The organism is Enterobacter sp. ECC-249, assembly GCF_043965265.1.
In the GTDB taxonomy this organism is placed as follows: Bacteria; Pseudomonadota; Gammaproteobacteria; order Enterobacterales; family Enterobacteriaceae; genus Enterobacter; species Enterobacter quasiroggenkampii.
Genome location: NZ_CP143660.1, coordinates 3,676,986 through 3,734,656, shown reverse-complemented (window position 1 = coordinate 3,734,656; position 57,671 = coordinate 3,676,986). Strand labels below are relative to the sequence as shown.

The 57,671-nt window shown below is 55.7% G+C and carries 45 protein-coding genes and 1 tRNA gene (1 of these 46 only partly in view); 23 read left to right on the top strand and 23 right to left on the bottom strand.

What is annotated here, in order from left to right; genetic code table 11:
- Window positions 1-336: 336 nt before the first annotated feature.
- The gene (gene ubiG / locus V1587_RS17765; RefSeq protein ID WP_045908709.1) at window positions 337-1,065 is read right to left on the bottom strand and encodes a bifunctional 2-polyprenyl-6-hydroxyphenol methylase/3-demethylubiquinol 3-O-methyltransferase UbiG; all 729 of its coding nucleotides are present in this window, start codon (window positions 1,063-1,065) and stop codon (window positions 337-339) included.
- A 146-nt stretch (window positions 1,066-1,211) separates the two neighbouring features.
- On the opposite strand from ubiG, the gene gyrA reads away from it, so the two are divergent.
- Window positions 1,212-3,848: a DNA topoisomerase (ATP-hydrolyzing) subunit A gene (gyrA, locus tag V1587_RS17760; protein ID WP_371897320.1), complete on the top strand. Its 2,637-nt coding sequence runs from the start codon at window positions 1,212-1,214 to the stop codon at window positions 3,846-3,848.
- Between the two features lie 135 nt (window positions 3,849-3,983).
- A complete protein-coding gene (gene rcsC / locus V1587_RS17755; protein ID WP_371897319.1) occupies window positions 3,984-6,830 on the top strand; it encodes a two-component system sensor histidine kinase RcsC in 2,847 nt (948 codons plus the stop codon).
- Window positions 6,831-6,919: 89 nt separating this feature from the next.
- Here the strand turns inward: rcsC and rcsB are convergent, their stop codons facing one another.
- Together rcsB and rcsD are read right to left on the bottom strand one after the other, a co-directional pair.
- A complete protein-coding gene (gene rcsB / locus V1587_RS17750) occupies window positions 6,920-7,570 on the bottom strand; it encodes a response regulator transcription factor RcsB (protein ID WP_003859405.1) in 651 nt (216 codons plus the stop codon).
- Between the two features lie 16 nt (window positions 7,571-7,586).
- Window positions 7,587-10,259, bottom strand: a complete 2,673-nt coding sequence (rcsD, locus tag V1587_RS17745) for a phosphotransferase RcsD (RefSeq protein WP_371897318.1) — start codon at window positions 10,257-10,259, stop codon at window positions 7,587-7,589.
- Between the two features lie 743 nt (window positions 10,260-11,002).
- Between rcsD and V1587_RS17740 the strand changes: the two genes are divergently transcribed.
- The 6 genes from V1587_RS17740 (at window position 11,003) to mgtE (ending at window position 18,373) form a co-directional block, all read left to right on the top strand.
- Window positions 11,003-12,118, top strand: a complete 1,116-nt coding sequence (locus V1587_RS17740; RefSeq protein ID WP_371897317.1) for a porin OmpC — start codon at window positions 11,003-11,005, stop codon at window positions 12,116-12,118.
- 114 nt (window positions 12,119-12,232) lie between these two features.
- Window positions 12,233-13,288, top strand: a complete 1,056-nt coding sequence (gene apbE, locus V1587_RS17735) for an FAD:protein FMN transferase ApbE (protein ID WP_371897316.1) — start codon at window positions 12,233-12,235, stop codon at window positions 13,286-13,288.
- Window positions 13,289-13,360: 72 nt separating this feature from the next.
- Window positions 13,361-14,419, top strand: a complete 1,059-nt coding sequence (gene ada, locus V1587_RS17730; protein WP_371897315.1) for a bifunctional DNA-binding transcriptional regulator/O6-methylguanine-DNA methyltransferase Ada — start codon at window positions 13,361-13,363, stop codon at window positions 14,417-14,419.
- A complete protein-coding gene (alkB, locus tag V1587_RS17725) occupies window positions 14,419-15,075 on the top strand; it encodes a DNA oxidative demethylase AlkB (protein WP_371897314.1) in 657 nt (218 codons plus the stop codon). Before ada ends, alkB begins: the two co-directional genes overlap by 1 nt.
- A 69-nt stretch (window positions 15,076-15,144) precedes the next feature.
- Window positions 15,145-16,788 (top strand): multidrug ABC transporter permease/ATP-binding protein, encoded by a 1,644-nt coding sequence (locus V1587_RS17720; RefSeq protein WP_371897313.1) that lies wholly within the window; start codon window positions 15,145-15,147, stop codon window positions 16,786-16,788.
- A gap of 148 nt (window positions 16,789-16,936) precedes the next feature.
- A complete protein-coding gene (gene mgtE / locus V1587_RS17715) occupies window positions 16,937-18,373 on the top strand; it encodes a magnesium transporter (RefSeq protein WP_371897312.1) in 1,437 nt (478 codons plus the stop codon).
- On the opposite strand, the gene V1587_RS17710 is transcribed toward mgtE, so the two are convergent.
- Window positions 18,336-19,625, bottom strand: coding sequence for a SulP family inorganic anion transporter (locus V1587_RS17710; protein WP_371897311.1), 1,290 nt, complete (start codon window positions 19,623-19,625; stop codon window positions 18,336-18,338). The two genes, mgtE and V1587_RS17710, sit on opposite strands and share 38 nt — an antisense overlap.
- A 187-nt stretch (window positions 19,626-19,812) precedes the next feature.
- Between V1587_RS17710 and mqo the strand changes: the two genes are divergently transcribed.
- Entirely contained in the window at window positions 19,813-21,462 is a 1,650-nt protein-coding gene (gene mqo / locus V1587_RS17705) for a malate dehydrogenase (quinone) (protein ID WP_047652540.1), read from the top strand.
- A 103-nt stretch (window positions 21,463-21,565) separates the two neighbouring features.
- On the opposite strand, the gene eco is transcribed toward mqo, so the two are convergent.
- On the bottom strand, window positions 21,566-22,069 hold the full coding sequence (eco, locus tag V1587_RS17700) for a serine protease inhibitor ecotin (RefSeq protein ID WP_371897310.1): 504 nt from the start codon (window positions 22,067-22,069) through the stop codon (window positions 21,566-21,568).
- A 209-nt stretch (window positions 22,070-22,278) separates the two neighbouring features.
- On the opposite strand from eco, the gene V1587_RS17695 reads away from it, so the two are divergent.
- The gene (locus V1587_RS17695; RefSeq protein WP_008500962.1) at window positions 22,279-22,539 is read left to right on the top strand and encodes a DUF2534 family protein; all 261 of its coding nucleotides are present in this window, start codon (window positions 22,279-22,281) and stop codon (window positions 22,537-22,539) included.
- Window positions 22,540-22,664: 125 nt separating this feature from the next.
- A complete protein-coding gene (locus V1587_RS17690) occupies window positions 22,665-23,852 on the top strand; it encodes an MFS transporter (protein ID WP_371897309.1) in 1,188 nt (395 codons plus the stop codon).
- Window positions 23,853-23,890: 38 nt separating this feature from the next.
- Here the strand turns inward: V1587_RS17690 and V1587_RS17685 are convergent.
- From V1587_RS17685 to V1587_RS17675, 3 genes are all read right to left on the bottom strand, one after another.
- Window positions 23,891-23,967, bottom strand: a tRNA-Pro gene (locus V1587_RS17685).
- Window positions 23,968-24,039: 72 nt separating this feature from the next.
- A complete protein-coding gene (gene yejM, locus V1587_RS17680) occupies window positions 24,040-25,800 on the bottom strand; it encodes an LPS biosynthesis-modulating metalloenzyme YejM (protein WP_371897308.1) in 1,761 nt (586 codons plus the stop codon).
- Window positions 25,801-25,819: 19 nt separating this feature from the next.
- Complete coding sequence (locus V1587_RS17675) at window positions 25,820-26,047, bottom strand: YejL family protein (RefSeq protein ID WP_008500958.1); 228 nt, start codon at window positions 26,045-26,047, stop codon at window positions 25,820-25,822.
- Between the two features lie 134 nt (window positions 26,048-26,181).
- Between V1587_RS17675 and yejK the strand changes: the two genes are divergently transcribed.
- Window positions 26,182-27,189, top strand: coding sequence for a nucleoid-associated protein YejK (gene yejK / locus V1587_RS17670; protein WP_008500957.1), 1,008 nt, complete (start codon window positions 26,182-26,184; stop codon window positions 27,187-27,189).
- Window positions 27,190-27,239: 50 nt separating this feature from the next.
- On the opposite strand, the gene rplY is transcribed toward yejK, so the two are convergent.
- Window positions 27,240-27,524 carry a 50S ribosomal protein L25 gene (gene rplY, locus V1587_RS17665; protein ID WP_008500956.1) on the bottom strand — a complete coding sequence of 95 codons (285 nt, stop codon included), beginning with the start codon at window positions 27,522-27,524 and terminating at the stop codon, window positions 27,240-27,242.
- 125 nt (window positions 27,525-27,649) lie between these two features.
- Window positions 27,650-29,410 (bottom strand): DEAD/DEAH box helicase, encoded by a 1,761-nt coding sequence (locus V1587_RS17660; RefSeq protein ID WP_371897307.1) that lies wholly within the window; start codon window positions 29,408-29,410, stop codon window positions 27,650-27,652.
- Window positions 29,411-29,759: 349 nt separating this feature from the next.
- Between V1587_RS17660 and rsuA the strand changes: the two genes are divergently transcribed.
- From rsuA to V1587_RS17645, 3 genes are all read left to right on the top strand, one after another.
- A complete protein-coding gene (gene rsuA, locus V1587_RS17655; RefSeq protein ID WP_371897306.1) occupies window positions 29,760-30,467 on the top strand; it encodes a 16S rRNA pseudouridine(516) synthase RsuA in 708 nt (235 codons plus the stop codon).
- Window positions 30,468-30,482: 15 nt separating this feature from the next.
- The gene (locus V1587_RS17650) at window positions 30,483-31,679 is read left to right on the top strand and encodes a Bcr/CflA family multidrug efflux MFS transporter (protein ID WP_045402783.1); all 1,197 of its coding nucleotides are present in this window, start codon (window positions 30,483-30,485) and stop codon (window positions 31,677-31,679) included.
- 279 nt (window positions 31,680-31,958) lie between these two features.
- On the top strand, window positions 31,959-32,303 hold the full coding sequence (locus tag V1587_RS17645) for a YejG family protein (protein ID WP_008500952.1): 345 nt from the start codon (window positions 31,959-31,961) through the stop codon (window positions 32,301-32,303).
- A 3-nt stretch (window positions 32,304-32,306) separates the two neighbouring features.
- Here V1587_RS17645 and yejF read toward each other — a convergent pair whose 3' ends face one another.
- The 9 genes from yejF to V1587_RS17600 form a co-directional block, all read right to left on the bottom strand.
- A complete protein-coding gene (yejF, locus tag V1587_RS17640) occupies window positions 32,307-33,896 on the bottom strand; it encodes a microcin C ABC transporter ATP-binding protein YejF (RefSeq protein WP_371897305.1) in 1,590 nt (529 codons plus the stop codon).
- Between the two features lies 1 nt (window position 33,897).
- Window positions 33,898-34,923 carry an ABC transporter permease gene (locus V1587_RS17635; RefSeq protein ID WP_371897304.1) on the bottom strand — a complete coding sequence of 342 codons (1,026 nt, stop codon included), beginning with the start codon at window positions 34,921-34,923 and terminating at the stop codon, window positions 33,898-33,900.
- Entirely contained in the window at window positions 34,923-36,017 is a 1,095-nt protein-coding gene (locus V1587_RS17630; RefSeq protein WP_371897303.1) for a microcin C ABC transporter permease YejB, read from the bottom strand. The genes V1587_RS17635 and V1587_RS17630 overlap by 1 nt, the downstream gene beginning before the upstream one ends.
- A gap of 9 nt (window positions 36,018-36,026) precedes the next feature.
- Window positions 36,027-37,832, bottom strand: coding sequence for an extracellular solute-binding protein (locus tag V1587_RS17625; protein ID WP_371897302.1), 1,806 nt, complete (start codon window positions 37,830-37,832; stop codon window positions 36,027-36,029).
- A gap of 74 nt (window positions 37,833-37,906) precedes the next feature.
- Window positions 37,907-39,463, bottom strand: coding sequence for a cyclic di-GMP phosphodiesterase (locus tag V1587_RS17620; RefSeq protein WP_371897301.1), 1,557 nt, complete (start codon window positions 39,461-39,463; stop codon window positions 37,907-37,909).
- A gap of 127 nt (window positions 39,464-39,590) precedes the next feature.
- On the bottom strand, window positions 39,591-40,160 hold the full coding sequence (gene mepS / locus V1587_RS17615) for a bifunctional murein DD-endopeptidase/murein LD-carboxypeptidase (RefSeq protein ID WP_008500946.1): 570 nt from the start codon (window positions 40,158-40,160) through the stop codon (window positions 39,591-39,593).
- Between the two features lie 415 nt (window positions 40,161-40,575).
- Window positions 40,576-41,289, bottom strand: a complete 714-nt coding sequence (locus V1587_RS17610) for a phosphatase PAP2 family protein (protein WP_219321814.1) — start codon at window positions 41,287-41,289, stop codon at window positions 40,576-40,578.
- A 33-nt stretch (window positions 41,290-41,322) separates the two neighbouring features.
- Window positions 41,323-42,309, bottom strand: coding sequence for a GTP-binding protein (locus V1587_RS17605; protein WP_371897300.1), 987 nt, complete (start codon window positions 42,307-42,309; stop codon window positions 41,323-41,325).
- 122 nt (window positions 42,310-42,431) lie between these two features.
- A complete protein-coding gene (locus V1587_RS17600; RefSeq protein WP_371897299.1) occupies window positions 42,432-43,898 on the bottom strand; it encodes a mannitol dehydrogenase family protein in 1,467 nt (488 codons plus the stop codon).
- Between the two features lie 205 nt (window positions 43,899-44,103).
- On the opposite strand from V1587_RS17600, the gene uxuA reads away from it, so the two are divergent.
- The gene (uxuA, locus tag V1587_RS17595) at window positions 44,104-45,294 is read left to right on the top strand and encodes a mannonate dehydratase (RefSeq protein WP_371897298.1); all 1,191 of its coding nucleotides are present in this window, start codon (window positions 44,104-44,106) and stop codon (window positions 45,292-45,294) included.
- A gap of 117 nt (window positions 45,295-45,411) precedes the next feature.
- Here the strand turns inward: uxuA and yeiP are convergent, their stop codons facing one another.
- Window positions 45,412-45,984, bottom strand: a complete 573-nt coding sequence (gene yeiP / locus V1587_RS17590) for an elongation factor P-like protein YeiP (RefSeq protein WP_008500940.1) — start codon at window positions 45,982-45,984, stop codon at window positions 45,412-45,414.
- 164 nt (window positions 45,985-46,148) lie between these two features.
- On the opposite strand from yeiP, the gene V1587_RS17585 reads away from it, so the two are divergent.
- A complete protein-coding gene (locus V1587_RS17585; RefSeq protein ID WP_371897473.1) occupies window positions 46,149-46,403 on the top strand; it encodes a YkgJ family cysteine cluster protein in 255 nt (84 codons plus the stop codon).
- Here V1587_RS17585 and setB read toward each other — a convergent pair.
- Window positions 46,400-47,581 (bottom strand): sugar efflux transporter SetB, encoded by a 1,182-nt coding sequence (gene setB, locus V1587_RS17580; protein WP_371897296.1) that lies wholly within the window; start codon window positions 47,579-47,581, stop codon window positions 46,400-46,402. The two genes, V1587_RS17585 and setB, sit on opposite strands and share 4 nt — an antisense overlap.
- A gap of 361 nt (window positions 47,582-47,942) precedes the next feature.
- Here setB and fruB point away from each other — a divergent pair, with 361 nt between their 5' ends.
- Genes fruB through fruA form a run of 3 tightly spaced genes read left to right on the top strand, consistent with a single transcriptional unit; the run spans window position 47,943 to window position 51,713 of the window.
- The gene (gene fruB / locus V1587_RS17575; protein WP_096150815.1) at window positions 47,943-49,073 is read left to right on the top strand and encodes a fused PTS fructose transporter subunit IIA/HPr protein; all 1,131 of its coding nucleotides are present in this window, start codon (window positions 47,943-47,945) and stop codon (window positions 49,071-49,073) included.
- The gene (fruK, locus tag V1587_RS17570; protein ID WP_008500936.1) at window positions 49,073-50,011 is read left to right on the top strand and encodes a 1-phosphofructokinase; all 939 of its coding nucleotides are present in this window, start codon (window positions 49,073-49,075) and stop codon (window positions 50,009-50,011) included. Before fruB ends, fruK begins: the two co-directional genes overlap by 1 nt.
- Before the next feature lie 16 nt (window positions 50,012-50,027).
- The gene (fruA, locus tag V1587_RS17565; protein ID WP_371897295.1) at window positions 50,028-51,713 is read left to right on the top strand and encodes a PTS fructose transporter subunit IIBC; all 1,686 of its coding nucleotides are present in this window, start codon (window positions 50,028-50,030) and stop codon (window positions 51,711-51,713) included.
- Between the two features lie 76 nt (window positions 51,714-51,789).
- Here fruA and nfo read toward each other — a convergent pair whose 3' ends face one another.
- Both nfo and V1587_RS17555 read right to left on the bottom strand, forming a co-directional pair.
- Window positions 51,790-52,647, bottom strand: coding sequence for a deoxyribonuclease IV (gene nfo / locus V1587_RS17560; RefSeq protein ID WP_023294038.1), 858 nt, complete (start codon window positions 52,645-52,647; stop codon window positions 51,790-51,792).
- A gap of 64 nt (window positions 52,648-52,711) precedes the next feature.
- On the bottom strand, window positions 52,712-53,758 hold the full coding sequence (locus tag V1587_RS17555) for a YeiH family protein (protein ID WP_371897294.1): 1,047 nt from the start codon (window positions 53,756-53,758) through the stop codon (window positions 52,712-52,714).
- Window positions 53,759-53,855: 97 nt separating this feature from the next.
- On the opposite strand from V1587_RS17555, the gene yieE reads away from it, so the two are divergent.
- From yieE to cirA, 3 genes are all read left to right on the top strand, one after another.
- The gene (yieE, locus tag V1587_RS17550) at window positions 53,856-54,722 is read left to right on the top strand and encodes a DNA-binding transcriptional regulator YeiE (RefSeq protein WP_024908171.1); all 867 of its coding nucleotides are present in this window, start codon (window positions 53,856-53,858) and stop codon (window positions 54,720-54,722) included.
- 169 nt (window positions 54,723-54,891) lie between these two features.
- Complete coding sequence (locus V1587_RS17545) at window positions 54,892-56,361, top strand: amino acid permease (RefSeq protein ID WP_024908170.1); 1,470 nt, start codon at window positions 54,892-54,894, stop codon at window positions 56,359-56,361.
- Window positions 56,362-56,585: 224 nt separating this feature from the next.
- Window positions 56,586-57,671 carry the 5' portion of a catecholate siderophore receptor CirA gene (gene cirA, locus V1587_RS17540; RefSeq protein WP_371897293.1) on the top strand. The gene runs 885 nt beyond the window's last position, so 1,086 of the gene's 1,971 nt are visible here — the first part of the coding sequence; it begins with the start codon at window positions 56,586-56,588; the stop codon falls past the right edge of the window.

The following is a 57,671-nucleotide window of genomic DNA, read 5'->3' as shown; positions in this document are numbered from 1 at the left end:
CTGTCCGTGAAATAAAAAATATCCCCCGCTTATCCACAGATCCGTCTTGTGACTAACTCTGTGGATAAATACTACATATAGGGGGTTTGCGATAAGAAAAACGCTATATGGTGAGTATTCTAGTATCGAATCTTTTCAGCACAAGGGTTGATTTTGACGTTAAATTGAGGTTGTGAAAGGGTAAAAAAGGCTAAGTCCTCGTACCGTAAGGCCTGGAAGACATGTCAATAATTAAGAAAAAAAATTCAAAATTTGATCGAGTGCTGATTTCTTCAACGAGAGGTCAGAATTGCGCAACATGGTGTCGCGCAATCTTTATAAGAATAACGAATGACGTTAGTCGTTTTTGGCGGTTGTGTGCAACATATAGTTAACATCAACGCCCGGTGCGAGTTTGAATTTATTGGTCAGCGGATTGTAGTGCAGGCCGGTGATGTGCTGCTCTTTGAGCCATGTCTGGTCAACCCAGCTTAACAGCTCCGCAGGCTTGATGAATTTCTTCACGTCGTGCGTGCCTTTCGGCACCATGCGCAGCACATACTCCGCGCCGACGACGGCCATCAGCCAGGCTTTAGCGTTGCGGTTGAGGGTTGAAAAGAAGACCTGGCCGCCCGGTTTCACCAGTTTTGCACAGGCGTGTACGACGGACTGCGGATCGGGAACGTGTTCCAGCATCTCCATACAGGTCACCACATCGTACTGATGGGCATGTTTTGCCGCGTGTTCTTCCACGGTTTCCTGCACGTAGTCTACCTGTATGCCGGACTCCAGCGCGTGAAGACGGGCAACCTGCAGCGGTTCAAAGCCCATATCCAGGCCCGTGACGTTCGCCCCTTCGCGCGCCATGCTTTCCGCCAGGATACCGCCGCCGCAGCCCACATCGAGCACTTTTTTACCGAACAGACCGCCGGAACGCTCCGCGATATAGCCCAGACGCAGCGGGTTAATACGGTGCAGCGGTTTGAACTCACCTTCGAGATCCCACCAGCGGGACGCCACCGCTTCAAATTTGGCAATCTCTTCGTGGTCAACGTTGTGAGCCACCGGGGATTTTTCGGCATTCATGGGCGCTTTTACTCCTTATTTAGCAAGACGAATGAGTATATCAGGCAATCCCCGTGAATAAAGCGTATAGGTTTACCTCAATCACCTCGGCTGTGTTATAATTTGCGACCTTTGAATCCGGGATACAGTAGAGGGATAGCGGTTAGATGAGCGACCTTGCGAGAGAAATTACACCGGTTAACATCGAGGAAGAGCTGAAGAGCTCCTATCTGGACTATGCGATGTCGGTCATTGTTGGCCGTGCGCTGCCGGACGTCCGCGATGGCCTTAAGCCGGTACACCGTCGCGTACTATACGCCATGAACGTATTGGGCAATGACTGGAATAAAGCCTATAAAAAATCTGCCCGCGTCGTCGGTGACGTCATCGGTAAATATCACCCGCATGGTGATACCGCCGTTTATGACACCATCGTTCGTATGGCGCAGCCATTCTCCTTGCGTTACATGCTGGTAGATGGTCAGGGTAACTTTGGTTCAGTCGACGGCGACTCCGCTGCGGCGATGCGTTATACGGAAATCCGTATGTCGAAAATCGCTCATGAGCTGATGGCCGACCTGGAAAAAGAGACCGTTGATTTCGTCGATAACTACGACGGCACCGAGCGCATCCCAGATGTGATGCCAACCAAGATCCCGAACCTGCTGGTTAACGGTTCGTCCGGTATCGCGGTCGGTATGGCAACCAACATTCCGCCGCACAATATCACCGAGGTGATCAACGGCTGCCTGGCCTATATCGACGATGAAGACATCAGCATTGAAGGGCTGATGGAACACATCCCGGGCCCGGACTTCCCGACGGCGGCGATCATCAACGGTCGTCGCGGTATTGAAGAAGCGTACCGCACCGGCCGCGGCAAGATTTACATCCGTGCCCGCGCCGAAGTGGAAGCGGACGCTAAAACCGGCCGTGAGACCATCATTGTTCACGAGATCCCGTATCAGGTGAACAAAGCGCGTCTGATTGAAAAAATCGCCGAGCTGGTAAAAGAAAAACGTGTTGAAGGCATCAGCGCGCTGCGTGACGAGTCTGACAAAGACGGTATGCGCATCGTGATTGAGATCAAACGCGACGCGGTAGGTGAGGTTGTGCTGAACAACCTGTACTCCCAGACTCAGCTTCAGGTCTCCTTCGGTATCAACATGGTTGCGCTGCACCATGGTCAGCCGAAGATCATGAACCTGAAAGAGATCCTGAGCGCGTTCGTTCGTCACCGCCGTGAAGTGGTGACCCGTCGTACCATCTTCGAACTGCGCAAAGCGCGCGACCGTGCGCACATCCTTGAAGCGCTGGCGGTTGCGCTGGCCAACATCGACCCGATCATCGAACTGATCCGTCGTGCGCCAACCCCGGCAGAAGCGAAAGCTGCCCTGATTTCTCGTCCGTGGGATCTGGGTAACGTTGCCGCGATGCTGGAGCGTGCGGGCGATGACGCAGCGCGTCCTGAGTGGCTGGAACCTGAATTCGGCGTGCGTGACGGTCAGTACTACCTGACTGAACAGCAGGCCCAGGCGATTTTGGATCTGCGCCTGCAGAAACTGACCGGCCTTGAGCATGAAAAACTGCTCGACGAATACAAAGAGCTGCTGGAACAGATTGCTGAGCTGCTGCACATTCTGGGCAGCGCAGAGCGTCTGATGGAAGTGATTCGCGAAGAGCTGGAGCTGGTCCGCGATCAGTTCGGCGACGAGCGCCGCACCGAAATCACCGCCAACAGCGCGGACATCAACATCGAAGACCTGATCAACCAGGAAGACGTTGTTGTGACCCTGTCTCACCAGGGCTACGTGAAGTATCAGCCGTTAACCGACTACGAAGCACAGCGTCGTGGTGGTAAAGGCAAGTCTGCGGCACGTATTAAAGAAGAAGACTTCATTGACCGCCTGCTGGTGGCGAACACCCATGACACGATCCTCTGCTTCTCCAGCCGCGGTCGTCTGTACTGGATGAAAGTCTATCAGCTGCCGGAAGCAAGCCGTGGTGCGCGTGGTCGTCCAATCGTTAACCTGCTGCCGCTGGAAGCGAACGAACGTATCACCGCTATCCTGCCGGTACGCGAGTACGAAGAGGGCGTGAACGTCTTTATGGCGACCGCCAGCGGTACCGTGAAGAAAACCGCCCTGACCGAGTTCAGCCGTCCGCGTTCCGCCGGTATCATCGCGGTGAACCTGAACGAAGGCGACGAGCTGATCGGTGTGGATCTGACCTCCGGTTCTGATGAAGTGATGCTCTTCTCTGCCGCCGGTAAAGTGGTGCGCTTTAAAGAGAACGCCGTCCGTGCGATGGGTCGTACCGCTACGGGCGTTCGTGGTATCAAACTGGCTGGCGAAGACAGCGTTGTTTCTCTGATCATTCCGCGCGGTGAAGGGGCTATCCTGACCGTGACGCAGAATGGTTACGGTAAACGTACGGCGGAAGGGGAATACCCAACCAAGTCTCGCGGCACGCAGGGCGTTATCTCTATCAAAGTGACCGAGCGCAACGGTTCCGTTGTCGGCGCGGTGCAGGTGGACGATGCGGACCAGATCATGATGATCACCGATGCCGGTACGCTGGTGCGTACCCGCGTGTCTGAGATCAGCGTGGTGGGTCGTAACACCCAGGGCGTTATCCTCATCCGTACAGCGGAAGATGAAAACGTGGTGGGTCTGCAGCGCGTTGCCGAGCCGGTGGATGATGAAGAGCTCGACTCCATCGACGGTAGCGTTGCGGAAGGCGATGATGATATCGCACCGGAAGCCGATACCGACGATGACGCAGCGGATGACGCTGACGAGTAATGTCTTCTGATGCAAAAAAGGGCCGGATTCCGGCCCTTTTCTTTTGCACAAGCAGATAAGTCAACGTTGCGACCTGGCGCGTTTACCGCTACCTTAACCACATTCTTTTGACCCCGACGGCGGAGCCTCGCCCCCTTGAAATACCTCGTCTCCTTTCGTACTACGCTGAAAGTCTCTCGCTATCTGTTTCGGGCGCTGGCGCTCTTGCTTTGGCTGCTGGTGGCCTTGTTCTCGGTGTTTTACATCGTTAACGCTCTGCACCAGAAAGAAGCGGAGATCCGCCAGGAGTTTAATTTAAGCTCCGACCAGGCTCAGCGTTACATTCAGCGAACGTCTGACGTAATGAAGGAGCTGAAGTATATTGCCGAAAATCGTCTGACGGCGGAAAACGGCATCCTTGCGCTTCGCGGACGTGATGACAAAACCGAAGTCCCGGATTTCCAGCCGCTGTTCCCGGACTCCGATTGCTCCACCATGAGCAATTCCTGGCGCGGATCGCTGGAATCCCTTGCCTGGTTTATGCGCTACTGGCGCGACAATTTCTCCGCCGCCTATGACCTGAACCGCGTTTTCCTGATTGGCAGCGAGAATCTCTGCATGGCTGATTTTGGTCTGCGCGACGTGCCCGTTGAGCGTGACGATGCGCTGAAAAGCCTGCATGAACGTATTGTCAAATACCGCAATGCACCGCAGGACGAGCGCGGGAATAACATCTTCTGGGTGAGCCAGGGCCCGCGCCCGGGCGTGGGCTATTTCTACGCCCTGACGCCGGTGTATCTCGGCAATCGCCTGCAGGCGCTGCTGGGGATTGAGCAGACCATTCGCATGGAAAACTTCTTCACCCCGGGCAGCCTGCCCATGGGCGTGACCATTCTGGATGAAAACGGCCATCAGCTGATCTCGCTTGCCGGGCCCGATAACCGTCTAAACGTCGAACCGCACTGGATGCAGGAGCGGTCGTGGTTTGGCTATACCTCAGGTTTCCGCGAGCTGGTGCTGAAGAAGAGCCTGCCGCCTTCGTCGCTCAGTATCGTCTATTCGCTGCCGGTGGATATGGTGCTTGAGCGGATACGCATTCTCATCATGAATGCCATTCTGCTGAACCTGATCGCGGGTGGGGCGCTGTTCACCCTGGCGCGCATGTATGAGCGGAAAATCTTTATTCCCGCCGAAAGCGACGCCCAGCGGCTGGAGGAACACGAGCAGTTTAACCGGAAGATTGTCGCTTCGGCGCCGGTGGGGATCTGTATTCTGCGTACCCAGGACGGGACCAATATCCTGAGTAACGAACTGGCGCATAACTACCTGAACATGCTGACGCACGAAGACCGGCAGAGGCTGACGCAAATTATCTGCGGTCAGCAGGTTAACTTTGTCGACGTGCTCACCAGCACGCACACTAACCTGCAGATTAGCTTTGTCCATTCCCGCTATCGCAATGAAAACGTGGCGATTTGCGTGCTGGTGGATGTCTCCGCACGCGTGAAAATGGAAGAGTCGTTGCAGGAGATGGCGCAGGCGGCAGAGCAGGCCAGCCAGTCGAAGTCCATGTTCCTTGCGACCGTCAGCCACGAGCTGCGTACGCCGCTGTACGGGATCATCGGTAACCTCGATCTGCTGCAGACGAAGGAATTGCCGAAGGGCGTCGACCGGCTGGTGACGGCGATGAACAACTCCTCCAGCCTGCTGCTGAAAATCATCAGCGATATTCTCGACTTTTCTAAAATCGAGTCCGAACAGCTGAAAATCGAGCCGCGCGAGTTTTCGCCGCGCGAGGTGATGAACCATATCAGCGCCAACTATCTCCCGCTGGTGGTGCGTAAACAGCTGGGGCTCTACTGCTTTATCGAACCGGACGTGCCGCTGACGCTGCACGGCGATCCGATGCGCCTGCAGCAGGTCATCTCTAACCTGCTCAGCAACGCCATTAAATTCACCGATGTTGGCTGTATCGTGTTACACGTCTGCAGGGCGGGGGATTACCTGAGCATTCGCGTGCGCGACACGGGCGTCGGCATCCCGGCGAAGGAAGTGGTTCGCCTGTTCGACCCGTTCTTCCAGGTCGGGACCGGCGTGCAGCGTAACTTCCAGGGTACCGGACTGGGGCTGGCGATTTGTGAGAAGCTCGTCAGCATGATGGACGGTGATATCTCCGTGGATACCGAGCCCGGCATGGGCAGCCAGTTCACCATCCGCATTCCGCTCTATTCGGCACAGTATCCGGCAAAAGCGACGGTAGATGGGCTGAGCGACAAGCGCTGCTGGCTGGCGGTGCATAACGCCTCGCTGAATGACTACCTGACGGCGCTGCTTGCCCACAGCGGCGTGAGGGTGTGTCGCTATGAAGGTCAAACACCGGATGTGGACGATGTGCTGATCGCCGACGAGATGCCGGAGCAGCCGTGGCAGGGGAGAGGGTCGGTGCTCTTCTGTCGTCGCCACATCGGCATTCCTGTCGAGCGTTCGCCTGGAGAATGGGTACACAGTGTCGCAACGCCGCACGAACTGCTGAGCCTGCTGGCGCGCATCTACAAAGTGGAACTGGAAGAGCGCGACGGTACGGGCGGATTGCCGTCACCGGAGTCTCTGGCCTCGGTGAATGACGATATGATGATTCTGGTGGTGGATGACCATCCGATTAACCGCCGCCTGCTGGCTGACCAGCTTGGATCGCTGGGCTACCAGTGCAAAACCGCCAACGACGGCGTGGATGCGCTGAATGTGCTGAGTAAAAATCATATTGATATCGTGCTTAGCGACGTCAACATGCCAAACATGGACGGCTACCGTCTGACGCAGCGCATCCGACAGCTGGGTCTGACGCTGCCGGTAGTGGGCGTAACGGCGAACGCGCTGGCGGAAGAGAAGCAGCGCTGTCTGGAGTCAGGCATGGACAGCTGTCTGTCGAAACCGGTGACGCTGGACGTGCTGAAACAGACATTGTCGATTTACGCGGATCGCGTGAGAAAAACGCGGATATAAAAAAGGCCCGCAAGGGCCTTTTACGTTTTTCACCCTCTCCCGGTGGGAGAGGGACGGGGTGAGGGCATCAGGCCGCACACCCGTTGAGATCAATCCTTGTCCGTTGCGCTCAGCGTGACGGAGGAGAGATAGTTCAGCAGTGCAATATCGTTGTCCACGCCCAGCTTCATCATCGCTGATTTCTTCTGGCTGCTGATGGTTTTAATGCTGCGGTTCAGTTTCTTGGCAATTTCGGTCACCAGGAAACCTTCTGCGAACAGGCGCAGAACTTCACTCTCTTTCGGGGACAGGCGTTTGTCTCCGTAGCCACCCGCGCTGATTTTTTCCAGCAGACGAGAGACGCTCTCAGGCGTGAACTTCTTGCCTTTCTGCAGCGCAGCGAGCGCTTTTGGCAGATCGGTCGGTGCGCCCTGTTTCAGCACAATCCCTTCGATGTCCAGATCCAACACCGCGCTCAGGATCGCCGGGTTATTGTTCATGGTCAGAACAATGATCGAGATATCAGGGAAGTGACGTTTAATGTATTTGATGAGCGTGATCCCATCACCATATTTGTCCCCAGGCATGGAGAGATCGGTAATGAGCACGTGTGCATCAAGCTTTGGGAGGTTATTGATCAGTGCTGTAGAGTCTTCAAATTCACCGACTACATTCACCCACTCGATCTGTTCAAGTGATTTGCGAATACCGAACAGTACAATCGGATGGTCATCGGCAATAATTACGTTCATATTGTTCATGTATAAGGCTACCTTGCTACAGCAAGCTTTTGACGTAGGCGTCAATGTCGCTGATGTATTTTTCAATGCCAGAGGCATCTTTCTCACGAATTAGATGTTCCAGCGTTTCACATAACTGCTTGCCGGGAACCAGATTAAGCATGGCAAACACCCCTTTAAGCCGGTGTGCTGTCTGTGCCAGCGCTGCAAAATCATTCGCAGCGGACTCAGTATACAACCGCTTAACATCATCTGGTACTGTATCAACAAAGAGTGAATAGTATCCGCTGGCGTGAAGCTCGGCATTTTCATTGCCGCCTAACGGTGATTCCGTTATCTCTTCCTGCGCCAGCTGCTCTTCTATTAGTTGTAGTACAGCTTCCTGCATCGCATTGCTTATATTAAAGTTGACGCGCAGCTGGCCAGGGCCAATTTTCCGCACGCCAGACTCATCATCGCTTAAAAGCAAGCCGGAGGCAGTAAGATTAGACGGATTATCAGTTAAAAACAGATCAAATTCTTGACTTGCAAGTCTTTCATCCGGCGTGATGCAGGCCGCACCCCAGTTTTCTAACTGACGAACGACGATATTGCGGATCTCGTTTGAGGTCACATCGACCATCACCACGACATCATCCAGCAGACGTTCTTCATCTTCTTCCTGCGGATTGGCCGCCATTTTCACGTGCAGAGAGTAGCGTGTGCCGAGGGATTCACGGGCTTTGATATTCAGATGACCGCCGAGCTTACGCGCCAGCTGATCGCACAGCCAGAAGGTCAGGGCATTGGCCTTGCCGTAGCGATCGCTTTGCGTGTCATTCAGGAACGGGAAGTGCAGATTATCAATTTCACTCGTTGTGACGCCTTCCCCGGTGTCCAGGATGCGGAACGTCAGACGGTCTTCTGCCGACTCCTCGGTGCTGACTTCAAGGGTGATCCTGCCGATCTGCGTGGTGGTCACGGCGTACTGAATAATCATCAGCAGAATGCGGCGCAGCGCTTCGCGATCGCCGTGGCGTTCGTCATTCGCAGGAAGATTGTTATTGATCAGCAGCTGCAGCCCCTTGCGCTTAATGACGGGCAGCACTTCCGGCACTACTTCATCGATCAGATCCTGAATAGAGAAGAGGGCTGGCGTTCCCTTCCAGAAATCATTCTCCAGCATGTTCGCCAGCTGAATCTCATCAACCATTCTGACCAGCGAATCGGCCTGGCAGGCAAGCTGGTGGCTTTCGGATGTGTTCAACGCCGCTGCCTGGGTCGCCAGCGTTCTTAACGGCTGCTTGAAGGCATCGCCAATGTTCTGCATAAATGCGGCGCGCCCCTGCTGGTTTTTCTCATACAGTCTTTGCGCCTGCTTGAGCTTTTTATTGACCAGTACTTCACGATCCTGGTCGCGGATAATGAAGATTTGCGTGCGGGGAGCCACCTGGCTGCGGAACTGGCGGATCTCGTACAGTTCATTGTTTATGGTGGCCTGAATCACCCCCTGGTGCTGATCCGCCATGGTGGTGATGTTCTGCAGGTTAAGATGCGGCAGCAGATGGTCGGCAATTTTGTTGCTCATCACCGTCCGATTCGCCTCCTGGTCATGAACTAAGACCCCAAGCGGCAGCACGGAAACAATCTCTTCATTCAGCGCGCGTAATACGCGCAGCTCATTGCTGGTGCCGGCCGGGACCGCAGAGGCGTCGCTCTGACGCCCCGACTGGAAACGGAAAGTGCTGTAGCCAAACAGAGCCAGCGCCAGCAGACCGATATTCAGCAGCAGGGGCAGCAGGATATTTTGCAGGGTATCCAGCAACAGCGTACCAAACGGCACCTGCCACACCAGACGCATACCGGTCGAATTCAGCGATGAGGCAATTTCGATTTTCGAGCCGTTAAAGGAGATCGATACGCTTTCTGCGGCCTCTTTGTCAGACGCCGCACGCAGGTTCTGGGTGCTGCTGTCTGGCTCCAGACGGAAGCTATCGAGCGGCATATCCGGCGGGATTAAATCATTAATTGGTAAATCGAAGGCTACCACCGTCGCCAGATGCCCTGGCTGATTGAACGTGGTGCGCAGGGTAAAATAATGACCGTTTTGCCACGCCAGACGGCGCAGGGAAGAGAAACTCTCACGCTCATCAAGAGCGTTCGCCTGCTGCAGCATTTCTGCCCGGCGGGAATCGACGATGCTGCCCACGGTTGTCTCTTTAAACCCGGACGAGAGATCTTTTAAGGGCAGCGTTGAGATCAGGATCATGCTGTTGTCCTGACCGTTCAGATAGTACATCGACCACGGTACCGTTTCGGCACCCCAGAGGGTATCCAGATAGGTCGAAATACGCTGCGTCATCTCAAGCGTCGCGCTGTCGTGAGAGCCAAAGATAAGTGCCTCGGTCTTACGCTGCGGTTTTTCGAGATAATAGACATCCTGCTTGAGCCGCGTCTCCTGAAGTCCATCCCCGGACGAGGAGGTAGGGGCAGCTGCGATATTGTCGTAAATCTGCCAGGTGGCGTAGCGCCAGGTATCGATGCGCTTGTGCACGGCGTGGGTGATATCAACGACCTGATAGCTCTTATCCTTCAGCCAGGCGTTAACCGCGCTTTGTACCATCACCCCCATGGTGACTAACAGCACAACGATCAAAAGAAGAAAGAAACGGGTGATGCTCCCGGGAAGGAGGGAGAATTTGCTCGGGGCGGTAGTTTCAGTCTGACTCATTGATATCTTTAACCCGTTATGGTCGTGCTCTGTGGCGATAGGGCAGTATAAAGGGTAATAACTGAATTTCCAGCGCGACTATCCGGGAAAAGGCGACTTTTTCTCCGGTCAATATCGGCGGCGAGGCGTGGAGAAAACATGTACAAACTTGCCATGCGCGTACAAATAATCAGCACATGCAGTCAATAAATAGCACGAATTAACAAGAAATTAAGTTTTCCATCAATTGCGGGCTTTCAAAAGATACCAGGATGCAATTTAGTTAATAGTCGTTACAATTACGGTGCGGTAGCACAAAAAAAGAGAAGTTACGTAAAGAAAGGTAAAAAAAAACCGAATGCGAAGCATCCGGTTGAATTAGGGATAAACAGACATTCAAAACTGAATGACGGTAATAAATAAAGTTAATGATGATAGCGAGAGATATTTTAGAGATTAGGTGCGATCTTGTTTTGTCATTCAGTGCTGTAACGAATTTTATTGTAAGTCATTGATATATCTGCGGTGAATTTTTGGTTTGATTATAAGTGCTAATTTTCTAAGCTATTTGTGCTTTGTAAAAGTTCCTTTATATTTACATTTTGAAACATGTTGATGGGTAAATGAAACATCTTCAAAGTTTTCGTATCATATTCGCGTTGGATTATTCTGTAATTTTGAGGAGAATGAAATTGCCGACTGGTTAATGAGGGTTAACCAGTAAGCAGTGGCAATTATAAGGCATATAACAGAGGGTTAATAAAATGAAAGTTAAAGTACTGTCCCTCCTGGTACCAGCACTCCTGGTGGCAGGCGCAGCAAATGCGGCCGAAATTTATAACAAAGATGGCAACAAATTAGATCTGTACGGCAAAGTAGATGGTCTGCACTATTTTTCTGACGACAAGAGTGCCGACGGTGACCAGACCTATATGCGTCTTGGCTTCAAAGGCGAAACTCAGGTTAACGATCAGCTGACCGGTTACGGCCAGTGGGAATACCAGATCCAGGGCAACACCTCTGAAAGCGACAACCAGGCCTGGACGCGTGTGGCGTTCGCGGGTCTGAAATTCGCTGACGCGGGTTCTTTCGATTACGGTCGTAACTACGGTGTGATCTACGACGTAACCTCCTGGACCGACGTTCTGCCAGAATTTGGTGGCGATACCTACGGCGCTGATAACTTCCTGCAGTCCCGTGCTAACGGCGTGGCGACCTACCGTAACCAGGACTTCTTTGGCCTGGTCGATGGTCTGAACTTTGCTCTGCAGTATCAGGGTAAAAACGGTAGCGTAAGCGGTGAAAACGAGACCGGTCGTAGCACCCTGAAACAGAACGGCGACGGCTACGGTGCGTCCCTGACCTACAATCTGGGCGAAGGGTTCAGCATCGGTGGTGCAATGTCTTCTTCTAAGCGCACTGCTGACCAGAACAACACGGCTAACCTGGCGCTGAAAGGTGAAGGCGACCACGCTGAAGTGTATACCGGTGGCCTGAAATATGACGCCAACAACATCTACCTGGCGGCACAGTACTCTCAGACCTACAACGCAACGCGTTTCGGCAACTCTCAGAGCAGCAGCCAGATTTACGGCTTCGCTAACAAAGCGCAGAACTTCGAAGTGGTTGCTCAGTACCAGTTCGACTTCGGCCTGCGTCCATCCGTGGCTTACCTGCAGTCTAAAGGCAAAGACATCGAAGGTTACGGCGATCAGGATCTGCTGAAATATGTTGATGTGGGTGCGACTTACTACTTCAACAAAAACATGTCCACCTACGTGGATTACAAAATCAACCTGGTTGATGAAAACGAATTCACCCGTCAGGCGGGTATCGGTACTGACGATATCGTCGCGCTGGGCCTGGTTTACCAGTTCTAATCGCGCCATCGTGTGACGTAAGGGGCCAGATGGCCCCTTTTTTGTGCCTCTCTGATTCTCACAACTCACCCGTTTTGGTGTACTCTTGCCGCCCTGGCATGAGGATAATAATGAATGGACATGACTTTTTTACGCGCCAGCTTTCTGGCTATGCTTTTTTTCCTGACCGCGTGTAACGATCCCACTCCCGTGGCGAAAACCGACGCACCCGCCGCGACGGTGCTCGAAGGCAAAACGATGGGAACCTTCTGGCGCGTCAGCGTGATGAACCTCGATAAAACACGTGCAGATGAGCTTCGCGGCAAAATCCAGTCGCAGCTGGACGCCGACGATCAGCTGCTGTCGACCTATAAAAATGACTCGGCGCTGATGCGCTTTAATCTCTCCACCAGCACCTCCCTGTGGCCGGTGAGCGAGGCGATGGCCGATATCGTGACCGAGGCAATGCGCGTGGGTTACAAAACCAACGGGGCGATGGATGTGACCGTCGGACCCCTGGTAAACCTTTGGGGATTTGGCCCTGACAAGCAGCCGGTAACCACGCCTGAACAGGCGGCCATTGATGACGCCCGCGCCCGGACGGGGCTACAGCATCTGACGGTGATCAATCAGTACGGGCAGCAGTATCTGCAAAAAGATATCCCCGATCTGTTTGTCGATCTGTCGACGGTTGGGGAAGGCTATGCGGCGGATCATCTTGCTGCGCTGATGGCCCAGGAAGGAATTTCCCGTTATCTGGTCTCCGTGGGCGGCGCGTTGGTCAGCAGGGGCATGAACGCCAGCGATAAGCCGTGGCGCGTAGCGATTCAAAAACCGACCGATCGGCAAAATGCCGTGCAGGCGATAGTGGATATCAACGGACATGGCATCAGTACCTCCGGAAGTTATCGCAACTATTACGAGCTTGACGGGAAACGTATTTCGCACGTGATTGATCCGCAGACCGGACGCCCCATCACGCATAACCTGGTCTCGGTGACGGTCATTGCCCCCACCGCGCTGGAAGCGGATGCATGGGATACCGGATTAATGGTTCTCGGTCCCGAAAAAGCCAAAGAGGTGGTCCGTCAGGAAGGGCTGGCGGTTTATATGATCACCAAAGAGGGCGACGGGTTCAAAACCTGGAGCTCGCCGCAGTTCAACAGTTTCCTGGTCAGCGACAAAAATTAAAAAGCAAGGTTGCGGGTTTTTTATCACTGGCGCTCAGGCACGCTCTATGTATGCTTGTAAGAGGAGCCGATAATGAGAAACTCAACCTTTATTACCGATGAGGATCGCTGGCAGGCCGTGCTGGCCCGCGATCCGCTCGCTGACGATCAGTTTGTCTTCGCCGTGCAGACGACGGGTATTTTCTGCCGTCCGTCATGCCGCGCCCGCCACGCGCTGCGTAAAAATGTCTGTTTTTATCCTGATGCCCACCATGCCGCGCAGGCAGGCTTTCGTCCGTGCAAGCGCTGCATGCCGGACAAACGCGATCCGCAGGCGCAGAAGCTGGCAAAAGTGGAACATGCCTGCCGGCTTCTGGAGCAGGATCCTGCGTTAACCCTGGAGAGGCTGGCGGAGCAGGTCGCCATGAGTCCTTTCCATTTCCATCGTCTGTTTAAGTCCGTGACCGGCATGACGCCAAAAGGCTGGCAGCAGGCGGCGCGGGGTCAGCGTCTGCGCACCGCGCTTGCGCAGGGAGACAAAATTACCGACGCCGTGCTGGCGGCGGGATTTCCCGACAGCAGCAGCTATTATCGCAAAGCCAACGATGCGCTGGGCATGACGGCGAAGCAGTACCGTAAAGGAGAGGTGGCCGTGCGGTATGCCATCCATGACTGTTCGTTAGGACGCTGTCTGGTCGCCGAAAGCGAGCGGGGGATCTGCGCGATTCTGCTGGGTGACACCGATGCTGAATTAACCGCAGAGCTTGCCACGCAATTTCCAAAAGCAACGCACGCGCCGCTGGACGAACCCTTTGTGCAGCGGATCCACCAGGTGATTGCCAGTATTGATAACCGCGACGCACCGCTTGCGCTGCCGCTGGATATTCGCGGTACCGCGTTCCAGCAGCGCGTCTGGCAGGCTCTTCGCAACATTCCCTGCGGCGAAACGGCAAGCTACCAGCAGGTGGCGCAGGCGATTGGTCAACCCAGTGCGGTACGCGCCGTTGCCGGAGCCTGTGCGGCAAACACGCTGGCGATTGTGATCCCCTGTCATCGCGTGGTTCGTCACGACGGCGCGCTGTCGGGGTACCGTTGGGGGACGGCGCGAAAAGCGCTATTACTGAAACGTGAGGCGAAACGCCAGGAGGGATAATGCTCGATCTTTTTGCGGATGCTGAACCCTGGCAGGAGGCGCTTGCGCCGGGGGCGGTGATCCTCCGCCGCTTTGCACTTTCCCGTGCGGCGGCGCTGCTTGCCGGTATCGACGAGGTGACGGCGGTTTCGCCGTTTCGCCATATGGTGACGCCGGGCGGCTACACCATGTCGGTGGCCATGGCCAACTGCGGCGAACTGGGCTGGGCGACGAACGAGCGTGGATATGTGTATGCTCCAAACGATCCCACGACCGGCCAGCCGTGGCCTCCCATGCCTGCGGTTTTTCAGGCGCTTTGTCACGAGGCCGCCGTGGCGGCAGATTATCCTGACTTTCGGCCGGATGCCTGCCTGATCAACCGCTACGCCGTCGGTGCGAAGCTCTCGCTGCACCAGGACAAGGATGAACCCGATCTGCGCGCGCCTATCGTCTCGGTATCGTTAGGTCTGCCCGCCGTCTTTCAGTTTGGAGGATTACGCCGCAACGATCCGCTCAAACGCATCATGCTGGAACATGGTGATGTGGTGGTGTGGGGCAGGGAATCGCGGCTTTATTATCACGGCATTCAGCCGCTGAAACCCGGCGTCCACCCCCTCACGGGTGAGTACCGCTTTAATCTGACCTTCCGTCAGGCGGGTATGAGTAAACTAAAATAAGAATTATTCTTGATGTCAGCGCAGGGCAGTTTACACTGCTGGCTGATTTTTATTGTCCGGATTGCCTGCATGCAACTACTTCTCCTTGTCTGGCGTCAGTATCGCTGGCCCTTTATTGCCGTAATGGCGTTAAGCCTTGCCAGCGCCGCGCTGGGTATTGGCCTGATCGCGTTTATTAACGTGCGCTTGATTGAAATGGTCGATACCTCGCTCTCCGTATTGCCGGAGTTTCTCGGCCTGCTGCTCCTGTTGATGGCGGTTACGCTCGGCTCCCAGCTTGCGCTGACCGCGCTCGGGCACCATTTCGTTTTCCGTTTACGCAGTGAGTTTATCAAGCGGATTCTGGACACACAGATAGAGCGCGTTGAGCAACTCGGCAGCGCGTCCCTGCTGGCGGGGCTGACCAGCGACGTACGCGCCATTACCATCGCGTTCGTTCGTTTGCCGGAGCTGGTGCAGGGGATCATCCTGACCTTTGGATCGGCCGCTTATCTCGCCTGGCTCTCCAGCAAAATGCTGGCGGTGACCGCGCTGTGGATTGCCATTACCATCTGGGGCGGTTTTGTGCTGGTGTCACGCGTCTATAAACACATGGCGGTGCTGCGCGAAACCGAAGATAAGCTCTATAACGATTACCAGACGGTACTGGAAGGGCGCAAAGAGCTCACCCTGAACCGCGAGCGCGCCGAGCACATCTTTAATCATCTCTATATCCCGGACGCGCGCGAATACCGTCATCATATTATTCGCGCCGATACCTTCCACCTGAGCGCGGTGAACTGGTCAAACATTATGATGCTGGGCGCCATTGGCCTGGTATTCTGGATGGCGAACAGCCTGGGCTGGGCGGACACCAACGTCGCGGCAACCTACTCGCTGACGCTGCTGTTTTTGCGCACGCCGCTGCTCTCGGCGGTCGGCGCGTTGCCCACTTTGCTGAGTGCGCAGGTTGCCTTTAATAAGCTCAAAAAATTCGATCTCGCGCCGTTTAAAGCCGAATTCCCGCGCCCGCAGGCCTTCCCTGACTGGCAGACGCTGGAGCTGCGTAACGTCACGTTCCGCTACCAGGACAGTGCCTTCTCCGTGGGGCCGGTCAACCTGACGATCCGCCGCGGGGAACTGCTGTTCCTGATTGGCGGCAACGGCAGCGGTAAATCTACACTGGCGATGCTGCTGACCGGACTCTATCAGCCGCAGTCGGGCGAGATTTTACTGGATGGCAGAGCGCTGAGCGCGGAGAAGCCCGAGGATTACCGCAAGCTTTTCTCGGCGGTGTTCACCGACGTCTGGCTGTTCGATCGGCTGCTGGGGCCGGATGGGCAACAGGCGAATCCTGCGCTGGTGGAAAAATGGCTGGCGCAGCTGCAGATGTCGCACAAGCTGGAGCTACAGGACGGGAAGATCCTCAACCTGAAGCTTTCCAAAGGGCAGAAAAAGCGCGTGGCGCTGCTTCTGGCTCTGGCGGAAGAGCGTGACATCATTCTGCTGGATGAGTGGGCAGCGGATCAGGACCCGCATTTCCGCCGCGAGTTTTATCAGGTGCTGCTGCCGCTGATGCAGGAGATGGGCAAAACCATTTTTGCCATCAGCCACGACGATCACTACTTCATTCATGCCGACCGCCTGCTGGAGATGCGCGACGGCAGGCTGAGCGAGCTGACCGGTGAAGAGCGTGATGAAGCCTCGCGTGACGCGGTGGCGCGAACTGCCTGATGCCCTCACCCTAACCCTCTCCCACAGGGAGAGGGGATAGATCGTAGCCGTAATGCCGATTTTTTCTCCATCCCGCCCCGTTGTTTATTCTTATTTACATATCCTCGCGCTATGCTTAATACCAACTTATTTCATGGATTTATGATTGATGTCGGTATTAAAGAAAAACAGCGCCAGACAGCGTGACCAGGAACGTGCGCGACTCATCTGGCTTCTCACGACCGATAAAGCGGTCACCTCTACGCTATTAGGCAAACTCACCCTGGCTGAGCAATATGATGTCGGCACTTTAGCCGACGATATTGCTGAGGTAGGTGCGCTGGTTGCTCACTTACCCCCGCCGGATCTGGCGGATACCCTGGAAGCGCTTCCCTCGGAAGAACGCCACGCCCTGTGGCGGCTGGTGCAGGATCACGAGCGCGGGCAGGTGCTGCTTGAGGCCTCTGAAAACGTCTGGGATGATCTGATCGACGAGATGAGCGACCGGGATATTCTCGACGCTCTGCAAACCCTGGATATCGACGAACAGATTTACCTGGTTCAGCACCTGCCGCGCAACCTGACCGGTCGCCTGCTGGCGTCACTGCCTGCCGATGAACGCGCGCGCGTGCGTCAGGTGATGCACTACGAGAAAAACAGCGTCGGCGCGATCATGGAGTTCGGCGTTATCACGGTGCGCCCGGATGTGACGCTCGGCACCGTGCAGCGCTATCTGCGTCGCCTGGGCAAAATGCCGGACAACACCGATAAGCTGTTTGTCACCTCCCGGGATAAAACCCTGCTCGGCGAGCTGGAGCTGAAAACCATCCTGCTCAACAGCACCCAGCGGAAGGTGAGCGAGGTGATGGAAAACGAGCCGATGGTCTTCTCCCCGGAAGACGATGCGGAGAAAGCGGCGCGTACCTTCGAACGTGACGACCTGGTGAGTGCCGCCGTCGTGGATTCCGTCGGCAAACTGATGGGGCGTCTGACCATCGATGAGATCGTTGATGTGGTCTACGAAGAAACCGACAACGATCTGCGCGCGCTCGGGGGGATCAGCGCCGAAGATGATGTCCATGCCTCCGTCGGCAAGGCGGTGAAAACGCGCTGGGCGTGGCTGGCGATTAACCTGTGTACCGCGTTTATCGCCTCCCGCGTGATTGACGGTTTTGAACACACCATTTCGCAGCTGGTGGCGCTGGCCTCGCTGATGCCGATTGTGGCCGGGATTGGCGGCAATACCGGAAACCAGACCATCACGATGATCGTTCGCGCGCTGGCGCTGGAAAATATTCAGCCCGGAAACTTCGCCTTTCTGATCTTCAGAGAGATGGGCGTGGCGCTGATCAACGGCCTGGTGTGGGGCGGCATTATGGGCGGCATCACCTGGTGGCTGTATGACGATCTGGCGCTGGGTGGAGTGATGATGCTGGCGATGGTGCTGAATCTGCTGGTGGCATCGATGATGGGCGTTATTATCCCGCTGACGATGACCAAACTGGGGCGCGACCCCGCGGTGGGGTCGAGCGTGATGATCACCGCCATCACCGATACCGGCGGTTTCTTTATTTTTCTTGGGCTGGCGACGATTTTTCTGCTTTAAGCCGACGCTTAATGCGGGCGGGTAAGAGTGCCATGACGATAATCCCGCCCAGCACGCCAATCGCCAGATTGCCGGTTGATACCGTGGCGGCAACGGTCACCAGCATGACGACCGTTTCTGCAATCGGGGCAGCTTTCAGCGTGGCTGGCTGAAGGCTATGCCAGCTGAAGGTTTTAACGGCGACGATCGCCATAATGCCCGCCAGCACCGCCATCGGGATGTTGGCCATCACGTCGCTGAGCGCCGTCACCAGGATCAGCAGCACAATACCTGCCGCAAAGGTTGAAATGCGGCTTCGGCCTTTCCCCATCTCCACGTTAACGATGGTTTGTCCGATCATCGCGCAGCCCGCAATCCCACCGTAAAATCCGGCCAGAATATTGCCGACGCCTAATCCAATGCTTTCGCGGCGTTTACCTGACGGCGTCGCGGTCAGCTCATCCACCAGCTTTGCCGTGAGGAGGGATTCCAGCAGGCCGACAAACGCGATGCTCAACGCGCACGGCCAGATAATGCTCAGCGTCTGTAGATTGAGGGGGACCAGAAGTTCGGTAAGACCCGGCAAGCCGCCGCTCATGGAGCCTTCATCGCCCACGGTCGGCAGGATTTGACCGGTTGAAACGGTGAATATGGTAAGCACAACAATCGCAATCAGCGGGGAAGGGATGCTTTTGATATAGCGCGGCACCCACAGCACGATGAGTACCGTCAGCACGAACAGGCCCACAATCAGCGGGCTTCGGCTCCAGAAATGCGGCACCTGAGCGAAGAAGATCAAAATACCCAGGGCGTTAACAAACCCGGTCATGACCGACTGGGGAATAAAGCGCATCAGTCTTGCCATGCCCAGCACGCCAAACAGAATCTGAATCACGCCAGCCATCAGCACGGCGGGAAGAATGTACTGTACGCCGTGCTGATGCACCATCGGGCCAATGACCAGCGCCACGGAGCCGGCCGCTGCCGTGACCATCGCCGGGCGACCACCCAGTACAGACAGGGCGAGACACAGCACCACGGAAGCGATCAGGCTGACCTTCGGGTCAACGCCCGCCACCACGGAAAATGAGATGACCTCGGGTATCAGCGCCAGGGCGGTTATCACGCCCGCCAGCGTTTCACGCGTCAGCTGCTTAGGGGAACGCAGCACGTTGGCTACGCGGTCTTCGGGGGATACAGCAGAATGGGGTAGAGACATAACGTTTCGCTGGTTAGGGCAGGCTTCCGTGCGCGCGATCACAAAACGCAACATACTAGCCAGTAAAACCGCCCTTTACCAGACGCATCGATAATTCCTCACAAACAATCCATCATTAAATTTCACAATTACAATAATTTCGTAACCTTTAAACAATATTTAAAAGTTGTTACCGTGCCCCCGCAGCTTTTTTCACCTGCAATTTCCACGCATCAAGCACTTTTACACTAAGGCATAAATTATGAAAAAAATGACTGCCATGCTCTTTTCTCTGGCCGTGGGGCTTAACACCGTCTCCATGGCGGCGAAAGCTGACGCACCAAAAGAGCAGGAAACGGACGTCCTTTTAATCGGTGGCGGTATCATGAGCGCCACGCTGGGAACCTATCTGCAAGAACTGCAGCCGGACTGGTCAATGACTATGGTCGAGCGCCTTGATGGCGTGGCGCAGGAGAGTTCGAACGGCTGGAATAACGCCGGTACCGGCCATTCGGCACTCATGGAACTGAACTATACGCCGCAGAAAAAGGACGGTTCCATTAGTATCGAGAAAGCGGTAGAGATCAACGAGGCGTTCCAGGTTTCTCGCCAGTTCTGGTCTCACCAGGTCAACAGCGGCGTGCTGCACGACCCGCACTCCTTCATCAACACCGTGCCGCACATGAGCTTTGTGTGGGGTGAGCAGAACGTTAACTTCCTGCGCGCGCGCTACGCCGCTCTGCAGCAGAGCACGCTGTTCCGCGGGATGAAATACTCTGAAGACCACGCGCAGATTAAAGAGTGGGCTCCGCTGGTCATGGAAGGTCGTGATCCGAATCAGAAAGTAGCTGCGACCCGTACCGAAATTGGTACCGACGTCAACTACGGTGAAATTACCCGTCAGCTGGTGACGTCTCTGAAGAAAAAAGAGAACTTTAACCTGCAGCTCAGCACCGAAGTGCGCGGTTTCAAGCGCAACGCGGATAACAGCTGGAGCGTGACCGTTGCCGATCTGAAAAATAACGAAGCCGAGCACGTCATCAAGGCGAAGTTTGTCTTTATCGGTGCGGGCGGCGCGGCGCTGAAGCTGCTGCAGGAGTCCGGTATTCCGGAAGCTGACGACTACGCGGGCTTCCCGGTCGGCGGTCAGTTCCTGGTATCCGATAACCCGGAAGTGGTGAATCGTCATCTGGCAAAAGTGTACGGTCAGGCTTCAGTTGGCGCACCGCCGATGTCTGTACCGCACATCGATACCCGTATGCTTGACGGCAAACGCGTGGTGCTGTTTGGGCCGTTCGCGACCTTCTCCACCAAGTTCCTGAAAAATGGCTCCCTGTGGGATCTGCTCAGCGCAACCACTACCTCTAACGTCAAGCCGATGATGGACGTGGGGCTGGATAACTTCGATCTTGTGAAATACCTGATTAGCCAGGTAATGCTCTCTGACGACGACCGTTTCGAGGCGCTGAAAGAGTACTATCCGCAGGCGAAGAAAGAAGACTGGCGTCTGTGGCAGGCGGGTCAGCGCGTGCAGATCATCAAGCGCGATCCGAAAGAGGGCGGCGTGCTGCGTCTGGGTACCGAAGTGGTAAGCGATAAGGATGGCACCATCGCCGCGCTGCTGGGGGCGTCACCGGGCGCGTCTACCGCTGCGCCAATCATGCTGCACCTGATGGAAAAAGTGTTTAAAGATAAAGTCGCCAGTCCGGAATGGCAGGCGAAGCTGAAAACCATCATTCCATCCTACGGCACGAAGCTGAACGGTAACGTGGACGCGACGGAGCAGGAGCTGGAATACACCAGCCGCGTACTGCAGCTGCAGTACATCAAACCGCAGGCTGCGGATGCTGCGCCAAAAGCTGAGCTGAAGCCTCAGCCGGAAAACAAACCGGTTGCGGATATCGCGCTGTAAGGTAAAAGCAAAACGGCAACATACGTTGCCGTTTTTGGTATTTTCCCCCTCTCCCGGTGGGAGAGGGTTGGGGTGAGGGCACCAGAGCGCACCCGACCTGGTTTTAACGTACTACCGCTTGTCCGATAGTCTCTTCAGCCTTCCACACGCGATACTTCACTTCCACGTTTTCAGGCGTATAGACCACGATCGGCAGCTTGCTGTTGTAGCGCAGCAGGCTATTGTCGCCCAGATACGCCGTCACAAATTTCTTCTCTTTCTTGCCGTCCGGGCAGGCCATCATGGTGGAGACCGGCGAGGTCACTTTATCAAAGACGTAGTAGTCGTAACCCCAGCCTTCCAGCGTTTTGCTTTCCAGCTGACCACCCAGGCGATGCTGGTTGCAATCCACTTCCAGCGTCTTGCCAATTAACAGCTCTACTTTGAAATTCGCTTCATCCTGCTGTGCCGGCAGCTGGATCACCTGACGCTTCATTCCTTTATCCGCTTTCGGATACGGGGCGACTTTTTCCAGCGGCTGCTCTTTAGGTGTTTCGCTGGCGAAAGCGCTGGTGCTGACACACGCGGCGGCGATGAGGGCGATGGCAAATTTAGGTGCGTTTTTCATTGTCATTCCTTTATGTCAAAACGATCTCGTGCAGGTTAACATATCAACTAACAATGATTGGTGTTATTTACTTACATTTTCAATATGGATAGCGTAATAAACCACGTATTTACCATATTGGTAGAGATTTGTACTGGCGTGGAGTCCGGCAGGCGTTTGTGTTATTTTAGACCCTCTATAATGTTATTCATCTGTAAAAGGAAAGAGAGATGGTTCGTGCAAAACTGAAAACGCCTGAAGGCCGCAAATTTCTCCTGGCGCTGCTGGTTGTGTTTATGATTGCTGCCGCGTGCGTGGGGCGTGCCACCATTGTTGGCGTCATCGAACAGTACAACATTCCACTCTCTGCCTGGACAACCAGCATGTATGTCCTGCAATCGGCGATGATCTTTGTCTACAGCCTGGTGTTCACCGTTCTGCTGGCCATCCCGCTGGGCATTTTCTTCCTGGGTGGACGTGAGAAGCACTAAGCCTTCACCTCAGATAATGAAGCCAGCCTGCGGGCTGGCTTTTTTTATGTCAGATGATTTTTATTCGCATTTCCAGGATATTCTGTTTCGAACAAGGTTGTTCGGCATAAAGCAGGAGATGCGCAATGTTATCCCGGTTTGCAACGCTCAGCCGGATCCCGAAAGGCGTCTGGGTTGTGGGTGGCGTCAGTATGTTAATGGATATCTCCTCGGAGATTATTCACAGCCTGCTGCCGTTGTTTATGGTCACGACGCTGGGCGCCAGCGTAATTTTCATTGGTTTGATTGAAGGCCTGGCTGAGGCCACGGCGCTGTTTATCAAGGTGTTTTCCGGCGCCATCAGTGACTATCTGGGCAAGCGTAAAGGACTGGCGGTTCTGGGCTACGGTCTTGGCGCGTTGAGTAAACCGCTGTTCGCTATTGCCTCTTCTTCTGGCATGATCCTTGGGGCACGCTTAATCGACCGCGTCGGGAAGGGGATCCGGGGAGCGCCGCGCGATGCGCTGGTTGCTGACGTTACGCCGCCGGAACTTCGCGGCGCGGCCTTTGGGCTGCGTCAGTCGATGGACACCGTTGGCGCATTTCTCGGGCCGCTGCTGGCGGTGGGATTAATGCTGCTGTGGAACGATGATTTCCGCACGATTTTCTGGATCGCGGTGATCCCCGCCGTGCTCGCCGTGGCGCTGCTTTTCTTCGGCCTGCATGAGCCGAAAACGCCCGTCGAACATAAACGCACAAATCCCATCAAAAAAGAAAACCTAAAGCGTCTCGGGAAAGGCTGCTGGTGGGTCATTGGCCTTGGGGCCATCTTTACGCTCGCACGCTTCAGTGAAGCATTTCTTGTGCTTCGCGCTCAGCAGTCGGGTGTGCCGCTGGCGCTGATCCCGCTGGTGATGGTTGCCATGAATATGCTCTATTTCCTCTCTGCCTATCCGTTTGGCAAGCTATCGGACGGTATGAGCCACACCCGGCTATTGCAGTGGGGTCTGGTGATGCTGATTGGGGCAGATATTGTGCTGGCGCTGAGCACCCACTGGGCTGGAATGCTTCTGGGCGTTGCGCTTTGGGGAGTGCATATGGGAATGACGCAGGGGCTGCTGGCGGCAATGATTGCGAAAACTGCGCCTGCGGATCTGCGCGGTACCGCCTACGGCATTTTTAGTCTGGTCAGCGGCGTGGGGTTATTAGTCGCCAGCCTGGGCGCCGGGGTCATCTGGGAAACGTTTGGCGCAGAATATACGTTTTACGCCGGAGCAGTGATTTGTCTGTTTACGCTGGTGTACCTGCGCAAAACCCCGGACGAGATGAAATAAAAAAACCAGCCATAAGAGGCTGGTTTTCAATGTGTTTTTGGTCGGCACGAGAGGATTTGAACCTCCGACCCCCGACACCCCATGACGGTGCGCTACCAGGCTGCGCTACGTGCCGACGCATAGAAAGAATACTACTCGATTCCGTTTTGAATGCAAGGGAATCCGTCGCTAACTGGTTTATTATTAATCAGTTAGCGATGAAGCGCTTCTCATCCGTCAGGACCTGCAGCAGCAGGCTTAGCTGCGGTTTCTGGTCTTTCAGCCGTTCACCCTGCAGGTTATACGTCTGATAATTCCCGTTGTTGTTCAGCACCAGCGTCAGCTTCGGCGTGGTCACCACCAGCGTATTACTCCCCGCTGCCGTGACCCAGTTATGGCGGCGCGCGGCGCTGAAGAGATCCTGCCCCTGCGAATACTCGTTGGCTGGCGTGCTAACGTGCAGCAGGCGTTGCATCAGGGTGGTCATCACATCTTTATGCTCGGTAAGCATATTGATGCGCTGCGCCGGGGTGCCCGGCCAGTGGATGACCAGCGGAACCTGCAGATTCGGGCGTGACCAGCTCATACTTTTCGTCTCGTCACCTAACGGGATGCCATGGCCGGCGGTCACGATCACCACGGTATTGTCCAGCTTGCCTGACTCGCGAAGCGCATTAAGCACGCGGCCTATCTGCGCATCAACATCGCCAGCCGCGCGACTGTAGCGGCGCGCAAAGTCATTCTTATTGCTGTTAGCAAGCGTTGTGCCGTTAAAGGCAACCCATGAGAACCAGCGGTTATCTTCCTGAGCGTAGCGCTGAAGCCAGTTTATCCATTGGCCGGCGGTCTGCGCATCGGATTGATTTTGTGCCGTCGGCAGTGAGAAATCCGACAGCAGCGCCTGACGGTAGAGCGGACTGTTAAAGCCATCGGAGGAGAACAACCCTAACTGATAGCCTTGCTGATTCAGCCCGGTGATCAGCGCCGCAGGTGTGCGTGAAGATAATACGCCGTCCATGTAGCCAGCTGAAATGCCATAGAACAGGCCAAAGATACCCGCGTCGGTTGTGTTACCGGAGCTCATATGCTGAGTAAACGAGACGTTTTGACTCGCGAAATCGGCCAGCACAGGCATCTGCTTCTCGTAACGGGAATAGTTCAGGCCATCAACGGTAATCAGCAGGACGTTTTGCCCGCGCCCCATATCACGATAGCGCAGATCGCTCAGAGGATACTGCACGCTGACGGCTTCCGGGTTACCCTGCTCGATAAGACGGCGCTGGTACTCCTGCGCGTCAAGCAGGCCGTGTTTCTCGAGGAAACGACGGGCCGTCATAGGGTACGAGAGCGGCAGGTTCGCGCGCTGCATGGTAATAGGACGATAGAAGTTCGCATCCGCCCAGATATACATGATGTGCGAACTGATAAAAGAGACGAAGAAGAGCGCGGCGACGGGCTTCGCATAGTGGCGTCGGCGGGTCAGGCTGCGCAGTTTTTGCCAGCTCCAGGTGGCAAACAGCATCTCAATCAACAGGATCACCGGGACGCTGATAAACATCAGCTGCCAGTCGCGGGCCGTTTCGTTCTGGTCGGGGTTAATCACCAGTTCCCAGACGATGGGGTTGAGATGCAGGTGGAAGCGGGTGAACACTTCACTGTCGATAAGCAGCAGCGTCATCCCCACCGTCGCAAGGATGGCGGACAAGAATCGCATCAGACGCTGCGACATGACGATAAACGTCAAGGGGAACAGGATCAGCAGATAGGTGGCGAAAACCAAAAAGCTAAAATGGCCGACAAGGCTTATCCAGGAGTATATACGCCCGGTTAGCGTTGTTGGCCAGTCTGCGACAAACAGATAACGACAGCCAATGACCGTCGCCAGCAGAATGTTGAACAGGGCAAACCAGTGCCCCCAGCTGACCATCTGGGAGACTTTTTCACGGTAGCGCTGACGATTCGTCACCATAAACTGTTGTTCGTATCCCTTAATGGGCCGGGTCGTTGCTGACGGACGACTGTAAAGCCTGGGCGAAAGATTTTGCGATCGCCTGACGCTGAGCCGGAGCAACGCTGGTGTTAATCAGGTTGGTGACCATATTTCCCAAAACCATCAGGGAGAGATCGGTCGGCGTTTTATGTTTTTCCAGTACGTTGACCAGCTCACTGAGCAGTTGTTCAACGTGTTCATCACTGTAGCGGGAATGTTGTGGCATAAATCAAAATCAGTTTGTTGATGAAAGGGCAACATATTACCGTAGCAACAGCTTTTTTTCCCCTTTTTTATCTGTTGTTGCACACATGTCCTGGTGGTGGTTGAATACCGCCCGGTCTAAAAGGAGAGTTTATCATGAGTCTGGAAATCAACCAGATTGCCTTGCACCAGCTTATCAAGCGCGATGAGCAAACCCTTGAAGTGGTGCTACGCGATTCATTACTGGAACCCACGGCGACCGTTGTGGAGATGATGGCAGAGCTGCATCGCGTCTACAGCGCCAAAAATAAAGCCTATGGCCTGTTCAGCGAAGAGAGTGAACTGGCCGATAGCCTGCGCCTGCAGCGCCAGGGCGAAGAGGATTTCCTGGCGTTTAGCCGTGCGGCAACCGGGCGTCTGCGCGACGAGCTGGCGAAATATCCTTTCGCCGACGGCGGGATTGTCTTGTTCTGCCATTACCGCTATCTGGCGGTAGAGTATTTACTGGTTACCGTGCTGAATAACTTAAGCAGCATGCGCGTGAACGAGCAGCTGGATATCAGCTCGACGCATTATCTGGACATTAACCATGCGGATATCGTGGCGCGTATTGATTTGACCGAGTGGGAAACCAACCCGGAATCGACCCGCTACCTGACTTTCCTGAAGGGACGCGTGGGCCGCAAAGTGGCGGATTTCTTTATGGACTTCCTCGGTGCCAGCGAAGGGCTTAACGCCAAAGCGCAGAACAAAGGGCTGCTCCAGGCGGTTGACGATTTCACAGCAGAAGCGCAGCTCGATAAATCTGAGCGCCAGACGGTGCGCCAGCAGGTTTACAGCTACTGCAACGAGCAGCTGCAGGCTGGGGAAGAGATCGAGCTGGAGTCCCTGTCAAAAGAGCTGGCGGGCGTCAGCGAAGTCAGCTTCCAGGAATTTACCGCAGAGAAGGGCTATGAGCTTGAAGAGAGCTTCCCGGCGGATCGCAGCACGCTGCGTCAGTTAACCAAGTTTGCCGGCAGCGGCGGCGGGTTAACCATCAACTTTGATGCGATGCTGCTGGGGGAACGTATCTTCTGGGATCCGGCCACCGATACGCTGACCATTAAGGGGACGCCACCGAACCTGCGCGATCAGCTTCAGCGCCGCACCTCGGGCGGTAAATAGCAGGCACAAAAAACCCCGCAGAAGCGGGGTTTTTTTCGACAGGTTTGCGATTACGCGCGAACGAAGTCGATGTGAGTCAGTTTTGGCTTGAACGCGTGACGCTGAACAGCCTGAACTTTCACTTTCTCTTCTTTACCGCCAACAACGATGGTCAGAACTTCGCTGTAGAATTCAGCTTTGGTCTGCAGGTTCCACAGTTTGTCGTGATCCAGTTCGATTGCAACTGGAGCAGCTTCGCCACCGTAAACGATAGCCGGGAACTTGTTAGCGGTACGCAGGCGGCGGCTCGCACCCTTACCCTGCACGTTACGTACTTCTGCTTCGATAGTGAACATTGATTTCTCTCTGTATTTAAAACCCTACTACAGGCGACCCAGCAGCAGGTGAGTGTTCTGCCTCACGGATGTGAAGCGGGCGGTATTTTATACTCAAATGCCCCTCACATCAATGAAAAGTCCCGCTAACCGCGCAATTCGTTGGCGCGACGGAAGCGACCTTCGTAGTCAAAGAGTTTCTCGCGCACCTGCCAGAACTGGCCTTTCTTACGGGCGACCACAAAATCCGGATGGCGCAAGAGCACCTGCTGGCGCACGATATCGGCCACGGCGATCCAGCGCAGGGGCACGCCCGGAGTGCGGGTGTGCGGGCGGATAAACAGCTGTTCGAAGGCCGTTCGCTGAGCAGGCGTCTGCACCCGGAAGCGCTCGCTGACGTCCGCCCCGTCTTCGTCGTAATAGGTGATTTTCAGCCACTCACCTTTTTCATCGGCGCCGGGCTGCAGCGCCATGCCGGAACAGCGCAGCACCAGGGCATCTTTCAGCTTTAGCGCCGCTTTCAGCATGTCGTCCGGGTCAACCAGCACCGTGTCGCATTCCCGACAGCGGCGCGCGGCAATGTCGTTTTCGGCGTTGCACTGCGGGCAGTTTTTAAAGCGGAAACGAAAATCGCACTGTTCGCGATGCCCGTCATCATCTTCAAACCAGCCCTGACAGCGGCGGCCAAAATGTTCGATCAGCGTGCCGTCGGCGGTGGTTTTGCCCCAGAAGGTGTTAGCAAACCCGCAGGCAGGGCAAAAGACCTGAACGGGCACGTTGTCGCTTTTCCCTTTAGGCGCGCCGACTTCAGGCGTATAGAGATCGTGCGGGTTACCGGCATAATCCAGAATCAGGCAGTCGGTTTTCCCCGGCGCCAGACGAAGGCCGCGGCCAACAATTTGCTGATACAGACTCACCGATTCGGTCGGGCGCAAAATGGCGATCAGGTCGACGTGCGGGGCATCAAAGCCGGTGGTCAATACCGACACGTTAACCAGATAGCGGAACCGCTGGGCTTTAAAGGCCTCAATCAGGCGGTCGCGCTCCGGGCCGGGGGTCTCGCCGGTGATGAGCGCCGCGTCGCCGGAGGGCAGTAACCCGGTGATTTCGCGTGCGTGCTCAACGGTGGCGGCAAAGATCATCACCCCCTTGCGCGTCGCGGCGAACTCCTCAATCTGGCTGATGATATGCGGCGTAATGCGCTTTTGCTTTTTTAGCTCCTGGTTAAGATCCGCTTCGCTGAATAATCCGTTGCTCTGCGCCTGCAGGCGGCTGAAATCGTACTGCACCACCGGCATATCCAGCCGTTCAGGCGGCGTCAGGTAGCCATGTTTAATCATGTAGCGCAGCGGAAGCTCGTAGATGCAGTCGCTAAACAGGGCCTTGTCATCGCCGCGCACCATGCCGTGATAATGGTAACGGTAGATCCAGCCTTTCCCCAGGCGAAACGGGGTCGCCGTCAGGCCAAGCAGGCGCAGGTGTGGGTTCACCTCTTTCAGGTGGGACAGGATTTGCTGATACTGGCTGTCGTCGTCATCGCTGATGCGGTGGCATTCGTCGACAATTAGCAGCGAAAATTCGCTGCGAAACAGATCCAGATTGCGGGCCACCGACTGCACGCTGCCAAACACCACTTTGCCGTGGCTCTCTTTACGCTTTAGCCCGGCGGCGAAAATATCGGCTTCCAGCCCAAGCGCACAATACTTGGCATGGTTTTGCGCGACGAGCTCTTTGACGTGTGCCAGCACCAGCACTCGACCGCGTGCCAGACGCGCCAGTTCGGCAATGACCAGGCTTTTGCCTGCACCGGTCGGAAGCACAATCGCCGCCGGCTCGCGATGTTTACGGAACCAGGCGAGGGTAGCGTCAACGGCTTCCTGCTGATAGGGACGAAGTGTAAAAGTCATGGGGTCTCGGTTTCGTTATTCCGCACATATACCCGTCATACTTCAAGTTGCCTGTGCGTTGGCTGCACTCGTTCACCCCGGTCACTTACTTATGTAAGCTCCCGGGGATTCACTCCTTTGCCGCGTGACTCGACCTGTGGCCTCGCCCCTACGGGGCCAGCGCAAGCGCTGTTCAAAACGCTATAGGCGTTTTGTCATGCAACTCGAATTATTTAGGGTATAGATAGTATGCCACGAAACTTTTTCCCTTGAGTGGCGCAACCAGACCATTATACTGAACCGTTCCAGACTGCTTCTTTTTTCGGACCTGTTGTCCGACTTCCAGCACCATTAAGGCTAAAAAGATTTCATGCGACTTGATAAGTTTATCGCTCAGCAACTCGGCGTAAGCCGCGCTATTGCCGGGCGCGAAATTCGCGCCAGCCGCGTTACCGTGGATGGCGACATTGTGAGAGACAGCGCGTTCAAACTGCAACCTGACCATCAGGTAGAGTATGACGGCAATCCGCTGACCCAGCAGCACGGTCCGCGCTACTTCATGCTCAATAAGCCGGAAGGCTACGTTTGTTCAACAGACGATCCGGATCACCCGACGGTGCTCTATTTCCTCGACGAGCCGGTGGCGCACAAGCTGCACGCCGCAGGTCGACTCGATATCGACACCACCGGTCTGGTGCTGATGACCGACGACGGGCAGTGGTCGCACCGCATCACCTCCCCGCGTCACCACTGCGAGAAAACCTATCTGGTCACGCTGGAGTCTCCGGTGTCGGATGACACGGCAGAGCACTTCGCGAAAGGCGTTCAGCTGCATAATGAAAAAGATCTTACCAAACCCGCCGTGCTTGAGGTGATCGCGCCGACGGAAGTCCGTCTGACCATCAGCGAAGGGCGTTACCATCAGGTGAAACGTATGTTTGCCGCGGTGGGGAACCACGTTGTTGGCCTGCATCGTGAGCGGATTGGTGCGATTGAACTCGATCCCGACCTGGCGCCTGGCGAATATCGCCCGTTAACGGAAGAAGAGATCGCCAGCGTCGGTCTGCCTTCGCACTAATTTCAGGAGAACTCTGTGACCACCAGGCCACACTCGTCGTTCAAAATCGTCTTCATTCTTGGCCTGCTGGCCATGCTGATGCCGCTGTCTATTGATATGTACCTGCCCGCGCTGCCGGTGATTTCCGCGCAGTTTGGCGTTCCGGCGGGCAGCGCGCAGATGACGCTCAGCACCTATATTCTCGGCTTTGCCCTAGGCCAGCTATTTTATGGCCCGATGGCCGACAGCCTTGGACGTAAGCCGGTCATTCTGGGCGGGACGCTGGTCTTTGCGGCCGCAGCGGTTGCCTGCGCGCTGGCGCAGACCATCGATCATCTGATTGTCATGCGTTTCTTCCACGGTCTGGCGGCGGCAGCGGCAAGCGTGGTGATTAACGCCCTGATGCGCGATATCTACCCGAAAGAAGAGTTCTCCCGCATGATGTCGTTTGTCATGCTGGTGACGACGATTGCGCCGCTGGTGGCTCCGATGGCCGGTGGTGCGGTGCTGGTGTGGTTCAGCTGGCATGTGATTTTCTGGATCCTGGCCCTGGCCGCGCTGCTGGCCTCCGCGATGATCTTCTTCTTTATTGATGAAACGCTTCCCGTCGAGCGTCGCCAGAAGTTTCACATCCGAACCACCATCGGCAACTTTGCCTCGCTGTTCCGCCACAAGCGGGTGCTGAGCTATATGCTGGCAAGCGGGTTCAGCTTCGCCGGAATGTTCTCCTTCCTGAGCGCCGGGCCGTTTGTCTACATCGAACTGAACCACGTTTCGCCGCAGCACTTCGGCTATTACTTTGCGCTTAACATCGTCTTCCTGTTCATTATGACCATCATTAACAGCCGCTTTGTCCGGCGGGTGGGGGCGCTGAACATGTTCCGCGCCGGGCTGTGGATCCAGTTTGTGATGGCGATCTGGCTGGTGGTCAGTGCGTTTCTGGGCGTGGGCTTCTGGGCGCTGGTGGTCGGCGTGGCGGCCTTTGTCGGCTGCGTGTCGATGGTGTCGTCCAATGCGATGGCGGTGATCCTGGATGAGTTCCCGCACATGGCGGGAACCGCATCTTCCCTGGCGGGGACGTTCCGCTTCGGCATCGGCGCTATCGTCGGAGCGTTACTTTCGATGGCCACCTTTACGACGGCATGGCCCATGCTGTGGGCGATGGCTTTTTGCGCTACCAGCTCGATACTCTTCTATCTTTACGCCAGTCGACCGCGAAAAGCGGCCCACTAAAACACAGAGAAGGCCCGGCAGGGCCTTTTTTGTTGATACATATCAACCAAACCCCCGTTCGTTTATGCCGTGTTTGTTTATTTTATGTAAAATCTATTTGTGTAAAAAGTCACATCATTGTATTCAAAAAGGTTGAGTTAGATCGCAGAAACGGGTACATATAGCGCCGACGCGAGCCTGAATACCGATAAAAAAGTGCTGAATAGTGCAGGCTGACGATGATGTGTTACTATAAATGTAAATAAATTGTGAAGTAAATTTTGCTTCCGGGGAACGAACGTGAATACATTACAACTTTCTATTGTCCATCGCTTGCCCCAGAGCTATCGCTGGTCGGCGGGTTTTGCTGGTTCGAAAGTTGAACCGATTCCGCAAAACGTCGCGGGCTGTGAAAACTGCCTGGTGGCACTCAAGCTGTTGAGTCCGAGTGACGAAAATGCCTGGCGGGTGATGGAACGTCTCAGTCAGGCCCTGACGGATATCGAAGTGGACAGCTCCGTGCTGGAGTGCGAAGGGGAGCCGTGCCTGTTTGTGAAAAGCCAGGACGAGTTTGCCGCCACCTGCCGCCTGAAAAATTTCGGCGTTGCCATTGCCGAGCCTTTCTCCGGCCAGTACCCGTTCTGAGCGCTAGTCTGACGACAACAGCTGGCGCGTGTAGCGCTGCGTTGGCGCGCTAAATACGCGCTGGCAATCACCCTGCTCGACCACCTCTCCCTGTCGCAACACAATCACCTGATGGCATAGCGCCCGCACCACCTGCAAATCATGGCTGATAAAGATATAGGCCAGCCGGTGCTTTTCCTGTAGCCCTTTCAGTAGCGCCAGGATCTGCGCCTGAACGGTCCTGTCCAGCGACGACGTCGGTTCATCCAGAATAATCAGCTCTGGTTTCAGGATCAGCGCGCGGGCAATGGCGATACGCTGGCGCTGACCGCCGGAGAATTCAGCCGGATAGCGGTGGCGGGTCTCGGGATCTAAGCCCACTTCGGCCATCACCCGCATAACTTCCTGCTCTCGCTGCTGAGCGCTCAGCCCGGGCTGATGCACGCGCAGACCCTCTTCGATAATCTGCAACACGCTGAGCCGTGGGTTAAGCGAGGAGTTGGGATCCTGAAAGACCACCTGCATGCGGGGCCGCACGGGCAGCATCTGGCGGCGGTTCCAGCGGTGCAGCGGCATATCGTCAAACAGGATCTCGCCCTGCGAGGCGATTAGGCGCAGCAGCGCCAGACCGGTGGTGCTTTTACCCGAGCCGGATTCGCCCACCAGTCCCAGGGATTCCCCCGGGCGCAGCGAGAAGCGGATGTTTTTCAGCACCAGATTCCGATCGACAATGCGCCGCAGGATACCTTTGCGGATCGGGAACGAGACGGACAGATCCTCAACGCGCAGCAGCGGCGTGCTGTCCGCATCGAGAGGAATCGGGTCGCCGGAAGGTTCGCTGTCGAGCAGCCGCTGCGTATAGGGGTGCTGCGGTGCGCTCAGCAGCGTTGACGCCGTATTCTGTTCAACACAGCGTCCGTTCTGCATCACCGCGACGCTGTCGGCCAGCTTTCTCACAATGCTCAGGTTATGCGTGATAAACAGCAGGCTCATGTTCAGCTCGTCACGCAGTTCCCGCAGCAGCGTCAGTATTTGCGCCTGTACCGTCACGTCCAGCGCCGTTGTGGGCTCGTCGGCTATCAACAGTTCGGGGCGCGTGAGCAGGGCCATGGCGATCATCACGCGCTGGCGTTCGCCGCCGGAGAGCTGGTGCGGAAAATCATTCAGTCGTTTGGCCGCATTGCGTATGCCTGTGCGTTCAAGACAATCCAGAATTTCTCCCCGCGCGGCCTCTTTGCGCATCCCACGGTGCAGGGAGAGCACTTCATAGAGCTGTTTTTCCAGGCTGTGCAGCGGGTTAAGCGATACCATCGGCTCCTGGAAGATCATCGCGATTTTGTTGCCGCGAATGCCGCGCAGGGTCTGTTCGTCGGCGTGCAGCAGCGAACGGCCGTGAAACAGAATATCCCCTTGCGGGTAGCTCACCGGCGGAGAGGGCAGCAGCCGCAGGATGGACAGCGCCGAAACGCTCTTTCCTGAACCCGATTCACCCACCAGGGCCAGCGTTTCACCGCGCTGGATCTGCAGCGTCAGGTCGCTGACCACGGTGCGCGTCTCGTCCTGCTTTGAAAAAGCAATCGACAGGTTATCAATACTGAGCAGGGGCTGGGTCATCTTATACCGCCTTGTTCGGATCAAAGGCATCGCGCACGGCTTCGCCAATAAAAATCAGCAGCGACAGCAGCACGGCCACGGAAAGAAACGCGGCGATGCCTAACCACGGCGCCTGAAGATTGTTCTTGCCCTGGAGCAGCAGTTCGCCAAGCGACGGGGAACCCAGCGGTAACCCGAAACCGAGAAAATCCAGCGAGGTGAGGGTGGTGATGGAGCTACACAGAATAAACGGCAGGAAGGTGAGCGTTGCCACCACGGCGTTGGGCAGCATATGGCGGAAAATGATCCCGCGGTCGCTCACGCCAAGCGCCTGAGCGGCGCGAATATAGTCGAAATTGCGGGTGCGCAGAAACTCCGCCCGCACCACGCCCACCAGCGCCATCCAGCCGAACAGGACGGTGATGCCTAATAGCCACCAGAAGTTGGGCTGTACGACGCTGGAAAGCAGGATGATGAGAAAAAGCGTCGGCATGCCTGACCAGACTTCAATAATGCGCTGACACCACAGGTCAATCTTCCCGCCGTAGTAGCCCTGAACGGCGCCCGCAACGACGCCCATCAAGCTGGAGAAGAGCGTCAGCATCAGTCCAAAGAGAAGCGAGATTCGCGTGCCGTACAGGATGCGTGCCAGCACGTCGCCGCCGTTAGCATCCGTTCCCAGCCAGTTTTGCGCGGAGGGCGGGGAAGGGAAGGGGGTCGTGGTGGCGAAGTTAATGCTGTTTGCGCCAAAGCGCACCGGCGCCCAGAGCGCCCAGCCGTGCTGCTCAATCTGCTGGCGAAGCCACGGATCCTGATACTCCGCCGGTGTCGCAAACGGGCCGCCAAAGTCGCTTTCGCTGTAATTGGCGATGACCGGCACGTACCAGCGATCGTTAAAATGCACCAGCAGCGGCCTGTCGTTGGCGATCAGTTCTGAAAACAGGCTTAAAACAAACAGCACGGTAAAAATCCACAGCGACCAGTAGCCGCGGCGGTTGTGGCGAAAGCGGGCCCAGCGGGCCTGGTTGACGGGGCTTAAACGCGGCATCATCGGCCCTCAAAATCGATTCGGGGATCGACCAGCGTATAGCTGATATCGCTGATGATATTCAGCAGCAGGCCAATCAGGGTAAATATATAGAGTGTGCCAAACATTACCGGATAATCGCGCGACACGGTGGCCTCATAGCCCAGCAGCCCCAGGCCGTTGAGCGAGAACATCACCTCTATCAGCAGCGAGCCGGTAAAAAACATACTGATGAACGTGGCCGGAAACCCGGCGATCACCAGCAGCATGGCGTTGCGGAACACGTGTTTCCACATGATCTGCTTCTCGCTCACGCCTTTGGCGCGGGCCGTGACGACGTACTGTTTACGAATTTCATCGAGAAAGGCGTTTTTGGTCAACATGGTGAGGGCCGCAAACCCGCCAATGACCGTTGCCAGAACCGGCAGCGTAATATGCCAGAGATAGTCGGTAATTTTCTGGTACCAGGGCAGGGAGCTGAAATCGGCGGAGACGAGCCCCCGCAGCGGGAAGAGGTCGAAATAACTTCCCCCGGCAAAAAAGACGATCAGCAGGACGGCAAACAGAAACGCGGGGATGGCATAGCCGATAATGATGAACGTGCTGCTCCAGATATCGAACCGGCTGCCGTTGTACACCGCTTTGCGGATCCCGAGCGGTATAGAGACCAGATAGATAATCAGCGTTCCCCACAGCCCCAGCGTGATCGAAACAGGCATGCTTTGCTTGATCAGCGTCAGCACTGACGCACTGCGAAACAGGCTGTCGCCAAAATCAAAGCGGATGTAATCCCAGAGCATTTTGAAATAGCGCTCGTGAATCGGTTTGTCAAAGCCGTAGCGGTGGGTGATCTCGGCGATCACTTCCGGATCCAGCCCGCGTCCGCCGCGGTAGTGGCTTTCACTGATATTCCCTACGCCGGTTCGCGCATGGCTGGCGCCCATCCCTTCACCGCCGCCGCCGGGCATGCCGCCGCTGTTGCCAAATTCAATGGCGGCAATAGCCTGATCGACCGGGCCGCCGGGGGCGATTTGCACGATAAAAAAGTTAATCGTGATGATGGCCCACAGGGTGGGAATAACCAGCAGGAGACGGCGGAGAAGATAAGCACCCATTATGATTCCTTATCGCCGCTCAGCGGGAAGTCTGGCGGCTTTGTTAACGTCATACCACCAGGTATCAAAGCCCAGGGAATAGACAGGGCGCACGGCAGGCACGGAGAACTTGTCCCAGCGCGCAAGGCGATCTTCGCCCATATACCACATCGGCAGCATGTAGTAGTTCCAGGTTAAAACCCTGTCGAGGGCGCGTCCGAGCGGCAGGAGCTTTTCTTTATCCCCCTGCGCCGCAACTATTTTCGCAATTAGCGCATCAATCGCCGGGCTTTTTACCCCCGGCGCGTTGTACGAGGAGTCGATGTAGCTGGAAGCCCAGGAGATTTGCAGATCCGAGCTGGGCCACGGCTGCGCCGGCCACAGGCGCTGCATCATGTCGTAATCGCGGCTGCGCATGCGGCTGGTGATCTGCGCGTTATCAACCTGGCGAATGTTCATGGTCACGCCCAGCCGCTCAAGGTTGTGCTTAAACGGCAGCACCCACTGATCGTTGCCTCCGGACGAGAGCAGCAGCTCAAAGCTGAGAGGCTTGCCCGTTTTGGCATCAACACGCTTTTGATTCTTCAGGTGCCAGCCCGCGTCATCCAGCAGCTTGCTGGCCTTCAGCAGGTTGTCACGGTCGTAGCCGTCACCCTTCGATGCGGGCGGCTGAAACACGGTGGTGAAAACCTGCGGGGGCAGCTCTGCTTTCAGCGGCGCCAGAAGGACCAGCTCGTCGGCTTTCGGGTAATCACGCGCGGCATATTCTGTGTTCTGGAAATAGCTGTTGGTGCGGCTGTAAGCCCCGTAAAACAGCGCTTTGTTCATCCATTCAAAATCAAAGGCCAGAGATATCGCTTCCCGCACCCGGCGGTCATTAAATACCGGGCGCTGAATATTAAACGCCAGCCAGCGCGTGTCTTGCGCAGACTCATTTTTGTGCTCGTCTTTGACGATATAGCCTTTAGCGAAATTTTTACCGATATAGCGGGTCGCCCAGTTTTTGGCGCTGCTCTCGACGCGCAAATCGAAGGCCCCGGCTTTGAACGCTTCAAACGCCACGTTATCGTCGAGGTAGTAATCATAGCGAAGAGTGTCGAAGTTCCAGCGCCCGCGGTTTACCGGCAGATTGGCCGCCCAGTAGTCTTTGACGCGGGAATAGACGACATATTGCCCCATGCGCCAGTCGGTGATGCGGTAGGGGCCGCCTGCCAGTGGGGGAGTCGAAAGCGGGTCGCTCAGCTTATGATTTTTCCAGAACGATTCCGGCATTACCGGCAGCGAGAACAGGCTGAGCATATTCTCTTTGTTCGGTTCGCTCAGCTCGATGCGTACGGTGAGCGGCGCAATGGCTCTGACGGAAGCCCCTTTATACACGATGCGGAACTGGGGGACGCCTTCGGTCATGAATTTATGGAAGGTGAACGCAACGTCGCTGGCCTTAACCGGTGTGCCATCGTGAAAACGTGCTCGCGGGTTAAGCGAGATTTCCGCCCAGGCGAAGTTATCGGCGTAACGCACGTTCTCGGCAATCAGCGGATAGTAGCTGCCGGGTTCATCATCCGACGTGACAAAGAGCGTATCGTAAAGCGATTCCGTCCGCGCTGCCGCCACGCCGCGTAGGGCGAAGCGGTTGAAGTTGTCGAAGGTTCCCGTGGCGGAAAGGGTAACCTTTCCGCCCTTCGGCGCGGCAGGGTTAACGTAATCGAAGTGCGTAAAATTGACCGCATATTTCGGCTCGCCAATCACCGCGAAGGCGATATTTTCTTTGATGGCTTGCGCCTGGCTGGACAGGCTCGTGAATGCCAACATCAGCAACATAAAGCGCATAAGCATCTCGCGGCAGCTCCCTCTTTTACAGACCGGCTCGGTTAAGCTGAATAATAAGTGACGTCGCGGGCAATGTGAAATTAATCGCCTTCGGGCGAAATATCAGGCCGCCATTCGCGGAACTGCGCCAGCGGCATCGGGCGGCTAATCCAGTATCCCTGCAGGAAGTTAACGCCGTGTTCGCGCAGCCAGGCCGCCTGTTCCGGCGTCTCTACCCCTTCAGCGACGGTCGACATATTCAGTCGTCTTGCCAGCGTCAGGACGGCATCCAGCACTGGCGACGTCACGGTCTCAGTGCCAATCGCATTAACAAAACCGCGGTCGATCTTGAGGTAGTCCATGGTGAAATGCTCAAGATAAATCAGCGCGCTGTGGCCGGTACCAAAATCATCAATGGCTATCTCAAACCCTTCGTTGTGCAGCCATTCGAAGAGGCTGTTGGCTTCCCGATGATTGAGCATGTCGCGCTCGGTAATTTCCAGCACGATCTGGAAATAATCCGGCGGTAGTAGCGCTTTGAAGGTGCGCATATCGTCCTTAAAGCTTTCCGCGTGCAGATGTCCCGGCGCAATGTTGATGCCCACCTTTGCGCCCGGAGGTAACAGCGTTTGTAATACGGGCGCATCGTCGATAATAAGATCAAAGAGATGCAGCGTCAGCGGGACGATCAGCTTCTGCGCTTCGGCAAAATTGATAAACGCGTCCGGCGGAATTTCACCCATTGTCGGGTGTTTCCAGCGCATCAGCACTTCAAGCCCGGTCATCTGGAGCGATTTGGCATCAACGACGGGTTGATAAACCACGTAAAACTGACCGCGCTTAATGGCGCTTAAAATCTCTTTACCCGGGTTGAGCCGAATGCTGAGGATGTAGTAGTTGAGCGATCCGGCACAAATGCCGCATACCAGCCCGAAGAACACGGCGTAGAGAATTTCATCACTGGTCCATGCGTCCGCATACAGGTTGATGGTCAGGGGAACGTCTTTAAGCGTCGCGGTACGGACCGGGATGTCATGTAACTCGTGCGCATGAACCAGGGTACTGGACTGCGTCGACAACGCGTTATCGCCGATGATGATGGCTATACCCGCGAACTCGTCCTGGCGCTCCGTATAGAGCAGGTAAGGCGTCAGATTAATATTCACTGAAGTGAACACACCGCCGCCCTTTACTAATGGGTTGCGGTACCAGATCGCAATTGCAGGCTCATCAGGCAGCATTGGGGTACCCGGAAGCAGCGCCATATCGATCGGTTTATCGATATTCAGCTCAGGTATCAGCGTCTCCATCGGGACATTCATTGGGCCTGTGGCGGAAGAGCAGAACGCCATTTTGTCCCTGACCAGCAGGAAGGCGCGAACGTTAATGCTGAAGGCCGCGCGTGAGGTGAGTTCCTGATTGACGTCGTGGCACGTGTTCAGTGTGAGGGGCTGGAGAACATTGACAGCTTTTTTTAAATCGTCGAAATAGCTCCCCATATAGGCGCTCACATCATTCACCAGAGTGTCGAATTTGGCTTCCCGCTTGTGGTAACTCCAGGAAAATTGCAGGGAACCCAGGAGCAGGGCGGTGATGAGACCCGTGATAATACTGAGGATCAGTATCTTACGATTACTGGAGAAGTAGCGGGTGAGCATAGACGTCGTGATTCCTGAAATGCCGCTGGATGTATTCAGTGTAACGGGCAAAAAAAAACACTGCCGAAGCAGTGCTTTTTTTCATCATATCGTCAGCCAAGGGATAACCAACGATACAATAGTCATATTAACTGCGGGTCAGTACGCGGCGTGCTTCGTTGTAGCGCTTCTTCCAGTACGGTTCATTCATGCTGGAAATGGTCACACCGCTGCTGGTGGAGGCATGTACGAACTGGTCATTACCAATGTAGATGCCAACATGTCGACCTGTAGAACCGGCACGGAACAGGACTAAATCACCGGTGCGCAATTTGGTACGTGAAATCGACTTGCCCATCTCCTGCTGTTCATAGGTCGAACGCGGAAGGTCTAACCCAAATTGCTCGCGGAAAGTACGCTGTACAAAACCGGAACAATCAATACCTGTTTTTGTGCTGCCGCCAAGACGATAGCGCACGCCTTTCCAGTCAGCATACTGGTCCATAATGCGGGACTTCACGTCCAGATTACGTACCATATTTTCAAATTCATCCTGAGAGGCTTGCAGTGACGAGGAATCTTCCATTCCCACAACACGCGTCTCAGGATGCATATTCTTTGCGGTGTTCGATGTACTACATGCAGACAACAGTACCGCGACTGCTATCGCCGGGATCCCCCGTAAGATATATCTCAGAAACGGTTGAGATTTGACCATTTTGTTTATTATCCCTTGAAGTCCTTAACGACAAATATCGTTATAAAAATGCCAAACGTGACGAGACTAATTATCTGTTCACATTGAGACAATTCTTTCTGGTCACATTTGTGGCACAGCGCACAAAATTATTCGCCAGTGAAATAATTATCTCTATGGGGCAAAACGAGTTCGAGATTAACCGATTGCCAGGGGTATTGCGAGAAAAAAAAGCCTTTTTTTTATAAGAAAATGTGATACAGAAAGTAAAAACATAGAATTGCTCAAAATAGCGACGGATCCGCTGCGCCAGTGTGCAATTGCTTCATTTTTATCATGAATATGATGACGAGAAAATGACAGCGGGAAAAGATCGCGGCGAGAACGCTATCAGGGATCATGTCGATCCCTGATAGCCCACCTAAATTTAGGTTAGTTATTTGTTTAATTGTTGTTGCGTTTTACCAGGAAGATAGCGATCGAACAGCGCTATTATCCTGTCGCTCAGTGGGGTCATCAAACACCACGGCAGCGCAATCAGCGCCACGGAGAGCGAACCGACGGCAATATCGGTGAACCAGTGAGCGCCAATCATTACGCGCGGGAAGGCAAAAACCACAAAAATAATCAGGGCTATGGCAAAGGCTTTTCTGCCGAAATAGCGCAGCATAATTGCGGAAAAAATAAGCAGCATCATGCCGTGATCGCCGGGGAAACTGTCCTTCGACGCATCTTTTGTTGGAATATGCAGCAGTTCGCTGACGCGATAAATATCGGTGAAGAATAGCGTTGGGCTTGAACGCTTAACCGGAATAATCGCGGTTGCCAGCTGGTTTATGACGACGGCAAACAGCAGCATCACCAGACCGATAATGAGAATACGCCGACGCCCGGCTTTATCCTCTTTCAGCCAGAAAGAGAGCATCAGGCAGCCCATGGCCAGCAGCGAGAAGCCGTCGAAGGCGCGGTTGTTCGTAATCGCCACCAGCCATAAAAATGCGTTGCTCTTCACCAGCTCCTGGTTGAAGAAGTGAAAAATGGCAGAATCCAGCGGGAACCAGAAACCGTGATCCGCCGGGATATACCAGGAGAAGAAAAGCGCCAGACCGGCGACATTAAGCAGTAATATCAGGGGAAATCGAGTTGTCATAACGTTCTGCATAGAGTGAAAACTGGGGCAACGTTAGCCGCCCGAACTTAAACGAATCCTCAACAGGCTGGACTGGAGGGCATTCCAGTCGGCGTTAACCGCACTAATTAACTCTATTCGGCTGTCAGGCGGCGCCACGTTTTGCGTTTCAATAAAGAAATCGTCGCCCTGGCGGTTGATCCGCACCAGTCCGTCCGGCGTGCGCATGATCCCTTTCACGCGATCGACGGGCGCAAGGCGAGCCCACTCGAGGATCCCGATGGTGTCGAAAACGGTTTCAGCATCAAAAATCCATCCGCAGGCCTGATATCCCTGGCCGCTGTTCAGGTTACGACGCCAGCGCTGATGTTCCGGCAGGCTGAGAGCGGCTAAACCCTGCTTAACCGGGTGACTGTGCGCATGTTCCGCGCTGGCAGGCAACGCCGTGAGGTTCAGGCGTGGAAGGTCAAGCAGGGCGCTATCAATATTCCCCTGGGTGGTCTGCACCCGCATGCGGTTACCACCAAAATGTTGCCACCACGCGTCCAGCGCGGCCTGGCTTTCAGCCGTGGCGCGATCTTCCTTGTTGGCGACGATAACGTCCGCCGAGGCGAGCTGATCGCGGAAGTTCTCGTTAGCCACCGCCTTATCATCCAGAAGCTGACGCGGATCGAGCAGGCATAGAGTGGCGCGCAAATCGATCCACGGCTCGTAAACCGGGGCGGTCAGTAAATCGAGGATCTGCTTCGGGTGACCCAGTCCGGTCGGTTCAATCAGCAGGCGGTCAGGTTTGCCCTGACGCAGCAGGGTATTGAGTCCGACCTGCATCGGCAGGCCATTGACGCAGCACATGCATCCGCCGGGGATCTCTTTAATCATTGCGCCGCTGGATGACAGCAACGCGCCGTCAATGCCCACCTCGCCAAATTCATTGACCAGCACGGCCCACTTCTCGGCCGGATCTTTATTCGCCAGCAGGTGGAGAATTGAGGTGGTTTTACCGCTGCCGAGAAAACCGGTGATGAGGTTGGTTTTGGTCACGTGCGCTCCAGATGAGAATTGTGATGCTATAACACTTCTCTCTATCCTGGCGAAAAACGGGTCCTGTGAGAAGGGGAAGGGCGAACGGAGGTCTTATCCGTTCGCGTTAAGGGCAATAATCGTTAAAGATTTAACGTTTCGATAACAGCCTGACGCGCGCCGTGGCAGGTAATACGCTGATAGGCCTGGCTGACTGCCTCCACAAAAACGCTGTTTTGCGCGAGATCTTGACCAAAGACCTCACTCAGCCCCAGCAGCGCGTTAACGCGGTCGGCGCCGCTGCTGGCGTTGACGATGGCGCGGATTTTATCGCTGAGGGGATCGCGAACCTCAATCGCGTTGCCATGGTCGTCGGTACCGCTGACGTAGCGTATCCAGCCGGCCACGCCCAGGGCCAGCAGCGGCCACGGTGTTTTTCGCTCAAGATGAACGCGGATCCCGTCCAGCATTCTTTGCGGAAGCTTCTGACTACCGTCCATCGCGATTTGCCAGGTCCGATGCTGGAGGGCCGGGTTGGCAAAGCGCTCCAGCAGGCTATCGGCGTAGGCGGTGAGATCGACATCCTTAATACGTAACGTGGGGGCCTGTTCGTCCAGCATCAGCCGACGGGCAGCTTCACGGAACGCCGCGTCCTCCATGCATTCATTAATATGGGCGTAGCCCGCGAGGTACCCTAGATACGCCAGGAAAGAGTGGCTGCCGTTGAGCATGCGTAATTTCATCTGCTCCCACGGCAGAACATCCTGCACCATCTGGACACCCGCGACTTCCCAGGCCGGACGACCGGCGACAAAATTATCTTCCACCACCCACTGAATGAAAGGTTCGCAGCTGATGGCGCAAGGATCTTCCACGCCGAGCGCGTCGGTGATTTCCGCAAGCGAGGCGTCTGTCGCGGCGGGCACAATCCTGTCGACCATCGTCCCCGGGAAGCTCACGTGGCTATCAATCCATTCAGACAGCGCCGCGGAACGCTTTTGCGCCATGCCCAGCACCGCGTTTTTCACCACGTGCCCGTTGTCAGGGATATTGTCGCAGGACAGCACGGTAAACGCAGGCAAGCCGCGCTCGCGGCGGCGGTGGAGGGCTTCGACCAGGATCCCTGGGGCCGAATGTGGCTCTGAGGGGTTTTCAAGGTCGTGGACGATCCGGGGGTTATTCAGATCGAGTTTTCCGCTCGCGGGATCGATGCAATAGCCTTTTTCCGTGATGGTGAGCGATACAATTGCGACCTGAGGCTCGCAAAATTTCTCAATAATGGCGGGCAGGGAGTCCAGCTTTGCGTTCAGGCATTCGTGGACGGCACCGACGATAATCGCCTCATTTCCTTCAGCCCCTTTCTCCAGCACGGTGAACAGGTGATCCTGCTCGCGAAGCTGGCTCATCAGCACATCGCCGCTGAAGAGGCTAATCTCACAAATCCCCCAGTCGCCGCCTTTTTCATTCAACACCCTATTTGTTAACAAGGCCTGGTGCGCACGGTGAAACGCGCCAAAGCCAAAGTGGACGATGCGGGAGCGCAGTTGCTGACGATCGTAACGCGGTTGCTGAACCCGGGCAGGAAGGGCGGCGGAGGCAATTGTCTTCATGAGATACACACCTGATTAACCATTAATTAACAATGTCAGTGTAAAGTTATATGACAGCAAATAAAATTGGTGAGCCGTAAATATCCCCGTTATGTGAGTTTGATCAATCAATGTGCGGCGGTATGTTGACCCTTAGCGGCAAACATGTATGGTAGTCGTCATTGCAGTAACACATATTGGTATAACAACTTAAGAGGGTGAGGCAATGGAACAAACCTGGCGTTGGTACGGGCCGAACGATCCGGTTTCTCTTGATGATGTGCGTCAGGCTGGCGCAACGGGTGTCGTCACGGCGCTGCATCATATTCCTAACGGTCAGGTCTGGCCGGTAGAGGAAATACAGGCGCGTCAGGCGCTGCTGGCGGAGAAGGGATTGACATGGTCTGTGGTGGAAAGCATTCCTGTTCATGAAGATATCAAAACCCACTCAGGGGAGTACCAGACCTGGATTGCTAACTACCAGCAGAGCATTCGTAACCTCGCGGCCTGCGGTATTGATACGGTTTGCTACAACTTCATGCCCATCCTCGACTGGACGCGTACCGACCTCGAATATCAGATGCCGGACGGCTCGAAAGCGCTGCGCTTCGATCAGATTGCCTTTGCGGCATTCGAACTGCACATTCTGAAACGCCCTGGCGCAGACGCGGATTACACCGCGGAAGAGCAGCAGCATGCGCTCGCGTGGTTTAACGCCGCCAGTGACGCAGATATCGAAAAGCTGACCCGAAATATTATTGCGGGCCTGCCGGGTGCCGAAGAGGGCTATACGCTGGATCAGTTCCGCGCGCGCCTGGCGGAATACGGCGATATAGATAAGCAGCAGCTGCGTGAAAACATGGCGTATTTCCTGCGCGCAATTGTGCCTGTCGCGGAAGAGGTGGGGGTTCGTCTGGCCGTGCATCCGGACGATCCACCGCGTCCAATCCTCGGCCTGCCGCGTATCGTGTCCACGATTGAAGATATGCAGTGGCTGAAAGAGACGGTCGACAGCATCTATAACGGCTTCACCATGTGTACCGGCTCCTACGGCGTGCGGGCGGATAACGATCTGGTGCGGATGATTGAAACCTTCGGCGACCGCATTCACTTTACGCATCTGCGCGCGACCTGCCGTGAAGAGAACCCAAAAACCTTCCACGAGGCGGCGCACCTGGGTGGCGATGTGAATATGGTCGCGGTGGTGGACGCTATTCTGGCGGAAGAGGCGCGTCGTAAGCAGGCGGGCGATGTGCGTCCTATTCCGTTCCGTCCGGATCACGGCCACCAGATGCTGGACGATCTGCGTAAGAAAACCAATCCGGGCTATTCGGCGATTGGTCGTCTTAAAGGGATGGCGGAAGTGCGCGGCGTGGAGCTGGCGCTGAAGATGACGAAGTATCCGGAGCTTCTGTAACCGGAATTGCCGGGTGGCGGCTTCGCCTTACCCGGCCTACAAAAACACAAAAACCGGCTTCAGGGCCGGTTTTTTCGTAGGTTGGGTAAGCGTAGCGCCACCCGACAAAAGCCGCAATCAGTCAGCGCGACCCATATAGCGTTTTTCTTCGATATGGATGCGGATCTTCTCGCCAGCGGAGAGGTATTCCGGCACCTGCACAACCAGACCGGTCGTCAGGGTAGCCGGTTTGTTGCGCGCACTCGCTGATGCGCCTTTGATGCCTGGTGCCGTTTCAACGATTTCCAGATCGACGGTCTGAGGCAGTTCCAGCGCCAGCAGCACGCCGTCCCAGGTCAGAACCTGCATGTCAGGCATGCCGCCTTCCGGGATGAACAGCAGCTCTTCTTCAATCTGATCTTTGGTGAAGATGTACGGGGTGTAATCTTCTTTGTCCATGAACACGTATTCGTTGCCGTCGATGTAGGAGAAATCAACGTAGCGACGGGTCAGGGTCACGGTATCGACGATATCGTCACCTTTAAAGCGCTCTTCCACCTTCAGGCCGGTACGCACATCGGCGAAACGCATTTTGTACAGCGTAGCTGCACCACGGGCGCTTGGTGCCTGAATGTCGATATCTTTCACAATCAGCAGTTTGCCGTTGTAATTCAGCACCATACCTTTCTTAATTTCGTTCGCTCTTGGCATTGCAGTAATCCTGTTTACGGGAGGTAAAAAATATCGCGCCAAATTACTCGCGCGCGGCCTTTCAGGCAAGAGGAATTCGTGGCTTTTGCTATCAATACGCAAAAGGTGTTACTGTGCGCGCGATGCCCGACCGTACGGGCGTTCGCCAGCGAAAGAGAGCATTTATGGATTGCCGTCCCGATTGTGGCGCGTGCTGTACTGCACCGTCCATTTCAAGCCCCATTCCAGGAATGCCCGAGGGCAAGCCTGCCAATACCCGCTGCGTTCAGCTCTCGGAAACCAACCTGTGCATGATCTTTGGCTCACCGTTGCGCCCGAAAGTCTGCTCCGGACTTCAGCCCGCTGCCGAAATGTGCGGCAGCACGCGAGAGCAGGCGATGACGTACCTTCTTGACCTTGAAAAGCTCACCGCGCCTTAAACGTCTTTAATCTTCGCCAGGCAGCCGATCGTCAGCGTACACATCAGCAGCGCAATCCAGAACACCGTGTGATAGTTCCAGATTTCGGCCACGACACCGGCCATTGAGCCCGCGATAATCCAGCCCACGCGGGTGGTATTAGTATAAAGGGTGGTGGCTGAGCCTGCCTGGCCCGGCATCAGATCCTGAAAATAGAGCATGCCTATCCCGGCGAGAATGCCAATATAGATGGCGTTCAGCAGCTGTAAAGCCAGCAACAGCCCCGGCGTATGTACCGTCAGCATACCGACATAGAACAGCAGACCGGCTACCGCGGCGATGCGCATTAAAAAACGTTTCCCGAAGCGCTTTGCGTAATAGCCCGCGATAAGCATGGTCGGGATCTCAAGCCCGGCCGCGGTGCCCATCATGATGCCCGCCAGCTTCTCCGACAGGTGCAGCTCATTAATAATAAACAGCGGCATATTGATGATATACAGGCTGTTGGTGCCCCACATCAGCGTGCAGACCGCGAACAGGAGCAGGGCATCGCGGCGGTTACGGCGCGGCGCTTCCAGCACGCCCGTTGCCACTTTCGGCTCTTTGCGCATGGACGGCAGGAAGAACCACACCAGCGCGCCGCACGCCACAAACGCAACGGCCGCGCTCAGGTACATCACCGTAAAGCCAAAACCCATCGCCAGCGCGTAAGCCAGCGGCGGGCCAATCACCCAAGCCAGCGACACCTGCGCACGCATGACGGAGCTGAACATCACCGCTTCACGTCCGGTATGGTCGGCGTGTTCGCGGGCAAGGGCGAACAGCTGCGGGTTTGCCGTCGAGCCAAAGCTGCTCAGGAATACCCCGACGAAAAGCAGAATGAAGTAGTTGCGGTTCCAGGCAAACAGAACACAGGCCATGACCCCCAGCAGACAGCAGAAAACGATCAGGCTTTTACGATCGCCTTTTCTGTCGGATCGTCCCGCCAGAAACTGGCTGACCAGGATGCCTATGATGGCGCTTCCGGTAAAAAAGAAGCCAACCAGCGCCGGACGAACATGCACCTCATTGGTCAAAAATAAGCTCAGCGTCGGCGTCTGTAACGCACCGGCAATGCCTGTGAAGAAGGCAACAATCAGGAAGGCCGCTGAGGTTAAATCAAAGGGCTTCGGCGAGGCAGCCGCAGGGGTGTTATGCATGTTTTATAATTAGCGAGTAGCAGAGAGGGGCGGAGTGTACGCCGTCAGCTAAAAAATAAACAGTGGGTGCGGTCAATGATGCCACGAAAAATCAAAATGGCATTTCAACTTACCTCTCACCCGGCTGACCTTAGCTGAAACTGACTTGCTGAACTTCAGCAAAATTCAGCTGAACGAAGAAGAAATGTGCTGTATCTCTAAATTCTGCAATCTGAAATACGAGTTTTCTTGCAAGACATTGCAGAAAGCGCAAGACTTTTTGAAACGTTTCAGCGCTATCTTGTTTTAACAAACGGAGCAGGCTAGCGCATTTTTTCTCATTAAAGCTGAAACGATTCAAGTTCAGCAGGAGTGGAGAACCATGTTCCAGTTATCTGTTCAGGATATCCACCCGGGCGCTCAGGCCGGGGATAAAGAAGAGGCTATTCGCCAGGTTGCCGCTGCGCTTGTGCAGGCGGGTAACGTCGCGGACGGCTATGTCAACGGCATGCTGGCGCGCGAGCAGCAGACCTCAACCTTCCTCGGCAATGGCATTGCCATTCCGCACGGCACCACCGACACCCGCGATCAGGTGTTGAAAACTGGCGTTCAGGTTTACCAGTTCCCGCAGGGCGTGCTCTGGGGAGACGGTCAGGTGGCCTATGTGGCGATCGGTATCGCGGCCAGCAGCGACGAACACTTAGGTCTGCTGCGTCAGCTGACGCATGTCCTGAGCGATGACGATGTGGCTGAACAGCTTAAGTCTGCAACCACCGCGGAAGAGCTGCGCGCCTTGCTGATGGGCGAAAAACAGAGCGAAGCGCTGAAACTGGATAATGAAACGCTAACGCTGGATGTGGTTGCCTCCGATCTGGTAACGCTGCAGGCGCTGAACGCGGGTCGTCTGAAAGAAGCCGGCGCGGCGGATGCCACCTTTGTGACGCGCGTGATTAACGATAAGCCGTTGAATCTGGGTCAGGGTATCTGGCTGAACGACAGTGCTGAAGGCAACCTGCGCAGCGCTATCGCCGTGAGCCGCGCGGCCAACGCGTTTGACGTAGAAGGCGAGCGCGCGGCCATGCTGGTGACCGTGGCGATGAACGATGAACAGCCGGTTTCCGTGCTGAAGCGTCTGGGCGACCTGCTGCTGAACAACAAAGCTGAAAAGCTGCTGAACGCTGATGCCTCCACCGTGCTGGCGCTGCTGACCAGTGATGATGCGCCGACTGAAGACGTGCAGACAGCTGAGTTCGTGGTACGTAACGAACACGGCCTGCATGCCCGTCCGGGCACCATGCTGGTGAATACCATTAAACAATTCGAGAGTGAGATTACCGTGGCGAATCTTGACGGCACGGGCAAACCGGCCAACGGCCGTAGTCTGATGAAAGTGGTCGCGCTGGGCGTGAAGAAAGGTCACCGTCTGCGTTTCACCGCGCAGGGTGCTGATGCTGAACAGGCGCTGAAAGCGATTGGCGACGCCATCGCGGCAGGTCTGGGGGAGGGCGCATAATGAGCAGACGTGTTGCGACTATTACGCTGAACCCGGCTTATGACCTGGTAGGATTTTGCCCGGAAATTGAGCGCGGCGAAGTCAACCTCGTGCGTACCACTGGCCTGCATGCTGCGGGTAAAGGGATTAACGTCGCGAAAGTGCTCAAGGATCTCGGTATCGATGTCACCGTGGGCGGATTCCTCGGTAAAGACAACCAGGATGGTTTCCAGCAGCTGTTCAGCGAGCTGGGCATTGCCAACCGTTTTCAGGTTGTTCAGGGCCGTACCCGTATTAACGTTAAGCTGACGGAGAAAGACGGTGAAGTAACCGACCTGAACTTCTCTGGCTTCGAAGTGACGCCGTCGGACTGGGAACGTTTTGTAAACGACTCGCTGACCTGGCTGGGTCAGTTTGACATGGTCTGCGTCAGCGGCAGCCTGCCGTCCGGCGTGAGTCCGGAAGCCTTTACCGACTGGATGACGCGCCTGCGCAGCCAGTGCCCGTGCATCATTTTTGACAGCAGCCGTGACGCGCTGGTTGCGGGCCTGAAAGCCTCGCCGTGGCTGGTGAAGCCGAATCGCCGCGAACTGGAAATCTGGGCGGGTCGTAAGCTGCCAGAATTAAAAGATGTGATTGACGCTGCCCATGCGCTGCGCGAGCAGGGTATCGCTCACGTGGTGATCTCTCTTGGTGCAGAAGGCGCGTTGTGGGTTAACGCGTCTGGCGAATGGATCGCCAAACCGCCGTCAATGGAAGTTGTGAGTACCGTTGGCGCAGGGGATTCCATGGTTGGCGGCCTGATTTATGGTCTGCTGATGCGTGAATCCAGTGAACATACCTTACGTCTTGCCACTGCCGTTGCTGCCCTGGCCGTCAGCCAGAGCAATGTCGGTATTACCGATCGTACCCAGTTAGCCGCGATGATGGCGCGCGTTGACTTAAAACCTTTTAACTAACAGCAGGAGAGGAATAATGAAAACGCTGCTGATCATTGACTCCGGTCTCGGACAGGCTCGCGCCTATATGGCGAAGACCTTGCTGGGCGCGGCGGCACAAAAAGCACATCTGGACATTATCGATAATCCAGGCGATGCAGAACTGGCCATTGTACTGGGCGACAAAATCCCGGCTGACAGTGCGCTGAACGGTAAAAAAGTGTGGCTGGGCGATATTAATCGCGCGGTGGCACACCCGGAATTGTTCCTGAGCGAAGCTAAAGGTCACGCGTCTGTCTACAGCGCGCCTGTCGCAGCGGCACCGGCTGCGGCCACCGGTCCTAAACGTATCGTGGCTGTGACGGCCTGCCCGACAGGCGTAGCTCACACCTTTATGGCAGCTGAAGCCATTGAAACCGAAGCGAAAAAACGCGGCTGGTGGGTAAAAGTTGAAACGCGCGGCTCCGTCGGTGCCGGCAACGCGATCACCCCTGAAGAAGTGGCTGAGGCCGATCTGGTGATTGTAGCGGCGGATATCGAAGTGGACCTGGCGAAATTTGCCGGTAAGCCAATGTACCGTACCTCCACCGGCCTGGCGCTGAAAAAAACCGCGCAGGAGTTTGATAAAGCGCTGGTCGAAGCGAAGCCGTATCAGGCAACCGGCGCGCGTCAGACCGCGACGGAAGGGAAGAAAGAGTCCGCAGGCGCCTATCGTCACCTGCTGACCGGCGTGTCTTACATGCTGCCGATGGTGGTTGCGGGCGGTCTGTGTATCGCTCTCTCATTCGCGTTTGGTATCACCGCCTTTAAAGAACAAGGCACGCTGGCGGCTGCGCTGATGCAGATCGGCGGCGGCTCAGCCTTCGCCCTGATGGTGCCGGTACTGGCGGGCTTTATTGCCTTCTCCATTGCTGACCGCCCGGGTCTGACGCCGGGTCTTATCGGCGGTATGCTGGCCGTGAGCACCGGTTCCGGCTTTATCGGCGGTATCATCGCCGGCTTCCTGGCGGGTTACGTCGCGAAGCTGATTAGTTCGAAGCTGAAGCTGCCGCAGAGCATGGAAGCGCTGAAGCCGATCCTGATCATCCCGCTGATTTCCAGCCTGGTGGTCGGTCTGGCGATGATTTACCTGATTGGTAAGCCGGTGGCGGGCATCCTGGCGGGTCTGACCCACTGGCTGCAAACCATGGGTACCGCGAATGCGGTTCTGCTGGGTGCAATTCTCGGTGGCATGATGTGTACCGACATGGGGGGTCCGGTGAACAAAGCGGCGTACGCCTTTGGTGTTAGCCTGCTGAGTACCCAGACCTACGCGCCGATGGCGGCGATCATGGCGGCAGGCATGGTGCCTCCGCTGGCGCTCGGCCTGGCGACGATTATTGCCCGTCGTAAGTTCGATAAAGCGCAGCAGGAAGGCGGTAAAGCCGCGCTGGTGCTGGGTCTGTGCTTCATCACCGAAGGGGCGATTCCGTTCGCGGCGCGTGACCCAATGCGTGTGCTGCCGTGCTGTATCGTAGGCGGTGCGGTAACGGGGGCGATCTCTATGGCTGTCGGTGCGAAGCTGATGGCACCACACGGCGGTCTGTTCGTGCTGCTGATCCCTGGCGCCATCACGCCGGTACTGGGCTACCTGCTGGCGATTGTTGCCGGTACGCTGGTGGCGGGTCTCTCTTACGCGGTGCTGAAACGTCCGGAAGCGGAAGTCGTGGCAAAAGCAGCGTAAAATAAGATGTCGGGTGGCGGCTTCGCCTTACCCGACCTACAAAAAAAGCCGGGTTGCACTACGCACCCGGCTTTTTTTATGCCGCCTGTTCAGCGGTTTGCTGAGCCTTCAGCCAGGCAATCTCTTCTGCCCAGATGTCCGGATTGATGGTTTCCAGCACCATCGGAATACCGTCGAAGCGGGCGTCCTGCATAATAAAGCGAAACGCATCGTGCCCAATGTTGCCTTCGCCGAGGCTGTGGTGGCGGTCAACGCGGCTGCCAAAGGCGCTTTTCGCATCGTTTAAGTGCATTCCGCGCAGGTACTTAAAGCCCACAATGCGCTCGAACTCATCAAACGTGTTTTTTGTTGCCTCGGTGGTGCGCAGGTCATAACCGGCGGCAAACGCGTGACAGGTATCAATGCACACGCCGACGCGGGATTTGTCCTCCACGCCGTCGATAATCGCCGCCAGATGTTCGAACTTAAAGCCGAGGTTGCTGCCCTGACCGGCGGTATTCTCAATCACCGCGGTGACGCCTTTGGTCTTGTCCAGGGTGATGTTGATGGACTCGGCAATGCGCGCCAGGCAGGCATCTTCATCGATCTGCATCAGATGGCTGCCCGGATGGAAGTTCAGCAGCGTCAGCCCCAGCTGCTCGCAGCGCTGAACTTCATCAAGAAACGCCTCGCGGGATTTTTCCAGCGCCTCTTCAACCGGGTGACCAAGGTTGATCAGGTAGCTGTCGTGGGGAAGGATTTGGCCTGGCCCGTAGCGGTATTTCTCACAGGCGGCTTTGAAATCATCAATCACCTCAGCGGTGAGCGGTGCGGCGCGCCACTGGCGCTGATTTTTGGTGAACAGGGCGAAAGCGGTCGCCTCAATTTCGGCGGCACGAATGGCGGCATTCGCAAGGCCACCTGCAGCGCTGACGTGCGCTCCAACATATTTCATAAAAAAACTCCTGCTAACCCGAAACGCTTATGATAGCGGGTTAGCAGGAGAAGGACGTAGTGGTTTATGCCATCAGGCTGTGCACCGCGAGGTTAATGGCACCGCCGCCGACAATCAGCCAGATAAAGAGCACCAGCGCCATCAGCAGCGGTTTTGCACCGGCTTTTTTCAGCGCGCTGACGTGCGTGGTCACCCCCAGGGCAGCCATGGCCATCGCCAGCAGAACGGTATCCAGCGTCACCAGCATATCCACCACCGCTTTCGGCAGCAGGTGGAAGGAGTTAAAGATAGCCACCACGATGAACAGGATCGCAAACCACGGAATGGTGATTTTACTCTTCTGGCTACTGTCTGCCGGTGCCAGCTGCTTAACCCGCGCGGCGAGGAAAATCAGGAACGGGGCCAGCATCATCACGCGCAGCATTTTGGCAATCACCGCCGCGTTTTCGGCGTCCGGGTTAATGGCATGTCCTGCCGCCACCACCTGGGCCACTTCGTGCATGGTCGAACCGATATAGATGCCGTAGGTTTCCGGGCTAAACCAGTGGGCAACCAGCGGATACATCGCCGGGTAGAGGAAAATCGCCAGCGTACCGAAGATCACCACCGTCGCTACCGCCACCGTCACCTTGCTGGCTTCGGCTTTAACGACGGGTTCCGTTGCCAGCACCGCCGCTGCGCCACAGATACTGCTCCCGGCACCGATCAGCCAGCTGGTTTGCCTGTCCAGGCCAAACACTTTCTGACCGATAAAGCAGGCCAGTAAAAAGGTGCTGGTCAGGGTCAGAACGTCGATGGCGATCCCGCTCACGCCCACATCCGCAATTTGCGAGAAGGTGAGACGGAAGCCGTAAAGAATGATCCCAAGGCGCAGCAGGTGCTGTTTGGCAAAAATCACGCCGCCGTCGCAGGATTTCCAGATATGTGGATAAACGGTATTTCCCACGACCATGCCGAGCAAAATGGCGAGCGTCAGCGCGCTGAAACCTGCGCCTGCGATGGCCGGGATGCTGCCGCCCCATAGCGCTACGGCGGTGACTGCAGCGCTGAGCGCAAGACCCGGCAAGAAGTGCCACACTGTACGATGATGTTGTAAGGTGATTTCTGACATAACCTTCTCCTTTGTCTGGCTAAAGGTTACGGCGCACTGGCTTAAAAATAAAATTGATTATATACTTATAATCAATCTATATAAGTGGTAAGCAACCATGCACATTACTCTGCGTCAGCTGGAAGTGTTTGCCGAGGTGCTGAAAAGCGGCTCGACGACCCAGGCGTCACAAATGCTGGCGCTCTCACAGTCTGCGGTCAGCGCGGCATTGACCGATCTAGAAGGACAGCTGGGCGTTCAGCTTTTTGACAGGGTAGGGAAGCGTCTGGTGGTCAACGAGCACGGTCGTCTTCTTTATCCACGCGCGCTGGCGCTGCTCGAGCAGGCTATCGAAATCGAGCAGCTGTTCCGCGAAGACAACGGCGCGATCCGCGTCTACGCCAGCAGCACCATCGGAAACTACATCCTGCCTGAAGTGATTGCCCGCTACCGCCGGGATTTCCCGACCCTGCCGCTGGAGATGAGCGTGGGTAATAGCCAGGACGTCATCAACGCGGTGATCGATTTCCGCGTGGATATTGGCCTCATCGAAGGACCCTGCCATAACGTCGATATCATTGCCGAGCCCTGGCTGGAAGATGAGCTGGTGGTGTTTGCGTCTCCGGCCTCGTCGTTATTGCAGGGCGAGGTGACGCTGGAACGGCTGGCGCAGGCGCAGTGGATCCTGCGCGAGCAGGGCTCCGGCACGCGTGAAATTGTCGATTATCTGCTGCTTTCCCATCTGCCGCATTTCCAGTTAGGGATGGAGCTGGGGAACTCTGAGGCCATCAAGCACGCGGTGCGTCATGGACTGGGGATCAGCTGTCTTTCCCGGCGCGTCATTGCCGAACAGCTTGAAACGGGGTCGCTGGTTGAAATCCCGGTTCCATTGCCGAAGCTGGTGCGCACGCTATGGTGCATTCATCACCGCCAGAAACACCTTTCCAGCTCGCTGCAGCGTTTTCTGCGCTATTGCGAGATGTAATCTTCCCCTCACCCTGACTCTCTCCCCAACGGGGAGAGGGAAAAATTATGCTTTACTTATAATCCTGGCCGAGTCATGAAGCTCTCTTATAACTGAGTATTTCTGCCGGAAGGAACGCGGATCGTCTGCTACAATCGCGCCTCATTTATTAAATGGACAGCATTTTCATATGGTTTCAGAAATTAAAACCACAGAAGCGCCCACGCTACGTCGTGAACTCAAGGCGCGTCACCTGACGATGATCGCCATTGGCGGCTCAATCGGTACAGGTCTTTTCGTTGCCTCTGGCGCAACGATTTCGGCAGCCGGCCCGGGTGGGGCACTTTTCTCTTATATCCTGATTGGCCTGATGGTGTACTTCCTGATGACCAGTCTCGGCGAACTGGCCGCGTACATGCCGGTATCCGGTTCGTTCTCGACCTACGGTCAAAAATACGTTGAAGAAGGCTTCGGCTTCGCGCTGGGCTGGAACTACTGGTACAACTGGGCGGTCACTATCGCCGTTGACCTTGTCGCCGCACAGCTGGTGATGAACTGGTGGTTCCCGGATACGCCGGGCTGGATCTGGAGCGCCCTGTTCCTGGCCGTCATCTTCCTGCTGAACTACATCTCCGTGCGCGGTTTCGGCGAAGCGGAATACTGGTTCTCTTTGATCAAAGTGGCAACCGTCATCATCTTTATCGTCGTCGGTGTGGCGATGATCGTTGGTATTTTCAAAGGCGCAGAACCTGCGGGCTGGAGTAACTGGACAACAGGCGATGCGCCGTTTGCCGGTGGGCTGTCGGCAATGATTGGCGTGGCGATGATTGTCGGCTTCTCCTTCCAGGGGACCGAGCTGATTGGTATCGCTGCCGGTGAGTCAGAGAACCCGGAGAAGAATATTCCGCGCGCGGTTCGTCAGGTCTTCTGGCGTATCCTGCTGTTCTATGTGTTCGCGATCCTGATTATCAGCCTGATCATCCCGTACACCGATCCAAGCCTGCTGCGTAATGATGTTAAAGACATTAGCGTCAGTCCGTTCACGCTGGTCTTCCAGCACGCCGGTCTGCTTTCTGCCGCGGCAGTGATGAACGCCGTTATCCTGACCGCTGTGCTTTCAGCCGGTAACTCCGGGATGTACGCGTCCACCCGTATGCTCTACACGCTGGCATGCGACGGTAAAGCACCGCGTATTTTCGCGAAGCTGTCCCGCGGCGGCGTACCGCGTAACGCGCTGTATGCCACCACGGTGATTGCCGGTCTGTGCTTCCTGACCTCCATGTTTGGCAACCAGACGGTTTACCTGTGGCTGCTTAACACGTCCGGGATGACGGGCTTTATTGCCTGGTTGGGGATTGCCATTAGTCACTATCGTTTCCGCCGTGGCTTCGTCAAACAGGGTCACGATATTAACTCGCTGCCGTATCGCTCAGGGTTCTTCCCGCTGGGTCCCATTTTCGCCTTCATTCTGTGCCTGATCATTACGCTTGGACAGAACTATGAAGCGTTCCTGGCGGACACCATTGACTGGGGCGCCGTCACGGCAACCTACATTGGTATCCCGCTGTTCCTCGTTATCTGGTTTGGCTACAAGCTGACGAAAGGAACAAAATTCGTTCGCTACAGTGAAATGGAATTCCCGGAACGATTTAAACAATAACCGCAATTCCTCTCTTTTAACCCGCTCATTCGAGCGGGTTTTTTTATTCCTGCATTCTGAAACAAAGATATATTTCCTAACAATTTAATTGATAATAATTATCGTTTGCTTTATCGTTATCAAAAATAAGCGTGTCACCGACCCACCGCAGATGTGGGCGGCAGGGAAGACGCTGTGAGCAATGATGATTTGATTTAGTTGTATTTACCTCATGGAGATATGGAATGTTTAGGTTGAATCCCTTCGTCAGGGGAGGACTTTGTGCGTCCGCAATGTCCCTGGCCCTGCCTGTTATCGCAGCGGAATCCGGCGACACAATGGTTGTCACGGCCTCCGCGACCGAGCAAAACCTGAAAGACGCACCGGCAAGCATCAGCGTGATTACCCAGGAAGATTTGCAGCGCAAACCCGTTCAGAACCTGAAAGATGTGTTACGGGATGTGCCGGGCGTTCAGCTCACGAGCGAAGGGGACAACCGTAAAGGGGTAAGTATCCGTGGACTGGACAGCAGCTACACGCTGATTCTGATCGACGGCAAGCGCGTTAATTCCCGTAACGCGGTGTTCCGCCATAATGATTTCGACCTCAACTGGGTGCCGGTTGACGCCATCGAACGAATTGAAGTGGTGCGCGGACCGATGTCTTCTCTTTACGGCTCCGATGCGCTGGGGGGCGTGGTAAACATTATCACCAAAAAAATCGGCCAGAAATGGACGGGCACCCTGAGCGCCGATTCCACAATTCAGGAACATCGCGACCGTGGAGACACCTATAACGGTCAGTTCTATACCAGCGGTCCGCTGGTGGACGGTCTGCTGGGGCTGAAAGCCTACGGTAGCCTCGCGAAGCGTGAGAAAGACGGTCAGCAGAAGTCCTCTACCACGGCGAGCGGTGAAACGCCGCGCATTGAAGGCTTTACCAGCCGCGATGCGAATGTGGAATTCGCCTGGACGCCGTCTGAAAATCATGACTTTACGGCGGGCTACGGTTTCGATCGTCAGGATCGTGACTCGGATTCCCTCGACAAAAACCGCCTTGAGCGCCAGAACTACTCGCTCAGCCACAACGGTCGCTGGGGCGTCGGCAACAGCGAGCTGAAGGTTTACGGCGAAAAGGTAGATAACAAAAACCCGGGCAACAGCAATCCGATCACCTCCGAGAGCAACGCGGTGGACGGAAAATACGTGCTGCCGCTGGGCGAAATCAACCAGCTGATGACCTTCGGCGGCGAATGGCGTCACGATAAGCTGAAGGATCCTGTCAACCTGACGGGCGGTTCCAGCAGCAGTACGTCGACAAGCCAGTATGCC

Coding starts and splice junctions, on each gene's coding strand:
- V1587_RS17690 (WP_371897309.1), top strand. CDS start 22,665: ATGTTATCCCGGTTTGCAACGCTCAGCCGGATCCCGAAAGGCGTCTGG.
- ada (WP_371897315.1), top strand. CDS start 13,361: ATGAGAAACTCAACCTTTATTACCGATGAGGATCGCTGGCAGGCCGTG.
- yeiP (WP_008500940.1), bottom strand. CDS start 45,984: ATGCCAAGAGCGAACGAAATTAAGAAAGGTATGGTGCTGAATTACAAC.
- mgtE (WP_371897312.1), top strand. CDS start 16,937: ATGTCGGTATTAAAGAAAAACAGCGCCAGACAGCGTGACCAGGAACGT.
- V1587_RS17660 (WP_371897307.1), bottom strand. CDS start 29,410: ATGACTTTTACACTTCGTCCCTATCAGCAGGAAGCCGTTGACGCTACC.
- rcsB (WP_003859405.1), bottom strand. CDS start 7,570: ATGAACAATATGAACGTAATTATTGCCGATGACCATCCGATTGTACTG.
- V1587_RS17555 (WP_371897294.1), bottom strand. CDS start 53,758: ATGTCAGAAATCACCTTACAACATCATCGTACAGTGTGGCACTTCTTG.
- gyrA (WP_371897320.1), top strand. CDS start 1,212: ATGAGCGACCTTGCGAGAGAAATTACACCGGTTAACATCGAGGAAGAG.
- mepS (WP_008500946.1), bottom strand. CDS start 40,160: ATGGTCAAATCTCAACCGTTTCTGAGATATATCTTACGGGGGATCCCG.
- V1587_RS17545 (WP_024908170.1), top strand. CDS start 54,892: ATGGTTTCAGAAATTAAAACCACAGAAGCGCCCACGCTACGTCGTGAA.
- V1587_RS17620 (WP_371897301.1), bottom strand. CDS start 39,463: ATGCTCACCCGCTACTTCTCCAGTAATCGTAAGATACTGATCCTCAGT.
- V1587_RS17585 (WP_371897473.1), top strand. CDS start 46,149: ATGGATTGCCGTCCCGATTGTGGCGCGTGCTGTACTGCACCGTCCATT.
- mqo (WP_047652540.1), top strand. CDS start 19,813: ATGAAAAAAATGACTGCCATGCTCTTTTCTCTGGCCGTGGGGCTTAAC.
- alkB (WP_371897314.1), top strand. CDS start 14,419: ATGCTCGATCTTTTTGCGGATGCTGAACCCTGGCAGGAGGCGCTTGCG.
- V1587_RS17675 (WP_008500958.1), bottom strand. CDS start 26,047: ATGCCACAACATTCCCGCTACAGTGATGAACACGTTGAACAACTGCTC.
- uxuA (WP_371897298.1), top strand. CDS start 44,104: ATGGAACAAACCTGGCGTTGGTACGGGCCGAACGATCCGGTTTCTCTT.
- yejK (WP_008500957.1), top strand. CDS start 26,182: ATGAGTCTGGAAATCAACCAGATTGCCTTGCACCAGCTTATCAAGCGC.
- V1587_RS17710 (WP_371897311.1), bottom strand. CDS start 19,625: ATGTTGCGTTTTGTGATCGCGCGCACGGAAGCCTGCCCTAACCAGCGA.
- yejM (WP_371897308.1), bottom strand. CDS start 25,800: ATGGTGACGAATCGTCAGCGCTACCGTGAAAAAGTCTCCCAGATGGTC.
- apbE (WP_371897316.1), top strand. CDS start 12,233: ATGGACATGACTTTTTTACGCGCCAGCTTTCTGGCTATGCTTTTTTTC.
- V1587_RS17740 (WP_371897317.1), top strand. CDS start 11,003: ATGAAAGTTAAAGTACTGTCCCTCCTGGTACCAGCACTCCTGGTGGCA.
- fruA (WP_371897295.1), top strand. CDS start 50,028: ATGAAAACGCTGCTGATCATTGACTCCGGTCTCGGACAGGCTCGCGCC.
- V1587_RS17720 (WP_371897313.1), top strand. CDS start 15,145: ATGCAACTACTTCTCCTTGTCTGGCGTCAGTATCGCTGGCCCTTTATT.
- V1587_RS17610 (WP_219321814.1), bottom strand. CDS start 41,289: ATGACAACTCGATTTCCCCTGATATTACTGCTTAATGTCGCCGGTCTG.
- V1587_RS17600 (WP_371897299.1), bottom strand. CDS start 43,898: ATGAAGACAATTGCCTCCGCCGCCCTTCCTGCCCGGGTTCAGCAACCG.
- yejF (WP_371897305.1), bottom strand. CDS start 33,896: ATGACCCAGCCCCTGCTCAGTATTGATAACCTGTCGATTGCTTTTTCA.
- nfo (WP_023294038.1), bottom strand. CDS start 52,647: ATGAAATATGTTGGAGCGCACGTCAGCGCTGCAGGTGGCCTTGCGAAT.
- rcsD (WP_371897318.1), bottom strand. CDS start 10,259: ATGAGTCAGACTGAAACTACCGCCCCGAGCAAATTCTCCCTCCTTCCC.
- ubiG (WP_045908709.1), bottom strand. CDS start 1,065: ATGAATGCCGAAAAATCCCCGGTGGCTCACAACGTTGACCACGAAGAG.
- fruB (WP_096150815.1), top strand. CDS start 47,943: ATGTTCCAGTTATCTGTTCAGGATATCCACCCGGGCGCTCAGGCCGGG.
- setB (WP_371897296.1), bottom strand. CDS start 47,581: ATGCATAACACCCCTGCGGCTGCCTCGCCGAAGCCCTTTGATTTAACC.
- yieE (WP_024908171.1), top strand. CDS start 53,856: ATGCACATTACTCTGCGTCAGCTGGAAGTGTTTGCCGAGGTGCTGAAA.
- V1587_RS17635 (WP_371897304.1), bottom strand. CDS start 34,923: ATGCCGCGTTTAAGCCCCGTCAACCAGGCCCGCTGGGCCCGCTTTCGC.
- eco (WP_371897310.1), bottom strand. CDS start 22,069: ATGAAAAACGCACCTAAATTTGCCATCGCCCTCATCGCCGCCGCGTGT.
- rsuA (WP_371897306.1), top strand. CDS start 29,760: ATGCGACTTGATAAGTTTATCGCTCAGCAACTCGGCGTAAGCCGCGCT.
- V1587_RS17625 (WP_371897302.1), bottom strand. CDS start 37,832: ATGCTTATGCGCTTTATGTTGCTGATGTTGGCATTCACGAGCCTGTCC.
- V1587_RS17695 (WP_008500962.1), top strand. CDS start 22,279: ATGGTTCGTGCAAAACTGAAAACGCCTGAAGGCCGCAAATTTCTCCTG.
- fruK (WP_008500936.1), top strand. CDS start 49,073: ATGAGCAGACGTGTTGCGACTATTACGCTGAACCCGGCTTATGACCTG.
- V1587_RS17630 (WP_371897303.1), bottom strand. CDS start 36,017: ATGGGTGCTTATCTTCTCCGCCGTCTCCTGCTGGTTATTCCCACCCTG.
- rplY (WP_008500956.1), bottom strand. CDS start 27,524: ATGTTCACTATCGAAGCAGAAGTACGTAACGTGCAGGGTAAGGGTGCG.